Annotated in this window: 47 protein-coding genes, 8 tRNA genes, 6 rRNA genes and 2 other annotated features (2 of these 63 running past the window's edge); all 61 genes read right to left on the bottom strand. The window is 46.2% G+C overall.

The genetic code is table 11. From position 1 onward, the window contains the following. Positions 1-978, bottom strand: the 5' portion of a protein-coding gene (gene fusA / locus MWM02_RS00660; protein ID WP_064550547.1) for an elongation factor G. 1,101 nt of this gene lie to the left of the window's left edge; 978 of the gene's 2,079 nt are visible here — the first part of the coding sequence; it begins with the start codon at positions 976-978; the stop codon falls past the left edge of the window. A gap of 143 nt (positions 979-1,121) precedes the next feature. Further along, positions 1,122-1,592 (bottom strand): 30S ribosomal protein S7, encoded by a 471-nt coding sequence (rpsG, locus tag MWM02_RS00655; RefSeq protein ID WP_003247553.1) that lies wholly within the window; start codon positions 1,590-1,592, stop codon positions 1,122-1,124. Positions 1,593-1,629: 37 nt separating this feature from the next. Continuing rightward, entirely contained in the window at positions 1,630-2,052 is a 423-nt protein-coding gene (gene rpsL / locus MWM02_RS00650; RefSeq protein ID WP_003247551.1) for a 30S ribosomal protein S12, read from the bottom strand. A 102-nt stretch (positions 2,053-2,154) separates the two neighbouring features. After that, positions 2,155-2,403: a 50S ribosomal protein L7ae-like protein gene (locus tag MWM02_RS00645; protein ID WP_064550548.1), complete on the bottom strand. Its 249-nt coding sequence runs from the start codon at positions 2,401-2,403 to the stop codon at positions 2,155-2,157. A gap of 133 nt (positions 2,404-2,536) precedes the next feature. Beyond that, positions 2,537-6,136: a DNA-directed RNA polymerase subunit beta' gene (rpoC, locus tag MWM02_RS00640; RefSeq protein WP_064550549.1), complete on the bottom strand. Its 3,600-nt coding sequence runs from the start codon at positions 6,134-6,136 to the stop codon at positions 2,537-2,539. A gap of 132 nt (positions 6,137-6,268) precedes the next feature. Further along, positions 6,269-9,841, bottom strand: a complete 3,573-nt coding sequence (rpoB, locus tag MWM02_RS00635; RefSeq protein ID WP_244402734.1) for a DNA-directed RNA polymerase subunit beta — start codon at positions 9,839-9,841, stop codon at positions 6,269-6,271. A 218-nt stretch (positions 9,842-10,059) separates the two neighbouring features. Next, positions 10,060-10,662: a class I SAM-dependent methyltransferase gene (locus tag MWM02_RS00630; protein ID WP_064550551.1), complete on the bottom strand. Its 603-nt coding sequence runs from the start codon at positions 10,660-10,662 to the stop codon at positions 10,060-10,062. Positions 10,663-10,772: 110 nt separating this feature from the next. Further along, positions 10,773-11,141, bottom strand: a complete 369-nt coding sequence (rplL, locus tag MWM02_RS00625) for a 50S ribosomal protein L7/L12 (RefSeq protein WP_064550552.1) — start codon at positions 11,139-11,141, stop codon at positions 10,773-10,775. Positions 11,142-11,194: 53 nt separating this feature from the next. Continuing rightward, a complete protein-coding gene (gene rplJ / locus MWM02_RS00620; protein ID WP_064550553.1) occupies positions 11,195-11,695 on the bottom strand; it encodes a 50S ribosomal protein L10 in 501 nt (166 codons plus the stop codon). Between the two features lie 44 nt (positions 11,696-11,739). After that, positions 11,740-11,895: a sequence feature (ribosomal protein L10 leader region), on the bottom strand. Positions 11,896-11,943: 48 nt separating this feature from the next. Next, positions 11,944-12,645, bottom strand: a complete 702-nt coding sequence (gene rplA / locus MWM02_RS00615) for a 50S ribosomal protein L1 (RefSeq protein WP_064550554.1) — start codon at positions 12,643-12,645, stop codon at positions 11,944-11,946. A gap of 108 nt (positions 12,646-12,753) precedes the next feature. Continuing rightward, on the bottom strand, positions 12,754-13,179 hold the full coding sequence (gene rplK / locus MWM02_RS00610; RefSeq protein WP_003247535.1) for a 50S ribosomal protein L11: 426 nt from the start codon (positions 13,177-13,179) through the stop codon (positions 12,754-12,756). A gap of 249 nt (positions 13,180-13,428) precedes the next feature. Continuing rightward, positions 13,429-13,962, bottom strand: a complete 534-nt coding sequence (gene nusG, locus MWM02_RS00605; RefSeq protein ID WP_064550555.1) for a transcription termination/antitermination protein NusG — start codon at positions 13,960-13,962, stop codon at positions 13,429-13,431. 130 nt (positions 13,963-14,092) lie between these two features. Next, positions 14,093-14,275 carry a preprotein translocase subunit SecE gene (secE, locus tag MWM02_RS00600; RefSeq protein WP_064550556.1) on the bottom strand — a complete coding sequence of 61 codons (183 nt, stop codon included), beginning with the start codon at positions 14,273-14,275 and terminating at the stop codon, positions 14,093-14,095. Between the two features lie 42 nt (positions 14,276-14,317). Then, entirely contained in the window at positions 14,318-14,467 is a 150-nt protein-coding gene (gene rpmG / locus MWM02_RS00595; RefSeq protein WP_064550557.1) for a 50S ribosomal protein L33, read from the bottom strand. 92 nt (positions 14,468-14,559) lie between these two features. Then, positions 14,560-15,210: an RNA polymerase sporulation sigma factor SigH gene (sigH, locus tag MWM02_RS00590; protein WP_064550558.1), complete on the bottom strand. Its 651-nt coding sequence runs from the start codon at positions 15,208-15,210 to the stop codon at positions 14,560-14,562. Between the two features lie 69 nt (positions 15,211-15,279). Beyond that, positions 15,280-15,792: an NYN domain-containing protein gene (locus MWM02_RS00585; protein ID WP_064550559.1), complete on the bottom strand. Its 513-nt coding sequence runs from the start codon at positions 15,790-15,792 to the stop codon at positions 15,280-15,282. Positions 15,793-15,796: 4 nt separating this feature from the next. Continuing rightward, the gene (rlmB, locus tag MWM02_RS00580) at positions 15,797-16,534 is read right to left on the bottom strand and encodes a 23S rRNA (guanosine(2251)-2'-O)-methyltransferase RlmB (protein WP_064550560.1); all 738 of its coding nucleotides are present in this window, start codon (positions 16,532-16,534) and stop codon (positions 15,797-15,799) included. A gap of 2 nt (positions 16,535-16,536) precedes the next feature. Beyond that, a complete protein-coding gene (locus MWM02_RS00575; RefSeq protein WP_064550561.1) occupies positions 16,537-16,956 on the bottom strand; it encodes a Mini-ribonuclease 3 in 420 nt (139 codons plus the stop codon). Between the two features lie 5 nt (positions 16,957-16,961). Next, entirely contained in the window at positions 16,962-18,362 is a 1,401-nt protein-coding gene (gene cysS, locus MWM02_RS00570) for a cysteine--tRNA ligase (RefSeq protein ID WP_064550562.1), read from the bottom strand. After that, positions 18,340-19,008: a serine O-acetyltransferase gene (gene cysE / locus MWM02_RS00565; RefSeq protein WP_064550563.1), complete on the bottom strand. Its 669-nt coding sequence runs from the start codon at positions 19,006-19,008 to the stop codon at positions 18,340-18,342. The genes cysS and cysE overlap by 23 nt, the downstream gene beginning before the upstream one ends. Positions 19,009-19,077: 69 nt before the next feature. Continuing rightward, positions 19,078-19,309 (bottom strand) — a binding site (T-box leader). 40 nt (positions 19,310-19,349) lie between these two features. Further along, positions 19,350-20,810, bottom strand: a complete 1,461-nt coding sequence (gltX, locus tag MWM02_RS00560) for a glutamate--tRNA ligase (RefSeq protein WP_244402733.1) — start codon at positions 20,808-20,810, stop codon at positions 19,350-19,352. A 108-nt stretch (positions 20,811-20,918) separates the two neighbouring features. Then, positions 20,919-21,395 (bottom strand): 2-C-methyl-D-erythritol 2,4-cyclodiphosphate synthase, encoded by a 477-nt coding sequence (ispF, locus tag MWM02_RS00555; RefSeq protein WP_064550565.1) that lies wholly within the window; start codon positions 21,393-21,395, stop codon positions 20,919-20,921. Between the two features lie 17 nt (positions 21,396-21,412). Beyond that, positions 21,413-22,099: a 2-C-methyl-D-erythritol 4-phosphate cytidylyltransferase gene (ispD, locus tag MWM02_RS00550; protein ID WP_064550566.1), complete on the bottom strand. Its 687-nt coding sequence runs from the start codon at positions 22,097-22,099 to the stop codon at positions 21,413-21,415. Between the two features lie 23 nt (positions 22,100-22,122). Further along, a complete protein-coding gene (locus MWM02_RS00545) occupies positions 22,123-23,217 on the bottom strand; it encodes a PIN/TRAM domain-containing protein (RefSeq protein ID WP_064550567.1) in 1,095 nt (364 codons plus the stop codon). A gap of 108 nt (positions 23,218-23,325) precedes the next feature. Beyond that, positions 23,326-24,699 (bottom strand): DNA repair protein RadA, encoded by a 1,374-nt coding sequence (gene radA, locus MWM02_RS00540; protein WP_244402732.1) that lies wholly within the window; start codon positions 24,697-24,699, stop codon positions 23,326-23,328. Between the two features lie 86 nt (positions 24,700-24,785). Further along, positions 24,786-27,221, bottom strand: coding sequence for an ATP-dependent protease ATP-binding subunit ClpC (clpC, locus tag MWM02_RS00535; protein WP_064550569.1), 2,436 nt, complete (start codon positions 27,219-27,221; stop codon positions 24,786-24,788). 6 nt (positions 27,222-27,227) lie between these two features. Continuing rightward, the gene (gene mcsB, locus MWM02_RS00530; RefSeq protein ID WP_064550570.1) at positions 27,228-28,310 is read right to left on the bottom strand and encodes a protein-arginine kinase McsB; all 1,083 of its coding nucleotides are present in this window, start codon (positions 28,308-28,310) and stop codon (positions 27,228-27,230) included. A 4-nt stretch (positions 28,311-28,314) separates the two neighbouring features. Continuing rightward, positions 28,315-28,863, bottom strand: coding sequence for a protein-arginine kinase activator protein McsA (mcsA, locus tag MWM02_RS00525; protein ID WP_064550571.1), 549 nt, complete (start codon positions 28,861-28,863; stop codon positions 28,315-28,317). A 14-nt stretch (positions 28,864-28,877) separates the two neighbouring features. Continuing rightward, positions 28,878-29,339, bottom strand: a complete 462-nt coding sequence (locus MWM02_RS00520) for a CtsR family transcriptional regulator (protein WP_064550572.1) — start codon at positions 29,337-29,339, stop codon at positions 28,878-28,880. Between the two features lie 202 nt (positions 29,340-29,541). Next, positions 29,542-29,658, bottom strand: a 5S ribosomal RNA gene (gene rrf / locus MWM02_RS00515). 135 nt (positions 29,659-29,793) lie between these two features. Continuing rightward, positions 29,794-32,728 (bottom strand): 23S ribosomal RNA (locus MWM02_RS00510). A 197-nt stretch (positions 32,729-32,925) separates the two neighbouring features. Continuing rightward, a 16S ribosomal RNA gene (locus MWM02_RS00505) occupies positions 32,926-34,482 on the bottom strand. Between the two features lie 187 nt (positions 34,483-34,669). Continuing rightward, positions 34,670-34,742: transfer RNA gene (locus tag MWM02_RS00500), tRNA-Ala, on the bottom strand. Between the two features lie 14 nt (positions 34,743-34,756). Next, a tRNA-Pro gene (locus tag MWM02_RS00495) sits at positions 34,757-34,830 on the bottom strand. Positions 34,831-34,836: 6 nt separating this feature from the next. Continuing rightward, a tRNA-Arg gene (locus MWM02_RS00490) sits at positions 34,837-34,910 on the bottom strand. Positions 34,911-34,913: 3 nt separating this feature from the next. Continuing rightward, positions 34,914-34,999: transfer RNA gene (locus MWM02_RS00485), tRNA-Leu, on the bottom strand. A gap of 6 nt (positions 35,000-35,005) precedes the next feature. Beyond that, a tRNA-Gly gene (locus MWM02_RS00480) sits at positions 35,006-35,080 on the bottom strand. A gap of 15 nt (positions 35,081-35,095) precedes the next feature. After that, a tRNA-Leu gene (locus MWM02_RS00475) sits at positions 35,096-35,177 on the bottom strand. A gap of 10 nt (positions 35,178-35,187) precedes the next feature. Continuing rightward, positions 35,188-35,260, bottom strand: a tRNA-Lys gene (locus tag MWM02_RS00470). Between the two features lie 174 nt (positions 35,261-35,434). Next, positions 35,435-35,510, bottom strand: a tRNA-Val gene (locus tag MWM02_RS00465). Between the two features lie 10 nt (positions 35,511-35,520). After that, positions 35,521-35,637, bottom strand: a 5S ribosomal RNA gene (gene rrf / locus MWM02_RS00460). A 134-nt stretch (positions 35,638-35,771) separates the two neighbouring features. After that, a 23S ribosomal RNA gene (locus MWM02_RS00455) occupies positions 35,772-38,706 on the bottom strand. A gap of 197 nt (positions 38,707-38,903) precedes the next feature. Continuing rightward, positions 38,904-40,460: ribosomal RNA gene (locus MWM02_RS00450) — 16S ribosomal RNA — on the bottom strand. Together the 16S, 23S and 5S rRNA genes with 8 tRNA genes alongside form the textbook arrangement of a ribosomal RNA operon. A gap of 384 nt (positions 40,461-40,844) precedes the next feature. After that, entirely contained in the window at positions 40,845-42,329 is a 1,485-nt protein-coding gene (lysS, locus tag MWM02_RS00445; protein WP_064550622.1) for a lysine--tRNA ligase, read from the bottom strand. An 89-nt stretch (positions 42,330-42,418) separates the two neighbouring features. Beyond that, entirely contained in the window at positions 42,419-43,420 is a 1,002-nt protein-coding gene (gene dusB / locus MWM02_RS00440; RefSeq protein WP_064550623.1) for a tRNA dihydrouridine synthase DusB, read from the bottom strand. A gap of 16 nt (positions 43,421-43,436) precedes the next feature. Further along, complete coding sequence (locus MWM02_RS00435; RefSeq protein WP_244402731.1) at positions 43,437-43,658, bottom strand: helix-turn-helix domain-containing protein; 222 nt, start codon at positions 43,656-43,658, stop codon at positions 43,437-43,439. Further along, complete coding sequence (folK, locus tag MWM02_RS00430) at positions 43,610-44,137, bottom strand: 2-amino-4-hydroxy-6-hydroxymethyldihydropteridine diphosphokinase (protein ID WP_064550625.1); 528 nt, start codon at positions 44,135-44,137, stop codon at positions 43,610-43,612. The genes MWM02_RS00435 and folK overlap by 49 nt, the downstream gene beginning before the upstream one ends. Then, complete coding sequence (gene folB / locus MWM02_RS00425) at positions 44,138-44,527, bottom strand: dihydroneopterin aldolase (protein ID WP_198401547.1); 390 nt, start codon at positions 44,525-44,527, stop codon at positions 44,138-44,140. Continuing rightward, positions 44,490-45,272 carry a dihydropteroate synthase gene (folP, locus tag MWM02_RS00420; RefSeq protein WP_420038590.1) on the bottom strand — a complete coding sequence of 261 codons (783 nt, stop codon included), beginning with the start codon at positions 45,270-45,272 and terminating at the stop codon, positions 44,490-44,492. Before folP ends, folB begins: the two co-directional genes overlap by 38 nt. A gap of 75 nt (positions 45,273-45,347) precedes the next feature. Continuing rightward, a complete protein-coding gene (pabC, locus tag MWM02_RS00415) occupies positions 45,348-46,220 on the bottom strand; it encodes an aminodeoxychorismate lyase (RefSeq protein WP_244402730.1) in 873 nt (290 codons plus the stop codon). Positions 46,221-46,224: 4 nt separating this feature from the next. Continuing rightward, positions 46,225-46,803, bottom strand: coding sequence for an aminodeoxychorismate/anthranilate synthase component II (pabA, locus tag MWM02_RS00410; RefSeq protein WP_244402729.1), 579 nt, complete (start codon positions 46,801-46,803; stop codon positions 46,225-46,227). Between the two features lie 11 nt (positions 46,804-46,814). Further along, on the bottom strand, positions 46,815-48,230 hold the full coding sequence (trpE, locus tag MWM02_RS00405; RefSeq protein WP_481861656.1) for an anthranilate synthase component I: 1,416 nt from the start codon (positions 48,228-48,230) through the stop codon (positions 46,815-46,817). Positions 48,231-48,347: 117 nt separating this feature from the next. After that, complete coding sequence (gene cysK / locus MWM02_RS00400) at positions 48,348-49,274, bottom strand: cysteine synthase A (protein WP_064550629.1); 927 nt, start codon at positions 49,272-49,274, stop codon at positions 48,348-48,350. A 95-nt stretch (positions 49,275-49,369) separates the two neighbouring features. Beyond that, positions 49,370-50,260, bottom strand: coding sequence for an Hsp33 family molecular chaperone HslO (hslO, locus tag MWM02_RS00395; protein ID WP_244402728.1), 891 nt, complete (start codon positions 50,258-50,260; stop codon positions 49,370-49,372). A 14-nt stretch (positions 50,261-50,274) separates the two neighbouring features. Further along, positions 50,275-51,051 (bottom strand): type III pantothenate kinase, encoded by a 777-nt coding sequence (locus MWM02_RS00390; protein WP_244403573.1) that lies wholly within the window; start codon positions 51,049-51,051, stop codon positions 50,275-50,277. Positions 51,052-51,151: 100 nt separating this feature from the next. Continuing rightward, positions 51,152-53,056, bottom strand: a complete 1,905-nt coding sequence (gene ftsH / locus MWM02_RS00385; RefSeq protein ID WP_064550631.1) for an ATP-dependent zinc metalloprotease FtsH — start codon at positions 53,054-53,056, stop codon at positions 51,152-51,154. A gap of 95 nt (positions 53,057-53,151) precedes the next feature. Next, positions 53,152-53,697: a hypoxanthine phosphoribosyltransferase gene (gene hpt, locus MWM02_RS00380; protein ID WP_064550632.1), complete on the bottom strand. Its 546-nt coding sequence runs from the start codon at positions 53,695-53,697 to the stop codon at positions 53,152-53,154. Between the two features lie 20 nt (positions 53,698-53,717). Further along, positions 53,718-55,106 carry a tRNA lysidine(34) synthetase TilS gene (gene tilS, locus MWM02_RS00375; protein ID WP_244402727.1) on the bottom strand — a complete coding sequence of 463 codons (1,389 nt, stop codon included), beginning with the start codon at positions 55,104-55,106 and terminating at the stop codon, positions 53,718-53,720. Positions 55,107-55,227: 121 nt separating this feature from the next. Then, entirely contained in the window at positions 55,228-56,205 is a 978-nt protein-coding gene (locus MWM02_RS00370) for a protein kinase domain-containing protein (protein WP_064550634.1), read from the bottom strand. Then, positions 56,174-56,908, bottom strand: coding sequence for a VWA domain-containing protein (locus tag MWM02_RS00365; protein WP_064550635.1), 735 nt, complete (start codon positions 56,906-56,908; stop codon positions 56,174-56,176). Before MWM02_RS00365 ends, MWM02_RS00370 begins: the two co-directional genes overlap by 32 nt. A gap of 62 nt (positions 56,909-56,970) precedes the next feature. After that, positions 56,971-57,671, bottom strand: partial view of a stage II sporulation protein E gene (gene spoIIE / locus MWM02_RS00360; protein ID WP_244402726.1) — the 3' portion only. The gene runs 1,777 nt beyond the window's last position; 701 of the gene's 2,478 nt are visible here — the last part of the coding sequence; its start codon lies beyond the right edge, outside the window — the gene reads right to left on this strand; it ends in the stop codon at positions 56,971-56,973.

Genomic DNA, 57,671 nt, shown 5'->3' with positions numbered 1-57,671 from the left:
GAATGTTAATTTACCAACATAAGGGTCTGTCATAATCTTAAACGCTAACGCCGCGAATGGAGCATCATCGCTTGACTCACGAACAACTTCTTCTTCCGTATCTGGAACGATCCCTTTAATTGGAGGAATATCCACAGGAGAAGGCAAATAGTCAACGACTCCGTCAAGCAATAATTGAACCCCTTTATTTTTAAATGCAGAACCGCAGAACACAGGGAAGAATTCCACGCTGATCGTCGCTCTGCGAATCGCCGCTTTTAATTCTTCTACTGTAATTTCTTCCCCTTCTAAATATTTCATCATAAGATCTTCATCTAATTCTGCAACCGCTTCGATAAGTTTGTTATGATATTCTTCCGCCATGTCGCGGTAATCTTCCGGAATTTCAATGCGTTCAATATTTTTACCGAGCTCATCGTGATAATGATACGCGCACATTTCTACGAGATCAATAATGCCGGAGAATTGGTCTTCCGCACCGATCGGCAATTGCACTGGATGTGCGTTTGCTTGCAAGCGGTCATGAAGCGTTTTTACAGAATATAAGAAATCCGCGCCGATTTTATCCATTTTGTTGACGAATACGATGCGTGGAACACCGTATGTCGTCGCTTGGCGCCATACTGTTTCCGTTTGCGGTTCTACGCCAGATTGCGCATCAAGAACGGTAATCGCACCGTCAAGCACGCGGAGAGAACGTTCTACTTCCACTGTGAAGTCTACGTGCCCTGGCGTGTCGATGATGTTAATGCGATGGCCTTTCCATTGCGCTGTTGTCGCCGCAGATGTAATCGTAATTCCGCGCTCTTGTTCTTGTTCCATCCAGTCCATTGTTGCCGCGCCTTCATGCACTTCACCAATTTTATGAACGCGGCCTGTGTAGAATAAGATGCGCTCAGTTGTCGTTGTCTTACCGGCGTCAATATGCGCCATAATACCAATGTTTCGAGTTTTTTCCAAGGAGAACTCTCTTGCCATGGTGGTTATTTTCTCCTTCCTTCAAATAAGTATCATGTGATAGTCGCTATACAAACGATAATACAGGAATATAGGTGAATTGGCGGCAAATTCCTTGACCGCCATCACCTATTTCCCACTGCTTATCGATATAAATGCGATGATTACCAGCGATAATGCGCAAACGCTTTGTTTGCTTCTGCCATTTTGTGTGTATCTTCGCGTTTTTTCACAGCCGCTCCGGTGTTATTGGCAGCATCCATAATTTCATTTGCAAGACGCTCTTCCATCGTTTTTTCGCCGCGGAGACGGGCATACTGTACTAACCAACGAAGGCCTAATGTCACGCGACGATCTGGGCGAACTTCAACAGGAACTTGGTAGTTCGCACCACCAACACGGCGCGCGCGAACTTCAAGAACAGGCATAACGTTTTTCAGAGCTTGTTCAAACACTTCCATTGGATCTTTACCCGTACGTTCGCGAATAATATCAAATGCCGTATAAAGAATTTTTTGCGCTTTTCCTTTTTTCCCGTCAATCATAATTTTATTGATAAGACGAGTTACTAGTTTGGAATTGTAAATCGGATCTGGTAGTACGTCTCGTTTTGGAACTGGACCTCTACGTGGCATAGTTTTTCCTCCTTTCGATAAAAAATCCTATCTCATATTATTTTTTTGATTCTTTCGGTTTTTTCGCGCCGTATTTCGAACGACCTTGCATACGGTTCGCTACCCCTGCTGTATCTAGGGCACCACGAATGATGTGATAGCGTACCCCCGGCAAGTCTTTTACACGTCCGCCGCGAATCAGCACGACGCTGTGTTCTTGCAAGTTATGGCCAATACCAGGAATATAAGCCGTCACTTCAATACCGTTCGTCAAACGAACACGCGCATATTTACGAAGCGCAGAGTTTGGCTTTTTCGGCGTCATCGTACCAACACGTGTACAAACACCGCGTTTTTGCGGAGAAGGAACGTTTGTTTGTACTTTTTTGAAGCTGTTGTACCCTTTATTTAATGCAGGAGATTTAGATTTTACCACTTTTTTCTCGCGACCTTTGCGAACTAATTGGTTGATTGTAGGCATGTTAAATTTCCTCCTTTCACATACAAGTTCAAGCCCACATATCCAGGCGGTTCATTATTTATGCAAAACAAAGCTCTTGCAGCAAAAACTACAAAAACATTTTTAACGAATGATCGCTACAGCAGCTGCTCCCACTTGGATTTTGCATGCTTTCCCAAGCTTTTTCATCGAATCTACTTTCGTAACTGGAACGTTTGCGCTTTTCGCCGCTTCCATCACCTTTTCGATGATCGATGAGTCAGCATCTTCCGCGACAATGACTTCGAGCGCTTTTCCTTCTTTCAGAGCTCTTATCGTTTGCTTTGTTCCTACAACAATTTTTCCAGCCTGTAATACTTTTTCATAAGACATGTAACATATCCTCCAAAGTACCAGGTTTTCGGAACACCCTTATTAGACTATCATTTTTACGAAACATTGTCAACTTATTTTTAAATCAATTTGTTACCAGCAAAGGACGGTTTCCTTTGCTGGTAACAACGGATTATTTAGAAGTAACCGCATCCTCATTTTCTTCTTTCTTCACTACCGGCTTTACTTTGCGGTAGCGAGTCATTCCAGTTCCTGCAGGAACAAGCTTACCGATAATGACGTTTTCTTTTAAGCCAAGCAATTCATCTCGTTTTCCTTTGATCGCCGCATCTGTTAAAACGCGCGTTGTTTCTTGGAAAGATGCAGCTGACAAGAACGAATCTGTCTCAAGCGATGCTTTTGTAATACCAAGCAATACCGGACGAGCCGTCGCCGGGCGTTTTCCTTCAAGAAGCGCTTTTTCGTTCACATCTGTAAATTGATGCACATCTAATAACGTGCCAGGCAAGACGTCTGTATCTCCTGCGTCAATGATGCGCACTTTGCGAAGCATTTGTCGAACCATTACTTCGATATGTTTGTCGCTAATTTCTACCCCTTGCATTCTGTACACTTTTTGTACTTCACGCAATAAGTATTCTTGCACGGATGTAATATCTCTTACTTTTAATAATTGTTTCGGATCAATCGACCCTTCTGTCAGTTCTTGCCCACGCTCTACTTGCTGCCCTTCTTCTACTTTTAATCTGGCGTTGTAAGGGGCGATATAAGAACGTGTTTCCACTTCGCCTTTTACGACGATTTCGTATTGGCGGTCGCGCGTTTCGCTAATCGAAGTGACGATTCCGTCAATCTCCGAAATCACCGCCTGCCCTTTCGGATTACGCGCTTCAAACAGCTCTTGAACACGCGGCAAACCTTGGGTAATGTCGTCGCCAGCAACACCGCCTGTGTGGAACGTGCGCATCGTTAGCTGCGTACCCGGCTCACCGATCGATTGCGCGGCAATAATGCCGACTGCTTCACCGACTTCCACTTCCGCACCGGTTGCCAAGTTGCGACCGTAACATTTTTTACATACACCGTGTCGCGTATTGCATGTAAAGGCAGAGCGGATCCATACTTCTTTAATGCCTGCTTTAATGATCGCGTTAGCAATATCTTCTGTGATCATCTCATCTTTGCGAACGAGTATTTCACCCGTTTCTGGGTGTCTCACTGTTTTTTGCGCGTAACGGCCGACAAGACGTTCTTCTAGCTTAACGATGACTTCCGTACCGTCCGTCAATGCTCTTGCAAGAATACCGCGGTCCGTGCCGCAATCTTCTTCGCGAACAATCACATCTTGCGCCACGTCAACAAGACGTCTTGTGAGATAACCAGAGTCCGCTGTTTTCAAAGCAGTATCGGCAAGCCCTTTGCGCGCCCCGTGTGTAGAAATAAAGTACTCCAATACGGTTAATCCTTCACGGAACGAAGATTTGATCGGCAACTCGATGATGCGTCCTGCCGGGTTCGCCATAAGACCGCGCATTCCGGCAAGCTGCGTAAAGTTCGACGCGTTACCACGGGCTCCAGAATCGCTCATCATAAAGATTGGATTGCGTTTATCCAGCGATTTCATCAATCTGTCCTGAATTTTATCTTTCGCCGCGCTCCAAATCGAAATAACCCGTTCATAGCGCTCTTCGTCGGTAATTAAACCGCGGCGGAATTGTTTTAACACCGTGTCGACTTTCGCTTGCGCTTCTTCAAGAATTTCTTGTTTTTCCGGCAGCACGACAATGTCGGCAACGCCAATCGTAATGCCGGCTTTCGTCGAATATTGGAAACCTAAATCTTTCATGCGGTCCAGCATTTTCGATGTTTCCGTAATTTTGAACCGCTTAAATACTTCAGCGATAATTTGTCCAAGCACTTTTTTCTTAAATGGCGGAACAAGTTCGCGCTTGCGAATTTCTTCTTTGACATTCGCGCCTTTATCAAGGAAATATTTATCTGGTGTCCGTCCTTCGATATTTTCGGTTGTCGGTTCGTTAATATACGGGAATGAGTTTGGCAAAATTTCATTGAAAATGAGTTTTCCAACTGTTGTAATAAGCAGTTTATTATTTTGCTCTTCTGTAAACGTTTCATTTTTCAATGAGCCAGCATGAACGGCAATTCGCGAGTGCAAATGGACATAACCATTATGGTACGCGAGCAGCGCTTCATCCGTATCTTTAAATACCATTCCTTCACCGATCGCCCCTTCGCGTTCCATCGTTAAATAGTAGTTACCTAAAACCATGTCTTGCGAAGGAGTAACAACCGGTTTTCCATCTTTCGGGTTCAAAATGTTTTGTGCAGCCAGCATAAGCAAGCGCGCTTCTGCCTGCGCTTCCGCGGATAATGGAACGTGCACCGCCATTTGGTCTCCATCAAAGTCAGCGTTATATGCCGTACATACAAGCGGATGCAAACGGATGGCGCGTCCTTCGACAAGCGTTGGCTCGAACGCTTGAATGCCCAATCGGTGAAGAGTTGGCGCGCGGTTGAGCAAAACAGGATGTTCCTTAATGACATCCTCTAATACATCCCATACTTCCGGATGGACGCGTTCAATTTTCCGTTTTGCACTTTTAATGTTGTGGGCTAGACCACGTTCCACAAGTTCTTTCATCACAAATGGTTTAAAGAGCTCGAGCGCCATTTCTTTTGGCAAACCGCATTGATACATTTTCAAGTTCGGACCGACAACAATAACCGACCGGCCTGAATAATCCACACGCTTACCAAGCAAGTTTTGCCGGAAACGTCCTTGCTTTCCTTTTAGCATATGGGACAGCGATTTTAGCGGACGGTTCCCAGGCCCCGTTACCGGACGACCGCGTCGACCGTTGTCAATGAGCGCGTCGACCGCTTCTTGGAGCATCCGTTTTTCGTTTTGCACAATAATGCTTGGCGCACCGAGATCTAACAGCCGTTTTAACCGATTGTTGCGGTTAATAACACGGCGATATAAGTCATTGAGATCGGATGTTGCAAAACGTCCACCATCTAATTGCACCATCGGCCGCAATTCAGGCGGGATGACTGGAAGCACGTCAAGCACCATCCAAGCAGGGTCGTTCCCTGAATTACGGAACGCTTCTAATACTTCCAACCGTTTAATAATGCGGGCACGCCGCTGTCCTTGCGCTGTTTTTAATTCTTCTTTTAGCGTTGCCACTTCTTTTTCTAAATCAATATCTTGAAGAAGCTTTTTAATGGCTTCGGCACCCATGGAAGCTTGGAACGATTGCCCGTATTTTTCGCGATACGCGCGATATTCTTTTTCAGAAAGCAGTTGTTTTTTCTCAAGCGGTGTATCGCCTGGATCAGTCACAACATATGAAGCGAAATAAATGACTTCTTCTAACGCACGCGGCGACATGTCCAAAACAAGCCCCATACGGCTTGGAATCCCTTTGAAATACCAAATATGTGAAACAGGAGCTGCTAGTTCAATATGTCCCATCCGTTCGCGACGGACTTTCGAACGAGTCACTTCGACACCGCAACGGTCACAGACAACACCTTTATAACGTACGCGCTTATATTTTCCACAATGACATTCCCAGTCTTTTGTTGGTCCGAAAATACGCTCGCAAAACAATCCGTCTTTTTCCGGCTTCAACGTACGATAGTTAATCGTTTCCGGTTTTTTTACTTCACCATACGACCAAGAACGAATTTTTTCCGGAGAAGCGAGTCCGATTTTCATGTATTCAAATTTATTTACATCTAGCAAGGGGTATACCTCCCTCTTTATCACTCGGTTTTGCCTCGATTGCTTTTATAGCAAAATTAGCCGTCCGTTATCATCGTTAAAGCATCTTGAAAGTGATGGAGGATCAACTATCCCCCATCACTACAAGCAAACTTATTCTTTTGTCACAACACCTTTTTTCCCAGCTTTTTCATTTTCTGCCGACTTCACTTCCGGAACAATGGAGTCTGCAGAATGAACGTCATCCTCTTCATCAAAGTTTTCCATATTAATTTCTTTTTCATCGCTAGTCAAAATGGTGACATCCATACCTAAGCTTTGCAGCTCTTTAATCAACACTTTAAACGATTCCGGCACACCTGGTTCTGGAATGTTTTCCCCTTTCACAATCGCTTCGTACGTTTTGACACGACCAACGACATCGTCCGACTTGACCGTAAGTATTTCTTGCAACGTATACGCAGCACCATAAGCTTCAAGCGCCCATACTTCCATTTCGCCAAAGCGTTGTCCGCCAAATTGCGCTTTACCGCCAAGCGGCTGCTGCGTAACGAGCGAGTACGGTCCTGTTGAACGGGCGTGCAGCTTATCGTCAACCATGTGCGCAAGCTTAATCATGTACATAATCCCGACAGATACACGGTTATCAAACGGTTCTCCCGTTCTGCCGTCGTATAACACCGTTTTTGCGTCACGCGGCATTCCGGCTTCTTCTAAAATGTTCCATACGTCTTCTTCCGTAGCCCCATCAAATACCGGGGACGCAATATGAAGGCCGAGCTTTTTCGCCGCCATACCAAGATGCAGTTCGAACACTTGCCCGATATTCATCCGCGATGGAACGCCTAAAGGGTTCAACATAATATCAATTGGCGTGCCATCTGGCAAGAACGGCATATCTTCCTCCGGCAAAATTCGCGAAATAACCCCTTTGTTTCCATGGCGTCCTGCCATTTTATCGCCTTCGGAAATTTTCCGTTTTTGTACGATATAAACACGGACAAGCTGGTTGACACCTGGCGGAAGCTCATCTCCGTCTTCACGGTTAAAGACCTTCACGTCAAGGACAATGCCGCCACCGCCATGCGGAACGCGAAGAGACGTATCGCGCACTTCGCGGGCTTTCTCTCCGAAGATCGCATGCAATAGCCGCTCTTCTGCCGTAAGTTCTGTCATTCCTTTTGGTGTTACTTTTCCAACAAGCAAGTCGCCGTCTTTTACCTCGGCGCCAATGCGGACGATTCCGCGCTCATCTAAATTTTTCAGCGCGTCCTCGCCGACGTTCGGAATATCGCGCGTAATTTCTTCCGGACCAAGTTTTGTGTCGCGGGATTCCGCTTCATATTCCTCGATATGGATAGACGTATAGACGTCTTCTTTAACGAGACGTTCGCTCATGATAATCGCGTCTTCATAGTTGTAACCATCCCATGTCATAAAGGCGACAAGCACGTTGCGGCCAAGAGCAAGCTCGCCTTTATCCATGGACGGGCCGTCCGCCAAAATTTCGCCTTTTTCCACGATATCGCCCTTTTTCACAATCGGACGTTGATTGTAGCAAGTCCCTTGGTTGGAGCGGACGAATTTTAACAGACGATACTTATCAAGATCACCTTTCACTTCTTTGCCATCCACTTCAATGAGACGGCGGACCCAAATTTCTTTCGCCTCTACCCGTTCGACAATGCCGCGATGTTTACAAATAACAGCGGCGCCGGAGTCTCTCGCGGACACATATTCCATTCCCGTGCCGACAATCGGCGCTTCCGGTTCTAACAGCGGAACGGCTTGACGCTGCATGTTCGCACCCATAAGCGCGCGGTTCGAGTCATCGTTTTCCAAAAACGGAATGCAGGCCGTCGCTGCCGATACGACTTGCTTCGGCGATACGTCCATATAGTCAACGCGGTCGCGTTTGACGACAATGTTTTCGCCGCGGAAACGGGCAACAACATTTTCTTCTAAGAACGTTCCATCTTCCGCGAGTGGAACGTTCGCTTGCGCCACGACGTAGTTATCTTCTTCGTCAGCAGTTAAATAGTCAATTTGATCGGTAACTCTTCCCGTCTCCGGATCGACGCGGCGGTACGGTGTTTCGATAAAGCCGAATTTATTCACTTTCGCATAAGTAGACAATGAGTTAATTAACCCGATGTTTGGACCTTCAGGCGTTTCAATTGGACACATTCGCCCATAGTGTGAATAGTGAACGTCACGCACCTCAAAACCGGCGCGTTCACGAGTTAAGCCACCCGGACCTAGCGCAGAAAGGCGGCGTTTATGCGTCAATTCGGCGAGTGGATTCGTTTGATCCATAAATTGCGAAAGCTGCGAGCTTCCGAAAAACTCTTTAATCGCTGCAATGACCGGACGAATGTTGATCAGCTGTTGCGGGGTGATCGTGTTTGTATCTTGAATCGACATGCGCTCACGAACAACCCGCTCCATGCGTGACAAACCGATCCGGAATTGGTTTTGCAATAATTCACCGACAGAACGAAGACGACGATTTCCTAAATGGTCAATATCATCCGTGTCACCGACTCCATGTAATAAATTAAAGAAATAGCTAATCGAAGCAATAATATCCGCAGGAGTAATATGTTTTACGTCTTCGGCAATGTAGCCGTTGCTAATGACATTAATAACTTGTTCCCCATCCGGGTCGTTTGGCGCATAAATTTTAATCGATTGTAACGCAAATTCTTCTTCCACTACGCCACCGAAAGGTTTGTAAACTCGCAATCCAACACCGTTTTCAAGGTATGGTAAAATTCGATTTAACGTTCTCCGATCAACAATCGTTCCTTTTTCTGCAATAATTTCGCCAGTTTTTGGATCCACCAGTGTTTCGGCAAGACGCTGGTTAAACAGACGATTTTTAATATGAAGCTTTTTATTAATTTTATAACGCCCGACGCTTGCCAAGTCATAACGCTTCGGATCAAAAAAGCGGGAGATTAACAAATTTTTGGCGTTTTCAATCGTCGGCGGTTCCCCTGGACGCAAACGCTCGTAAATCTCGATTAACGCTTTTTCCGTGCTGTCTGTATTATCCTTTTCGAGCGTGTTGCGAAGATATTCATTATCACCGATTAAATCGATAATTTCTTGGTCAGACCCAAAGCCAAGAGCACGAAGAAGAACCGTAACTGGTAGTTTACGAGTGCGGTCAATACGGACATACACAACATCTTTTGCATCTGTTTCGTATTCCAGCCATGCCCCGCGGTTCGGAATGACCGTTGCTGAAAAACCGCGTTTTCCATTTTTGTCGACCTTTTCGCTATAATAAACGCTCGGTGAGCGGACAAGCTGGGAGACAATAACACGTTCCGCCCCGTTGATGATAAACGTTCCCGTTTCTGTCATTAACGGGAAATCACCCATAAAGACATCTTGTTCTTTTACTTCGCCAGTTTCTTTGTTAATTAAACGCACTTTGACACGAAGCGGCGCGGCATATGTAACATCGCGTTCTTTTGCCTCTTCAACAGTATATTTTGGTTCCCCTAAACTATAATCGACAAACTCAAGCGAAAGATTGCCGGAAAAGTCTTCAATCGGGGAAATTTCTCTGAACATTTCCCGCAATCCTTCATCAAGAAACCATTTATAAGAGGAAGTTTGAATCTCAATAAGATTCGGCAATTCCAGCACTTCACTAATACGCGCGTAACTTCTTCGTTGGCGGTGTCGTCCATATTGAACTAGTCGGCCTGTCAAGTGATTCACCCCTCAAATTTAAACATTAGTCAAAGTGGAAGGTAAACTTTCGGCTATAAAGAGAAAAAAAGAAAATGGTTTCTATATAGAAAACCATATTTTTACCTGTCTATTGATTTTATCATTCTTTCCATTATAGATAAAATTATACGTTATATCTTGACCAAGAAATGTACACATTTAGCATTTTATAATGCTATCATAATCCTAAAATGCTGTCAACATTTTTTTGACTTTATGATATAATATCCTTTTTTCTTTGTCACGACTTCTACACACGAGAATATTTCTTGCAATTTTTTTAGCGCGGAAGGAGCCCCCTGTTTTTTCTGAATTACAACCCACAATTCTCCGTTAGGGTAAAGATGGGCAGCGCTTTGTTCAAAAATGGCGTAAACGACACGTTTTCCTGCGCGGATCGGCGGGTTTGTCAAAATCGCGGCAAATTTTTTATCTCCCACTCGTTCAAATAAATCACTTTCATAAATGGACGTGTTTGCAATATGGTTAGCGCGCTTATTCTCGTTCGCCAATTCAAGCGCGCGCTTGTTTATATCAATCATGTCTACATGGCGGTCCGGAAATGATTTCGCAATGGCCAACCCGATCGGGCCATACCCGCACCCTACATCTAAAAAATCGCCGTCCACGTCCGGTTCTTCAAACGTTTCAATCAGCAAGCGCGTCCCAAAATCGACTTCTCGCTTCGAAAATACGCCGCTGTCTGTCGTAAATGTCAGCTCATGGCCCCGCAATGTAAACGTCCACGTATGTGGATTGCTTTCAGATGACGGAGTTGGGGAGTAATAATGTTCGCTCAATGACATCACCTTTCTTTTATTTTTCTATTTTCATCATATCCATTTTCTTATAAATGAAAAAGCCCGCCGTTTCCAGCGAGCTTTTTTCTGTATACATGCAGCAAATATTATTATTTTAATTCTACGCTAGCGCCAACTTCTTCAAGTTTTGCTTTAATTTCTTCTGCTTCTTCTTTAGAAACGCCTTCTTTAATTGGTTTTGGAGTGTTATCTACTAAGTCTTTTGCTTCTTTCAAGCCAAGGCCAGTGATTTCACGAACAACTTTGATAACTTTAATTTTTTGTGCGCCGCCGTCAGTAAGAATAACATCGAATTCTGTTTTTTCCGCAGCAGCATCGCCGCCGCCAGCAGCGCCACCAGCAACTACTACAGGAGCAGCAGCAGTTACGCCGAACTCTTCTTCAATCGCTTTTACTAAATCGTTTAATTCTAATACTGTCATATTTTTAATGGCTTCAATGATTTGTTCTTTAGTCATCGTCAGTTCCTCCTTAGTATCATTATAGTTTCATCGCATGAGCGAAAAGAAAATTATGCGCTTTGCTCTTCTTTTTTGTCCGCAACCGCTTTGGCAACAAGCGCAAAGTTGCGGATTGGAGCTTGAAGAACGCTAAGCAACATAGAAAGCAAGCCTTCGCGCGAAGGAAGTTTCGCAAGAGCGTTAATTTCTTCAATCGTCGCAATGTTGCCTTCAATCACACCTGCTTTGATCTCAAGCGCTTCATGTTCTTTGGCAAACTCACTTAAAATTTTCGCAGGCGCTACAACGTCTTCGTTGCTAAACGCAATCGCATTCGGCCCAGTGAATACGTCGTTTAATCCTTCTAATCCGACTTCCGCCAAAGCGCGGCGAGTTAATGTGTTTTTATACACTTTGAACTCAACGCCCGCTTCGCGAAGCCGCTTGCGAAGTTCCGTGATCTCTGCTACGTTAAGGCCGCGATAGTCTACGATAACCGTCGATTTGCTTGCGCGGAATTTGTCGGCAATTTCCGCTACAATTTGCTTTTTGAGTTCGATCGCACTGCCCATTTTTACACCTCCTGTAGAAGATAAAATGAAAACACCACTTATACCGCATCAACAAAAAACCTCCATGCCGCGTAGACATGGAGGTACCATATAAAAACGCGCCTGTGCGATAAAACGCGTTCTTCTATCAGTAAATACCTCGGTAGGAAATTAAGCTCCATAAGAGCACCTACTGTCTACGGTACAAATGATATTCATTTTTCAGACGAAATCTATTTTACTAAACAGGATGAAAGAAGTCAATATTTTTATTGCGCTACAGCAACCGTAGATGGGTCTACCTTGATGCCAGGCCCCATCGTCGAAGTAACGGTTACGTTTTTCACGTAAGTGCCTTTAGCGGCAGCCGGTTTTGCTTTTAAAATAGCTTCGTAAATCGTAGTGAAGTTTTCTACGAGCTTTTCGCTATCAAACGAAACTTTGCCAATCGGCACATGAACGTTGCCGGCTTTGTCAACACGATATTCCACTTTACCGGCTTTAATTTCTTGTACGGCTTTCGCAACGTCAAATGTAACCGTGCCTGTTTTCGGGTTTGGCATTAATCCTTTCGGACCTAAAATACGTCCTAATTTACCTACTTCACCCATCATGTCTGGAGTGGCAACAACGACGTCAAAATCAAACCAGCCTTGCTGGATTTTGTTGATATATTCTGTATCGCCAACGTAGTCAGCGCCAGCAGCTTCCGCTTCTTTCGCTTTTTCTCCTTTCGCGAATACTAATACGCGTTGTACTTTTCCTGTACCATGAGGCAATACAACCGCGCCGCGAATTTGTTGGTCCGCTTTTTTCGGATCAACGCCCAAACGGAACGCAACTTCCACTGTAGCGTCAAATTTCGCAATGTTTGTTTTCTTTACAAGCTCAATCGCTTCTGCAACCGGATACGCTTTAGAGCGATCCACAAGCTTCAATGCTTCCAAATATTTTTTTCCTCTTTTTGGCATGCATAATTCCTCCTCATTGTGGTTTTAGCGGAATAACCTCCCACGAATAAAGGTTGCGAAAAGGATTTCTCCTTGTAGTCGCAACCTCCTCAGCCAACTTTATGCACATTAGTCTTCGATAACGATGCCCATGCTGCGGGCCGTACCTTCAACCATGCGCATCGCAGCTTCGATGCTCGCTGCGTTTAAATCCGGCATTTTCAATTCGGCAATCTCGCGCACTTTATCGCGTTTGATTGTCGCTACTTTATTGCGGTTTGGTTCACCGGAACCAGATTCAATGCCGGCCGCTTTTTTCAATAACACTGCAGCTGGCGGAGTTTTTGTAATAAATGTAAATGAACGGTCTTCATATACCGTAATTTCAACCGGAATAATTAAACCTGCTTGGTCAGCTGTGCGAGCATTGAACTCTTTGCAAAATGCCATAATATTAACACCGGCTTGACCTAACGCTGGACCAACTGGCGGTGCCGGATTCGCTTTTCCTGCAGGAATTTGTAGTTTCACGACTTTTACAACTTTTTTTGCCACGAGACACACCTCCTTAAGTCCGTGATGTGGTATTAGGGATTGTCCCTCCCACTCATAAGGCTAACTTAGCATAGCCCTTTTCCATAATCTCTCGTTTCGGTTGAGAGGATCTGCGTGTTAAAATAACGACGCTCCCTTATACAGTTTGTATAAGTTCATTGCCTAGGCAAACAATTTTATCTCGATTTACGAGACATACTGACTTTAAAATATTATCACTTTTCTATTTCGATTGCAAGTTATTTTCCATCATATTTTTTCAATTTGCGAAAACTCAAATTCCACTGGCGTTTCGCGACCAAACATATTGACAAGCACTTTCACTTTTCTTTTATCAACATCGATCTCTTCAATTGTACCTGTAAAATTGGCAAAAGGGCCTTCTTTTACTCTTACCGTTTCTTTTAATTCATAATCTACATCCAGCTCAGCAAGCTGCATACCCATCCGCTTTAAAATCATTTCGACTTCTTCTTCAAGAAGCGGCGTCGGTTTGGAACCAGCTCCGCTTGAGCCGACAAATCCCGTTACCCCTGGCGTATTGCGCACTACATACCAAGAATCATCGGTCATAATCATCTCGACTAACACGTACCCCGGAAATACTTTTCTTTTTGTCGCTTTCTTCTTGCCGCTTTTTGTATCTGTCTCCGTTTCTTCAGGAACGACGATGCGAAAAATTTTATCTTGCATCCCCATAGACTCAACGCGTTTTTCCAAGTTGGCTTTCACTTTATTTTCATAGCCTGAATACGTATGAATAACATACCAATTTTTTTCCATCGATTGGGACTTAAACGTCCTTTCCCTCCCTAAAACGGTTTGGTTTCCTTTTTTAAACAAAACAAAAACCCGTTGCCGGGCTATATGTTTCTATCTATTTACTTTTCATTATATCATATGGGCGAAACACTTATTCAAAAACGAGACGAATTAATTCGGAAATGCCTAGATCAACCACTGCAAAAAATACCGTGAAAAACGCAACGGTAACCAATACAATTGCCGTATAATTGACAAGTTCTTTTCGGCTTGGCCAGCTTACCTTTCTCATTTCCCGTGCTACTTCTTTAAAAAAATTAATCATTCGCTGCATGATTAGTAACCTCCAACAAACGTACGAGCTGCCCACGTTGCTTTATTTCGTTTCACGGTGGGTCGTGTGCGCATTGCAAGTTTTGCAAAATTTATTTGTTTCAAAGCGTTGTTGAAAATGGTTGACATTTTTCATTGTAACATAATTTCGGCTATTGCATTGACTACAAGCCAAAATAATTTTTTTGCGCATGAATACCCCACCATTCTTACAAGATGTCCATAAAAATTTACCATACACGCATTCCTAATGTCAATGACATCAGGAAAATAGAAAGCCCTTTCCTAAAGGCTAATTTCACGGCACTCCAGATATTTTTCCAGCTTCCTTTTTACGCGCTGAAGGGCGTTATCGATCGATTTGACATGGCGGTTTAGCTCTTCAGAAATCTCTTGATATGATCGGCCATCCAAATATAAAGCAAGCACCTTCCGTTCCAAATCACTGAGCAGCTCCGTCATTTTCACTTCAATATCATCGACTTCTTCGCGGTTAACGATCAGCTCTTCTGGATCCATCGCTTTCGTTCCAGAAATGACATCCATCAGCGTCCGGTCCGATTCATCATCATAAATCGGTTTGTCTAACGATACGTAGGAGTTAAGCGGGATATGCTTTTGTCTTGTCGCCGTTTTAATCGCAGTGATCATCTGCCTCGTAATACAAAGTTCTGCAAACGCTTTAAAAGAAGAAAGCTTGTCCCCTTTAAAATCGCGAACCGCCTTATATAAACCGATCATTCCTTCTTGAATGATGTCTTCCCGGTCCGCGCCGACTAAAAAATAAGAGCGTGCTTTGGCACGAACAAAGTTTTGATACTTATGGATCAAAAAATCGAGCGCGTCCCCATCCCCTTGATGCACAAGCTCCACTAACTGCTCGTCTTCCAAATGCTTATAGCTTTGGTACGTCTTCTCTTTGAAGCATTCGCCCACGCTGATCCCCCCGACCGCATAAATCGCTAAAATTTATTATACAGTACAAATTTTTACAGCGTCAACCATTCATTTTTGTCCTCTTCGCCATTTTTCGAAAATTCGGGCTACTTCGTCCGGCAACGGAACTTTAGACATCGGGGTTTGCTCTTTTATATTTTGCAATTTTTTTGAAATAGCTTTTTCGATAGACTCCATCTCCACTAAAAGTTCGCGCGCCGACTTGCGCAACGCCCCTTGACTAAAAATCGTCCATTGCTCCGTATAATCGGAAGTAGCGACATACACCTTTGTTTGCACATTAATTAAGCTTTTTGCCAATCTTTCAATCCGCTCATCCGCTGTCTCATTTTCCTTTGTAAAAATAACTTCGACTTGGTGATTTTTGTATTTTTTCTCATTCCCTTGTATGAGGTGCGCATCGAAAACGATAATGACTTGATCACCAGTAAATCCTTGGTACTCGGCCATTTTGGAAATCAATAAATCCCTTGCCGCAGCAAGGTCATCCTCCTCCTTCAGCTCGCGAAGCTCCGGCCAAGCACCGATAATGTTATAGCCATCGACAATCAGAATATTCATTGATTTATTCCCCTAACGGATAACGTTTGCGATACACCTCATACATGAGAAGACTCGCGGCGACAGAAGCGTTCAATGACGTAACATGCCCTCGCATCGGCAAACGAATAAGAAAGTCGCATTTTTCTAAAATAAGCCTTCCGATTCCTTTTCCTTCACTGCCAATCACAAGAGCCAGCGGCATCGTTCCGTCAAGGGAGCGATAGTCATCCTCCGCTTTGGCATCTGTCCCGACAATCCATACGCCGCGCTCTTTTAATTCATCTATTGTTCTCGCCAAATTCGTCACTCGCGCGACAGGGATGTATTCGATTGCCCCTGTCGAAGCTTTCGCGACCGTTGCCGTCAAGCCGACAGAGCGCCGCTTCGGAATAATGATGCCATGCGCCCCTACAGCATCAGCCGTTCGCATAATCGAACCCAAATTATGCGGGTCCTCTAGTTCATCTAGAATGAGAAAAAACGGCGGTTCGTTTTTTTCGGACGCTCGCACAAATAAATCGTCGACTTCATAATAACGGTATGCCGCGACTTGAGCGACAATTCCTTGGTGCGTCCCTTCTACCATTTGATCGAGTTTTTTTTTCGGAACGTATTGCACAAGCACACCGTTTTGCTTAGCGAGCTGAATAATCGGTTGAACGGAGTGACGCTGCACACCTTCCGCTATCCAAATTTTGTTAATTTGTCTTTCCGATTTCAACGCCTCGATGACGGGATTTTTCCCAATAATAAAATCCATTGCTACAACTTCCTTTCCTCACTTTCAATAATCATAAAAGAACAGCGAATAAGCTCCTCCACCCGTTTTTCATTATTACCTAAAAAATGGTATCCGATCAATGCCTCAAACGCTGTACTATATCGGTACGTCTGCACATCCGTGTTTTTGGGAATCGTGCCGGATTTGGCGTTTCGCCCCCGACGAACGACCGACTGCTCTTCTTCTGTTAATATTCCATTTTCCAACAATGTTAATAGCACTTTCGCCTGCGCTTTTGCCGATACATATTGAATCGCTTGCTTATGAAGCTGATGTGGCTTTGCATTTCCGCTGGAAAGAAGGTGATGCCGCACGTACAATTCGTATACGGCATCCCCAATGTAAGCAAGCGTTAATCCGTTCATTTGCTTCACATCTTTGACTGGCTGCAAAAGATTCATGCATCTTATCCTCTTTTCCATCTTGTTCCTTGCGGCGTATCTTCCAAAATAATGTTTTTCGCTTTTAATTCATCGCGAATTTGATCCGCTAAAGCAAAATTCCGGTTTTTTCTCGCTTCGTTCCGCTTTTGAATAAGCGCTTCGATTTCCTCGTCCAACAATTCCTCTTCCTGCAGCGTAATGCCGAGCACGTCTAACAGCTGTTCAAATTCACGCAAAAACGCATGAATAACACGTTCCGAGGTGTTCTTCTCATGCAAATACAAATTCGCTTGTTTCGCTAATTCAAATAGCACGGCGATTCCATTAGCTGTATTAAAATCGTCGTCCATTTCCCGAATAAACGCCTCATGCTGCTCTTGAATGCGTGCAAGCCACTGCTCGTCGTCATCGGTTAAGTTCGTGCTGCTCTGCAATCGATGTTTTAGATTAAAATAAGACGTTTTCAACCGCTCCAATCCTTTTTTGGCGCTTTCTAACAACTCTTCGCTATAGTTAATCGGATGACGGTAGTGAACAGAAAGCATAAAAAACCGCAATACTTGCGGGTCGATTTGTCGGATAATGTCGTGAACAAGCACGAAGTTGCCGAGCGATTTCGACATTTTTTCGTTATTAATATTCAAATATCCGTTATGAAGCCAATATTTTGCAAACGGTTTGCCTGTTAACGCTTCTGATTGGGCGATTTCGTTTTCATGATGCGGGAACGTCAAATCCTGACCGCCAGCATGAATATCAATCGTATCCCCCAAATATTTGCGCGCCATTGCCGAGCATTCGATATGCCATCCCGGACGCCCTTTTCCCCACGGGCTATCCCAGCAAATTTCCCCCTCTTTTGCCGCCTTCCATAATGCAAAATCAAGCGGATCTTCTTTCTTTTCTCCAACTTCAATGCGCGCTCCCGCTTTCAGTTCATCAATAGATTGATGCGAGAGTTTGCCGTATTCTGCAAATTTTCTTGTACGATAGTACACATCTCCATCAACTTCGTACGCATAACCTTTCTCGATCAATGCTTGAATAAATTCAATAATCGTATCCATATTTTCGGTTACGCGTGGATGCACATCCGCTTTTTTGCAGCCAAGCGCCGCAATATCTTCAAAATACGCTTGAATAAAACGCTCTGCAACCGTCGGCACATCTTCTCCCAATTCGCGCGCCGCTTTAATAAGCTTATCATCGACATCAGTAAAATTGGATACATATTTCACTTCGTAACCACGAAATTCTAGGTAGCGGCGAATCGTATCAAATACGATCGCGGCGCGGGCGTTGCCGATATGAATATAGTTATACACCGTCGGACCGCATACGTACATTTTTACCTTATTTGGTTCAAGCGGTTCAAACGGTTCTTTTTTTCTTGTCAATGTGTTATAAAGCCGAATGCTGCTCATGTTCGTTCTTCCTTTCCTTTAAGCTTTCGATTTCGCTACGCAATTTCGCAATTTCCGCTTCTAACTCTTTAATGCGATCGGCAACTGGATCCGGCAAATCCGTATGATTTAAGTCTTTTTTTACTTTCACGCCATCGCGGACAACGACTCGTCCCGGAATGCCGACAACCGTAGAGTTCGGCGGAACGTCTTTCAACACAACCGACCCCGCTCCGATTTTCGAATTTTCCCCAATCGTAATGGAACCGAGCACTTTTGCGCCTGCCGCAATTAAGCAGTTATCTTTGATCGTCGGATGGCGCTTTCCTTTTTCTTTCCCCGTTCCTCCTAATGTCACGCCTTGATATACAGTTACATTATCCCCAATTTCACACGTTTCGCCAATGACAACCCCCATGCCGTGGTCGATGAAAAAACGACGGCCGATTTTTGCCCCCGGATGAATTTCAATTCCTGTAAAAAAACGGCTGATTTGTGAAATAAGACGGGCGAGAAAGTAAAATTTACGTTTATATAACGCATGAGCGATGCGGTGCGCCCAAATCGCGTGCAAACCAGAGTAGGTTAAAATGACTTCCAAATAGCTTCTTGCTGCTGGATCTTGCTCAAAAACCACTTCAATATCTTCCTTCAATGTTTTAAACATTTGATCCTCCCTCCATTTTCATCAATTTATTGAAAGTACGTCTATGAAAAAAGCGTCTCTGTGCCATGACACAGAGACGCTCAGCGCGCGGTTCCACTCTGCTTAGCTAAACGGTCGTTTAGCTCGCTCTAGTCCGATAACGGAGAAACTCCGCTCCTATCTACTACAGAACGTCTCTGTTCCGGTTCGAAAGGAGGCTCCGAGGGGCATTTCGGAAAACATCGGTCATGAATCACTTCCAGCCAAGGTGATTCTCTCTGGGATGCCAATGTTTCCTACTTCTCCTCATCAACGCTTTTTCTGTATTTTATTTTAATTTTATGAAAAGCGGGTTAAAAAAGTTAATGAACTACTTTTTCTAATCGGCTGATGACTTTTTCTTTTCCTAATAATTGAAGCGCAATTGGCAGTTCTGGACCGTGTGTTTGCCCTGTTACAGCGACGCGAATCGGCATAAACAATTTTTTCCCTTTTTGCCCTGTCGCCTTTTGCACCGATTTAATCGCCGCTTTAATATTTTCCGCTGTAAACGGCTCGAGCTGTTTCACTTCTTCTAGAAATGCTTTTAACACATCAGGGACTTGTTCGCCTGCTAATACCTCTTTCGCTTCTTCATTATACTCAATGTCTTCTTTAAAGAACAACTCCGATAGCTTGACAATTTCTGCTCCATAGCTCATTTGTTCTTGATACAGCGCAATTAAATTACGCGCCCATTGCCGCTGTTCTTCGCTCATTTGTTCTGGCAGGCGGCCGGCTTTAATCAAATGCGGCAAAGAAATCTCCACTAGCCGGTCTAAATCTAATTTTTTAATATATTGGTTATTCATCCATGTCAACTTTTTCGTATCAAACATGGATGGCGATTTCGACAATCGGGAAACATCGAAAATGCGAATGAGTTCCTCTTTCGAGAAAATTTCTTCTTCCCCTTCTGGCGACCAGCCCAATAGCGCAAAGAAGTTAAACAATGCTTCCGGCAAATAGCCGAGCTCTTTATATTGGGAAACAAATTGAATAATCGATTCGTCACGTTTCGAAAGTTTTTTGCGATTTTCATTCACGATGAGTGTTAAATGGCCAAATTTCGGCGGCTCCCAGCCGAAATAGTCATAAATCATCAACTGCTTCGGCGTGTTCGACAAATGTTCCTCGCCGCGGAACACATGGGTAATTTTCATTAAATGGTCATCAATAACGACAGCAAAATTGTATGTTGGGATGCCGTTCGCTTTCATAATGACCCAATCGCCAATATCTTTTGATTCAAACGTCACTTTTCCGCGCACGATATCTTCAAATTCATATACTTTTCCTTCCGGCACTTTTACGCGAATCGTATATGGCTTTCCTTCCGCTTCCAATTGTGCGATTTGTTCTTTCGTTAAATGGCGACATTTCCCGCTATATTGCGGCGCAGCGATGCCTGCCGCTCTTTGCGCTTCCCGCTCTTTTTCAAGCTCTTCCGGCGTGCAGAAACATTTATACGCGTATCCTTTTTCTAAAAGTTCATTTACATATTTGCGATATATATCAAGACGTTCCGTCTGGCGATATGGACCGTATCCGCCGTCTTTATCCACCGACTCGTCATAATCGATGCCTAACCATTTTAAGTTTTCTAACTGCGATTGTTCGCCGCCTTCTACGTTTCGTTCAATATCTGTATCTTCAATGCGCACGATAAATTTCCCGTTATGATGGCGAGCGAACAAATAGTTAAATAACGCTGTTCTTGCACCGCCAATATGTAAATGACCAGTTGGACTCGGTGCGTATCGCACTCTCACTTCTTGTGACATCGTCAATAACCCTCCAATAATCTAATCAAGCTTGTACCACTATTGTACATTTTATCGGGGCAAAGTTCAAAATGGATTGTTTTCTGCGATGCAGACAGTCGCAGAAGTTTACTGCTTTTGCAATAATACGACCGCTTGTGCGGCGATTCCTTCTCCCCGGCCGGTAAAGCCCAGCTTTTCCGTCGTTGTCGCTTTAACGTTGATTTGTGATGGTTCTCCTTCCAACAATTTTGCAATGTTTTCTTTCATTTGTTCAATATGCGGCGCCATCTTCGGCTTTTGCGCGATCACTGTGCAATCAAGATTAACAAGTTCGTACCCTTGGTGCTTGACCAATTCCCATACTTGTTTTAATAACAGCGCGGAATCGGCGTCTTTATAGCGTTCATCTGTATCTGGAAAATGCTTTCCGATGTCACCCGCCCCAATCGCTCCTAAACAGGCATCCGCGACCGCATGCAGCAACACATCAGCGTCAGAATGGCCAAGCAGCCCCTTTTCGTATGGAATGCGAACGCCTCCAATAATAAGGGGACGACCCTCGACAAGCTGATGAACATCAAACCCTTGACCAATGCGAAACATATAGATTCCCCTCTCGTTTATGAACTTACCCAACCGGATAAAATCGCTTCTGCAAACAATAAATCATCTGGCGTCGTCAATTTAATATTGCGGTAATCTCCCTCGACAATTTTGACTTTCCCGCCAATCCGCTCCACCAGACTCGCATCATCTGTGCCAATATAGCCATCTTTTTGCGCTTGCTCATGGGCCCGTAAAACGAGGGAAACATGAAAAGCTTGTGGAGTTTGTACAGCCCACAAGCTAGAGCGTTCCACCGTTTCCTCGACAAACTGGCCGCGAACTTTTTTGACGGTATCCTTGACGCGTACAGCCGGAATGGCCGCGCCGTGTTCCTTCGCTTCATCGACCAACTTATGAATCTGCTCTATAGTAACGAACGGACGCGCACCATCATGAATCAGCACAATATCGCTATTTTTTATCGCTCTCAATCCATTGTAGACGCTATGCTGCCGCTCTTTTCCACCGCCTACGATCGCAGTAATTTTTTTTATATGGAAACGGGAAAATAATTGTTCAAATTGCGTTCTTTCTGCTTCATTAATTACAACGATAATGCCACGGCACCATTCATCGTTTTCAAACACTTTTAATGTGCGCACAATCAGCGGTTCATTTTGCAGCTCAATGAATTGTTTATTCATTCCCGCCTTCATTCGCTTTCCTTGCCCTGCCGCAGGAATAACTACCTCATACATCATCGCTGTTTCCCCTGTTCATTCGTTTATAACGCTTTTTGTAATAGCTTTAGCTTCGCGAAAATCATTCTCCCTGCTGACGTTTGTAACACGCTTGTCACCAATACGTCAACCCGTTTGCCAATATACTCTTTTCCGTCTTCGACGACAATCATCGTGCCATCATCCAAATACGCGACGCCTTGGTTATGCTCTTTGCCATCTTTGATCACATGGACGTTTAATTCTTCCCCTGGGAGAACAACCGGTTTTACCGCATTTGCTAAATCATTAATATTAAGGACACGTACATTTTGCAGCTCACATACTTTATTTAAATTGAAATCATTCGTGACAACAACACCTGACGTCAATTTTGCCAGCTTCACTAGCTTGCTGTCGACCTCTTGAATATCGTCAAAATCTCCTTCATAAATTTCCACTTTGATATCCAATTCCTTTTGGATGCGGTTTAAAATGTCAAGCCCGCGCCGGCCACGGTTGCGTTTTAACACATCAGACGAGTCGGCAATATGCTGCAGTTCTTCAAGGACAAAGCGCGGAATGACAAGCGTTCCCTCTAAAAAGCCGGTTTTGCAAATATCAGCAATTCGTCCATCAATAATCACACTTGTATCTAAAATTTTTAAAGAACCGCCTTTCAGTAAATCCGTCTCTCCTTCTATCCCTTTTTTCTTCGCCATTCGATTGGAAAGAGAAAATAAATTCATTAATTCATGCCGTTTTTTAAATCCTACTTGGAATCCTAAGTAACCAAGCAAGATCGTTAAAAATATCGGCAGCACCGTATTGACGACTTGAAACTGAAACGCCTGCAGCGGCATGACAATTAAAAACGCGACAATAAGGCCGAAAATAAGCCCTAAACTACCAAATAAAAGATCGGCAGCTGGTGCTTTGACGAGCGTTTCCTCCACCCAGCGAATCATATCGACAACGTAGTCTACTAGCCAAAAAGTCATCATAAAGAAAATAAATGCTCCTAACACCGCCAATGTATATGAATTATTTAGCAACGAAGTGTCGCTTATATTCATTAACCGCAACAAATTTGGTAGAAAAACGACCCCTAACGTTCCTCCAACAACAAGAAAAAACAATTGGACGATACGTTTCACCATTCTCTATTCACCTCCCTATCTACCATTATAAACAGTTTCCAATGTTTGAAACCAATCATAGTACAGTTTTTAACGTTTTTTAAACATTTGACACGTACTCGTAACATTTTACTGCAACGTATACTCCAGCGCTTCGGCGACATGGGACACGCCGATAACGGTTATATGTTCCGGCGGGTTCCATCCTGCTAAATTGTTTGTAGGGATAATCATGCGGGAAAATCCTAATTTTACAGCTTCCTGCACCCGCTGTTCAATACGGGAAACACGGCGTACTTCTCCTGTCAAACCAACTTCGCCAATAATGACGTCATGCGGATTTGTAGGCTGATCGCGAAAGCTCGAGGCAATGCTCACAGCAATCGCTAAATCAATCGCCGGTTCATCTAATTTTACTCCCCCTGCCACTTTCAAGTAAGCATCCTGATTTTGTAAAAGCAGACCGACCCTTTTTTCCAATACGGCCATCAATAAAGAAACACGGTTATGATCAATTCCTGTCGCCATCCGCCGCGGATTACCAAAGCTCGTTGGTGACACTAACGCTTGAATTTCGACTAACACAGGACGGGTCCCTTCCATTGCCGCGACAACGGTTGAACCTGCTGCACCGCGGGAGCGCTCCTCTAAAAACACCTCCGATGGATTTGCGACCTCAACAAGCCCCGATTCTCTCATTTCGAAAATACCAATTTCATTTGTGGAGCCGAAACGGTTTTTCACCGCCCGCAAAATACGATACGTATGATGGCGCTCGCCTTCAAAATAAAGAACGGTGTCCACCATATGCTCTAAAATTCTTGGTCCGGCAATCGCTCCTTCTTTTGTTACATGCCCGACAATAAAAATGGCGATTCCTTTTGTTTTGGCGATTTTCATCAGCTCTGCCGTGCACTCGCGAACTTGTGATACACTTCCGGGCGCAGACGCAATATCCGCGCGGTAAATCGTTTGGATCGAATCGATCACAACACAAGCAGGGTGAATCGTTTCTATTGCTTCTACAATATATTCCAAATCTGTCTCTGCTAATACATACAGCTGGTCAGCAGCAACACGAAGGCGGTCAGCGCGCAATTTCGTTTGTTTTACTGATTCCTCGCCGGATATATATAATACTTTATGCTGCAAAGCGGCAAGTTGCGCAGAAACTTGCAATAGAAGCGTCGATTTTCCAATCCCCGGATCGCCGCCGATTAAAACGAGCGAACCTTTCACAACCCCTCCGCCCAATACGCGGTTAAACTCGGAAATGCTCGTTTGTATGCGCGGCTCTTGCGTCGTTGTCACTGTAGTAATCGGCACTGGCTTAGAGATGATATCAGGCGCGGAATGAACAAACACTCCTCTTGTTGCCGGCTTGGTCCGCTCGATTTCCTCAACCATCGAATTCCACGTATTGCATCCTGGGCATCTTCCAAGCCACTTCGCTGACTCATAGCCGCATTCTTGACAAACAAACTTTGTTTTCTTTTTCCCCATCGTCGAAAAACCCTTTCTTTTTCATCATTGAAACAAAAAGGTATGGGCAACGAGCTGCCTCATACCTTCCGCCGCAAAAACGTCCATTACATCACAGCTTGTTCCGATAAAACGACGAACTCTCCGTTTTTTACGTCTACGATCACTTTTTGCCCTTTGGCAATCGTTCCTTTCAACAATTCTTCCGACAAACGATCTTCTACATGTTTTTGCAACGCGCGGCGCAATGGACGAGCACCATATTCTGGATCATATCCTTCCGAGGCAATTTTTTCAATCGCCGCATCCGTCAGCTCTAAATCGATATCTTGTTCTTTTAAACGTTTAATCAACGTGTCTGCCATCAGTTTGACAATTTGTTTTAAATGTTGTTTTTCAAGCGAATGGAAGACGATAATTTCATCAATGCGGTTCAAAAATTCCGGGCGGAACGCTTTCTTTAACTCGTCCATGACTTTTCCTTTCATATCTTTATATTTTTGATCTTCATCTTGAACGTTAAAGCCGACGTATTTGTTCCGCTTTAACGCATCTGCGCCAACGTTGGATGTCATAATGATAATCGTATTGCGGAAGTCAACCGTTCTTCCTTTCGAGTCGGTTAAACGACCGTCTTCCAGCACTTGCAGCAAAATGTTAAATACGTCTGGATGAGCTTTTTCCATCTCATCTAATAACACAACCGAATACGGTTTGCGGCGCACTTTTTCAGTTAGCTGACCGCCTTCTTCGTACCCGACATACCCAGGAGGCGAACCGATCAAACGAGATGTCGAGTGTTTCTCCATATATTCAGACATATCGATGCGAATAAGCGCGTCTTCATCACCGAACATTGCTTCTGCAAGCGCTCTTGCCAATTCGGTTTTTCCGACACCAGTCGGCCCAAGAAAAATGAACGAGCCAATAGGACGTTTCGGATCTTTTAATCCAGCGCGCGCGCGGCGGACTGCTTTAGCAACTGCTTTTACTGCTTCATCTTGACCAACGACGCGGGAATGTAAAATTTCTTCTAGTTTCAACAATCGTTCTGTTTCTGTCTGCGCTAATTTCGCCACCGGAATTCCGGTCCAGCTCGATACAACCATCGCGATGTCCTCGACTGTTACCTCAGAGTTTTCTTGGCCTTGTTTTTCTTTCCACGCTCGTTTCGTTTCTTCCAGTTCTTCGCGTAAACGTTGTTCCATGTCGCGCAGCGAAGCAGCTTTTTCAAATTCTTGGCTTTGTACAGCAGCGTCTTTTTCCTTACGCACTTCCTCCAGTTTTTGTTCGAGCTCTTTTAATTTTGGCGGTGCCGTAAACGAACGCAGGCGAACTTTCGAGCATGCCTCATCGATTAAATCGATCGCTTTATCCGGAAGAAAACGGTCGGTAATATAACGGTCAGATAATTTTACCGCCTGAATGATCGCCTCATCGGAAATAGATACGCGGTGATGCGCTTCATAGCGATCGCGCAATCCTTTTAAAATTTGAATTGATTCCTCTACCGTCGGCTCATCGACGTAAATCGGTTGGAAACGACGTTCTAGCGCCGCGTCTTTTTCAATATATTTCCGATATTCGTCCAATGTAGTCGCACCAATGCATTGCAGCTCCCCGCGGGCAAGCGCTGGCTTCAAGATGTTCGATGCATCAATCGCGCCTTCCGCTCCACCTGCGCCAATAAGCGTATGGAGCTCATCAATGAAGAGAATGATGTTTCCTGCTTGTCGAATTTCATCCATCACTTTTTTCAAACGATCTTCAAATTCCCCACGGTATTTTGTACCAGCAACGACCGTTCCCATATCCAGCGTCATGACCCGCTTATCGCGAAGCGTTTCCGGCACTTCGTTGTTGACGATTTGCTGCGCGAGCCCTTCAGCAATCGCCGTTTTCCCAACTCCAGGTTCCCCGATTAGCACCGGATTATTTTTTGTACGGCGGCTCAATACTTCGATGACACGCTGAATTTCTTTGCTTCTGCCAATGACCGGGTCTAATCTGCCTTCACGGGCAATCGCCGTTAAATCACGGGCCAAGCTGTCTAATGTTGGCGTACTTACATGCGAAGCGCCTCCTCCTGAATGACCGGAAACTGACTCATTGCTTCCAAGCAATTGCAGCACTTGTTGGCGCGCTTTATTCAGACTCACTCCTAAATTATTAAGTACGCGAGCCGCAACTCCTTCTCCTTCACGAATGAGGCCAAGCAAAATATGTTCCGTTCCTACATAGGAATGCCCAAGCTTTCTCGCCTCGTCCATCGACAATTCGATTACTTTTTTCGCACGTGGCGTATAATGGATCGTATGGGAAACTTCATGGCCGCGGCCGATTAGCGATTCTACCTCTTTTTGGATTTTCTCCGGACCAAGTCCTAACGCCATTAATGCTTTGGCTGCAATTCCTTCTCCTTCACGAATTAAACCTAATAAAATATGTTCCGTTCCAATGTTATTATGGCCAAGGCGTATTGCCTCTTCTTGGGCTAGCGCCAACACTTTTTGCGCCCGTTCCGTAAATCTTCCAAACATCATCACTCATCACCCTCCATTCATTTTTCGTTCTTCCATGTTTAAACGCTCTCGTATCAGTGCAGCTCGTCGAACATCCCGTTCTTCCGGTCTTAACACGCCGCCTGCATATTGTTGTAAAAAACCAGGTTGAGTTAAAATCATGAGCTCATTTAAAATATTGCGCGAAATATTTTTAATGTACCCTAAATCAATCCCTAAACGTACATCTGACAAACATTGAGCCGCTTCTTTCGAGTCAATAACACGGCTATTGGCCAATATCCCATAGGAACGGAAGACTCTGTCTTCTAATTGTATGTTTAAAGTTTTAACTAATGTCTCCCTTGCCATTCTTTCCTGAGCAATTAACTGCTGAACGACACTTTTCAAATCTTCGACAATATCCTCTTCTGACTTTCCTAATGTAATTTGGTTCGAAATTTGAAAAATATTCCCTAATGCCTCACTGCCTTCTCCATATGTTCCACGTACGACTAACCCGAGTTGGTTAACTGCTGGAATAACGCGGTTCATCTGCTGTGTTAAAACGAGAGCCGGGAGATGCATCATTACAGAAGCGCGCATTCCTGTTCCAACATTTGTCGGGCAGCTTGTTAAATATCCAAGTTTTTCATCAAATGCATAATTGACATGTTCCTCAATCCAGTCATCAAGTTCATTAGCTGCTTTTAATGCCTCTGTTAATTGAAAGCCAGGAAATAAGCATTGAATGCGAATGTGATCCTCTTCATTAATCATAATGCTTATTTCCTCATTTTCTGAGAGCAAGCATGCCCCAAAGGGAGAATCTTCTGCCAAATGCGGACTAATTAAATGCTTTTCTACCAATACCCTTTTTTCAATCGGTTGAAGCTCTGACATTTTTAACAATTCGAAACGACCGACAGAACGATAAAAACGGTGGGCAAATGTTTGCTCAAACAATGAAACGATTTGCTGCGCTTCCTCATTGCTAAATACCGTGGGAAACCGAAAATCGCTAATGTTTCTGGCCAAGCGGATGCGGCTGCTTAACACGATGTCCGAATCAGGACCCTCTTGGCTCATCCAAGAGCTTACTGCCGTATTAAAAAACTTCTCAAACGACATATAACTACATCTCCCCCTCTCCACGTTGATGAAGCTGATATTCAAGGGAACGAATTTGATCGCGAACCTCTGCCGCCTTTTCAAATTCTTCTCTTGCCACAAGTTCCTGCAATTTTTGTTTTAACATAGCAATTTGTTTGCGCAAATGAAGTGTTCCACCTTTTCGTTTCGGTATTTTTCCAGCATGGGCTGTATTTCCGCTATGGAGTCTTTTCAATATTGGCGGTAAATATCGGGCAAAGGTGCGATAACAGTTTGAACAACCGAAACGACCTATTTTTGTAAACTGATGATAAGTCATGTTACATTTTTCGCATTGTAAAATATCTGAACTGTGGAACGGACTTGTTGTCATTTCTTTCACAGAAGATGGAAAGTTAAGCAGGCCAGCTAACAAATTATTAAAGGAAAAGTCGTCATTCCCATAAAACATAAACATATCGCTATGCTCATGCGCGCATTGTTCGCAAAGATGAAATTCCGTTTTTTCACCGTTTATAATTTTCGTGAAATGCATCGTTGCCGGTCTCTCTTTGCATTCTTGACATATCAACTTTATCCCCTCCCCTACTTATACTTTAGCGATGTCAACATCGCTCTTAGCATGCGCGCTCTCAATTCGTCACGTTGTGGCAAATCGATGTATAATACGGAACGGTCCATTACGCTTAGCATAATTTTTGCTTCCCGTTCTGAAATTACCTTTTCTTCAACAAGACGCTGAATAATATCTTCCGCATTGGATTGGCTGACGTGACGTCCGACTAATTCCAGCAATTGATCAATCAGCTGTGCTTCGCTTTTTGTCTTGACTTTCATAATGCGAATGTAACCGCCGCCGCCGCGCTTACTCTCAACAATATATCCTCTCTCCAACGTAAATCTCGTATTAATGACATAATTAATTTGCGACGGAACACACTGAAATTTATCCGCAATTTCGCTTCTTTTAATTTCCACAATATCTTTATCGCTCATGTTCAATACTTGTTTTAAATATTGCTCAATAATATCGGAAATATTTGGCACTCTACCTCCTCCTTGTATACGAAGTTGACTTTGACTATATTTGACCTTACTTCTACTATATAGTGTATTAAAAAAAAATGCAAGGGTCACTCACAAAAAAGATCAGTCATATCATTTCCTTTTTTTCCGAAAATAAAACACAACTTCTTTTTCAGAACAAAAAAAGAAGTATGCCTTAATAAGGCATACTTCTTTTCACACTGCCTAGCAACGACCTACTCTCGCAGGGGCGCTGGCCCCAACTACCATCGGCGCTGGAGAGCTTAACTTCCGTGTTCGGAATGGGAACGGGTGTTTCCTCTCCGCTATTGTCACTAGGCAAGTATTTCTGACAGGTATTATTATATTTCAATCATCTCTTTTGTCAAGAGGGATTCGTTCCCTCAAAACTAGATAACCGTCCGTTCGGAAGAAACCGTTTCGCTGGGCGGCTTCCTTTGCTTTTCCGTTCCGCTTGGTTAAGTCCTCGATCGATTAGTATCCGTCAGCTCCACGTGTCGCCACGCTTCCACCTCGGACCTATCGACCTCGTCATCTTCGAGGGATCTTACTCGCTTTTCGCGATGGGAAATCTCATCTTGAGGGGGGCTTCACGCTTAGATGCTTTCAGCGCTTATCCCTTCCGCACATAGCTACCCAGCGGTGCCCCTGGCGGGACAACTGGTACACCAGCGGTGCGTCCATCCCGGTCCTCTCGTACTAAGGACAGCTCCTCTCAAATTTCCTGCGCCCGCGACGGATAGGGACCGAACTGTCTCACGACGTTCTGAACCCAGCTCGCGTACCGCTTTAATGGGCGAACAGCCCAACCCTTGGGACCGACTACAGCCCCAGGATGCGATGAGCCGACATCGAGGTGCCAAACCTCCCCGTCGATGTGGACTCTTGGGGGAGATCAGCCTGTTATCCCCGGGGTAGCTTTTATCCGTTGAGCGATGGCCCTTCCATACGGAACCACCGGATCACTAAGCCCGACTTTCGTCCCTGCTCGACCTGTCCGTCTCGCAGTCAAGCTCCCTTCTGCCTTTGCACTCTCCGAATGATTTCCAACCATTCTGAGGGAACCTTTGGGCGCCTCCGTTACCTTTTGGGAGGCGACCGCCCCAGTCAAACTGCCCACCTGACACTGTCTCCCACCCCGGTAAGGGGTGCGGGTTAGAATTTCAATACCGCCAGGGTGGTATCCCACCGCCGCCTCCACCGAAGCTGGCGCTCCGGCTTCCCAGGCTCCCACCTATCCTGTACAAGCGATACCAAAATTCCATATCAGGCTGCAGTAAAGCTCCACGGGGTCTTTCCGTCCTGTCGCGGGTAACCTGCATCTTCACAGGTAGTATGATTTCACCGGGTCTCTCGTTGAGACAGTGCCCAAGTCGTTACACCTTTCGTGCGGGTCGGAACTTACCCGACAAGGAATTTCGCTACCTTAGGACCGTTATAGTTACGGCCGCCGTTTACTGGGGCTTCGGTTCGCACCTTCAGCCTTGCGGCTTAAGCGCTCCCCTTAACCTTCCAGCACCGGGCAGGTGTCAGCCCCTATACTTCGCCTTTCGGCTTCGCAGAGACCTGTGTTTTTGATAAACAGTCGCTTGGGCCTTTTCACTGCGGCTCCCTCGGGCTTGAGACCCAAGAGAGCACCCCTTCTCCCGAAGTTACGGGGTCATTTTGCCGAGTTCCTTAACGAGAGTTCTCCCGCGCACCTTAGGATTCTCTCCTCGCCTACCTGTGTCGGTTTGCGGTACGGGCACCTCCCACCTCGCTAGAGGCTTTTCTTGGCAGTGTAGGATCGGGGACTTCGGGACCAAAGGTCCCTTCGCCATCACGGCTCCGCCTTGTTGCCAGACGGATTTGCCTATCTGGCGGCCTAACCGCTTGGACAGGCTATTCCAGCAGCCTGCTCGCCCTACCTTCCTGCGTCCCCCCATCGCTCAAACGGTGAGGAGGTGGTACAGGAATCTCGACCTGTTGCCCATCACCTACGCCTTTCGGCCTCGGCTTAGGTCCCGACTAACCCTGAGCGGACGAACCTTCCTCAGGAACCCTTAGGCTTTCGGTGCAGAGGATTCTCACCTCTGTTTTCGCTACTCACACCGGCATTCTCACTTCTAAGCGCTCCACGAGTCCTTCCGGTCTCGCTTCAGCGCACTTAGAACGCTCCCCTACCGATGACCATCGGTCATCCCACAGCTTCGGTGGTACGTTTAGCCCCGGTACATTTTCGGCGCAGAGTCACTCGACCAGTGAGCTATTACGCACTCTTTAAATGATGGCTGCTTCTAAGCCAACATCCTGGTTGTCTGGGCAACTCCACATCCTTTTCCACTTAACGTACACTTAGGGACCTTAGCTGGTGGTCTGGGCTGTTTCCCTCTCGACTACGGATCTTATCACTCGTAGTCTGACTCCCAAGGATAAGTCGTTGGCATTTGGAGTTTGACTGAGTTCGGTAACCCGATGAGGGCCCCTAGCTCAATCAGTGCTCTACCTCCAAGACTCTTCCCTTGAGGCTAGCCCTAAAGCTATTTCGGGGAGAACCAGCTATCTCCAGGTTCGATTGGCATTTCACCCCTACCCACACCTCATCCCCGCACTTTTCAACGTGCGTGGGTTCGGGCCTCCAGTAGGTGTTACCCTACCTTCACCCTGGGCATGGGTAGATCACCTGGTTTCGGGTCTACGACGACGTACTACGCGCCCTATTCAGACTCGCTTTCGCTGCGGCTCCGTCTTTTCGACTTAACCTCGCACGTCATCGTAACTCGCCGGTTCATTCTACAAAAGGCACGCCATCACCCATCAACGGGCTCTGACTACTTGTAGGCACACGGTTTCAGGTTCTCTTTCACTCCCCTTCCGGGGTGCTTTTCACCTTTCCCTCACGGTACTGGTTCACTATCGGTCACTAGGGAGTATTTAGCCTTGGGAGATGGTCCTCCCTGCTTCCGACGGGATTCCCCGTGTCCCGTCGTACTCAGGAGCCACTCGGGAGGGAACGAAGTTTCGACTACAGGGCTGTCACCTTCTCTGGCGGGCCTTTCCAGACCGCTTCGTCTACCCCGTTCCTTTGTCACTCCCATCTGAGTGGTCCTACAACCCCAAGAGGCAAGCCTCTTGGTTTGGGCTGTTCCCGTTTCGCTCGCCGCTACTCAGGGAATCGCGGTTGCTTTCTTCTCCTCCGGGTACTGAGATGTTTCAGTTCCCCGGGTGTGCCCTCCATACCCTATGGATTCAGGTATGGATACTGCCCCATTACGGGCAGTGGGTTCCCCCATTCGGACATCTCCGGATCAACGCTTGCTTACAGCTCCCCGAAGCGTTTCGGCGTTTGCCCCGTCCTTCATCGGCTCCTAGTGCCAAGGCATCCACCGTGCGCCCTTTCTAACTTAACCATGCGAAACTCGGCTTTATCTTCGCCGCCTTCGCTTCCCGGCTTCTTCCTTTCGGTTATCTAGTTTTCAAGGAACCAATTGATTTCTCCTGCATCCGTTCATAGACGCAGGCGCAAAGCATTTGAAGGAACAACCAATGTTCCTTCAAAACTGAACAAAACTCCGCGTCCACTTTATTTTCACGATGATGTCCTTAGAAAGGAGGTGATCCAGCCGCACCTTCCGGTACGGCTACCTTGTTACGACTTCACCCCAATCACTTGCCCCACCTTCGGCGGCTGGCTCCCTTGCGGGTTACCTCACCGACTTCGGGTGTTGCAAGCTCTCGTGGTGTGACGGGCGGTGTGTACAAGGCCCGGGAACGTATTCACCGCGGCATGCTGATCCGCGATTACTAGCGATTCCGGCTTCATGCAGGCGAGTTGCAGCCTGCAATCCGAACTGAGAGCGGCTTTTTGGGATTCGCTCCCCCTCGCGGGTTCGCAGCCCTTTGTACCGCCCATTGTAGCACGTGTGTAGCCCAGGTCATAAGGGGCATGATGATTTGACGTCATCCCCACCTTCCTCCGGTTTGTCACCGGCAGTCCCCCTAGAGTGCCCAACTGAATGCTGGCAACTAGGGGCGAGGGTTGCGCTCGTTGCGGGACTTAACCCAACATCTCACGACACGAGCTGACGACAACCATGCACCACCTGTCACCCTGTCCTCCCGAAGGGAGGAACGCCCTGTCTCCAGGGTTGTCAGGGGATGTCAAGACCTGGTAAGGTTCTTCGCGTTGCTTCGAATTAAACCACATGCTCCACCGCTTGTGCGGGCCCCCGTCAATTCCTTTGAGTTTCAGCCTTGCGGCCGTACTCCCCAGGCGGAGTGCTTAACGCGTTAGCTACAGCACTAAAGGGGTAACCCCTCTAACACTTAGCACTCATCGTTTACGGCGTGGACTACCAGGGTATCTAATCCTGTTTGCTCCCCACGCTTTCGCGCCTCAGCGTCAGTTACAGACCAGAGAGCCGCCTTCGCCACTGGTGTTCCTCCACATCTCTACGCATTTCACCGCTACACGTGGAATTCCGCTCTCCTCTTCTGCACTCAAGTCCCCCAGTTTCCAATGACCCTCCACGGTTAAGCCGTGGGCTTTCACATCAGACTTAAGGGACCGCCTGCGCGCGCTTTACGCCCAATAATTCCGGACAACGCTCGCCCCCTACGTATTACCGCGGCTGCTGGCACGTAGTTAGCCGGGGCTTTCTCGTTAGGTACCGTCACCGTGCCGCCCTGTTCGAACGGCACTTCTTCTTCCCTAACAACAGAGCTTTACGATCCGAAGACCTTCTTCGCTCACGCGGCGTCGCTCCGTCAGACTTTCGTCCATTGCGGAAGATTCCCTACTGCTGCCTCCCGTAGGAGTCTGGGCCGTGTCTCAGTCCCAGTGTGGCCGGTCACCCTCTCAGGCCGGCTACGCATCGTCGCCTTGGTGAGCCGTTACCTCACCAACTAGCTAATGCGCCGCGGGCCCATCCGCAAGTGGCAGCCGAAGCCGCCTTTCAACCAAAGACCATGCGGTCTTCGGTGTTATCCGGTATTAGCTCCGGTTTCCCGGAGTTATCCCGGTCTTACGGGCAGGTTACCCACGTGTTACTCACCCGTCCGCCGCTAACCAAGCGGAAGCAAGCTTCCGCCCGGTCCGCTCGACTTGCATGTATTAGGCACGCCGCCAGCGTTCGTCCTGAGCCAGGATCAAACTCTCCATAGAAAGTGGATTGGCTTATCTTCAGCTTCGGCTCCTAGCCCCTCGGGACGCTTCGGTCTCGCTGTGGCGGCAACCGCCTCCTCGCGAGTCCTCCAGCGCCTGTCGGGGCTATTCAGTCGCCTTCACTTTTCTATGTGGACGCTTCGTTTTGTTCAGTTTTCAAAGAACATTAAATTTTTAAATAAATAAGTGGAGCCTATCGGGATCGAACCGATGACCTCCTGCGTGCAAAGCAGGCGCTCTCCCAGCTGAGCTAAGGCCCCCTCTTTTCTCTAAATCGGGAAGACAGGATTCGAACCTGCGACCCCATGGTCCCAAACCATGTGCTCTACCAAGCTGAGCTACTTCCCGTAATGACGCGCTCGAGAGGATTCGAACCCCTAACCTTCTGATCCGTAGTCAGATGCTCTATCCAATTGAGCTACGAGCGCATATGCCGAGGGCCGGACTCGAACCGGCACGGTAGTTACCTACCCCAGAATTTTAAGTCCTGTGCGTCTGCCAATTCCGCCACCCCGGCGGTTACTGGAGCGGAAGACGGGACTCGAACCCGCGACCCCCACCTTGGCAAGGTGGTGTTCTACCACTGAACTACTTCCGCAGCTTCAATATGAAGTGCGGGTGGAGGGACTTGAACCCCCACGCCATAAGGCGCCAGATCCTGATTCTGGTGCGTCTGCCAATTCCGCCACACCCGCAGCTAAAAAGTGAGCCATGGAGGATTCGAACCTCCGACCCTCTGATTAAAAGTCAGATGCTCTACCTACTGAGCTAATGGCTCATAATAAACAAAACTATTCTGTTATGTTATACTCTTTGTTGTCCATTCCTCTGCTAGCTTACTCATAAGAAGTAAATGCTTCAGGACAACTGCAATTAATTCACAGATGTGTTGCGCTATTCTACTGAGCGAATAGCCTGTCATAAAAAACAATGATTTTGCTTTGACAAGTAATGGTGGAGGATGACGGGATCGAACCGCCGACCCCTTGCTTGTAAGGCAAGTGCTCTCCCAGCTGAGCTAATCCTCCATTATAAACTGCCTAGCGACGACCTACTCTCGCAGGGGCGCTGGCCCCAACTACCATCGGCGCTGGAGAGCTTAACTTCCGTGTTCGGAATGGGAACGGGTGTTTCCTCTCCGCTATTGTCACTAGGCAAATAACGAACTAGTTCTATTATAGTTCAATCGATGACATTGTCAAGGGGAATTTCATTCCCTCAAAACTAGATAACCGTCCGTTTGGAAGAAGCCGTTTCGCTGGGCGGCTTCCTTCGCTTTTCCGTTCCGCTTGGTTAAGTCCTCGATCGATTAGTATCCGTCAGCTCCACGTGTCGCCACGCTTCCACCTCGGACCTATCGACCTCGTCATCTTCGAGGGATCTTACTCGCTTTTCGCGATGGGAAATCTCATCTTGAGGGGGGCTTCACGCTTAGATGCTTTCAGCGCTTATCCCTTCCGCACATAGCTACCCAGCGGTGCCCCTGGCGGGACAACTGGTACACCAGCGGTGCGTCCATCCCGGTCCTCTCGTACTAAGGACAGCTCCTCTCAAATTTCCTGCGCCCGCGACGGATAGGGACCGAACTGTCTCACGACGTTCTGAACCCAGCTCGCGTACCGCTTTAATGGGCGAACAGCCCAACCCTTGGGACCGACTACAGCCCCAGGATGCGATGAGCCGACATCGAGGTGCCAAACCTCCCCGTCGATGTGGACTCTTGGGGGAGATCAGCCTGTTATCCCCGGGGTAGCTTTTATCCGTTGAGCGATGGCCCTTCCATACGGAACCACCGGATCACTAAGCCCGACTTTCGTCCCTGCTCGACCTGTCCGTCTCGCAGTCAAGCTCCCTTCTGCCTTTGCACTCTCCGAATGATTTCCAACCATTCTGAGGGAACCTTTGGGCGCCTCCGTTACCTTTTGGGAGGCGACCGCCCCAGTCAAACTGCCCACCTGACACTGTCTCCCACCCCGATAAGGGGTGCGGGTTAGAATTTCAATACCGCCAGGGTGGTATCCCACCGCCGCCTCCACCGAAGCTGGCGCTCCGGCTTCCCAGGCTCCCACCTATCCTGTACAAGCGATACCAAAATTCCATATCAGGCTGCAGTAAAGCTCCACGGGGTCTTTCCGTCCTGTCGCGGGTAACCTGCATCTTCACAGGTAGTATGATTTCACCGGGTCTCTCGTTGAGACAGTGCCCAAGTCGTTACACCTTTCGTGCGGGTCGGAACTTACCCGACAAGGAATTTCGCTACCTTAGGACCGTTATAGTTACGGCCGCCGTTTACTGGGGCTTCGGTTCGCACCTTCAGCCTTGCGGCTTAAGCGCTCCCCTTAACCTTCCAGCACCGGGCAGGTGTCAGCCCCTATACTTCGCCTTTCGGCTTCGCAGAGACCTGTGTTTTTGATAAACAGTCGCTTGGGCCTTTTCACTGCGGCTCCCTCGGGCTTGAGACCCAAGAGAGCACCCCTTCTCCCGAAGTTACGGGGTCATTTTGCCGAGTTCCTTAACGAGAGTTCTCCCGCGCACCTTAGGATTCTCTCCTCGCCTACCTGTGTCGGTTTGCGGTACGGGCACCTCCCACCTCGCTAGAGGCTTTTCTTGGCAGTGTAGGATCGGGGACTTCGGGACCAAAGGTCCCTTCGCCATCACGGCTCCGCCTTGTTGCCAGACGGATTTGCCTATCTGGCGGCCTAACCGCTTGGACAGGCTATTCCAGCAGCCTGCTCGCCCTACCTTCCTGCGTCCCCCCATCGCTCAAACGGTGAGGAGGTGGTACAGGAATCTCGACCTGTTGCCCATCACCTACGCCTTTCGGCCTCGGCTTAGGTCCCGACTAACCCTGAGCGGACGAACCTTCCTCAGGAACCCTTAGGCTTTCGGTGCAGAGGATTCTCACCTCTGTTTTCGCTACTCACACCGGCATTCTCACTTCTAAGCGCTCCACGAGTCCTTCCGGTCTCGCTTCGGCGCACTTAGAACGCTCCCCTACCGATGACCATCGGTCATCCCACAGCTTCGGTGGTACGTTTAGCCCCGGTACATTTTCGGCGCAGAGTCACTCGACCAGTGAGCTATTACGCACTCTTTAAATGATGGCTGCTTCTAAGCCAACATCCTGGTTGTCTGGGCAACTCCACATCCTTTTCCACTTAACGTACACTTAGGGACCTTAGCTGGTGGTCTGGGCTGTTTCCCTCTCGACTACGGATCTTATCACTCGTAGTCTGACTCCCAAGGATAAGTCGTTGGCATTTGGAGTTTGACTGAGTTCGGTAACCCGATGAGGGCCCCTAGCTCAATCAGTGCTCTACCTCCAAGACTCTTCCCTTGAGGCTAGCCCTAAAGCTATTTCGGGGAGAACCAGCTATCTCCAGGTTCGATTGGCATTTCACCCCTACCCACACCTCATCCCCGCACTTTTCAACGTGCGTGGGTTCGGGCCTCCAGTAGGTGTTACCCTACCTTCACCCTGGGCATGGGTAGATCACCTGGTTTCGGGTCTACGACGACGTACTACGCGCCCTATTCAGACTCGCTTTCGCTGCGGCTCCGTCTTTTCGACTTAACCTCGCACGTCATCGTAACTCGCCGGTTCATTCTACAAAAGGCACGCCATCACCCATCAACGGGCTCTGACTACTTGTAGGCACACGGTTTCAGGTTCTCTTTCACTCCCCTTCCGGGGTGCTTTTCACCTTTCCCTCACGGTACTGGTTCACTATCGGTCACTAGGGAGTATTTAGCCTTGGGAGATGGTCCTCCCTGCTTCCGACGGGATTCCCCGTGTCCCGTCGTACTCAGGAGCCACTCGGGAGGGAACGAAGTTTCGACTACAGGGCTGTCACCTTCTCTGGCGGGCCTTTCCAGACCGCTTCGTCTACCCCGTTCCTTTGTCACTCCCATCTGAGTGGTCCTACAACCCCAAGAGGCAAGCCTCTTGGTTTGGGCTGTTCCCGTTTCGCTCGCCGCTACTCAGGGAATCGCGGTTGCTTTCTTCTCCTCCGGGTACTGAGATGTTTCAGTTCCCCGGGTGTGCCCTCCATACCCTATGGATTCAGGTATGGATACTGCCCCATTACGGGCAGTGGGTTCCCCCATTCGGACATCTCCGGATCAACGCTTGCTTACAGCTCCCCGAAGCGTTTCGGCGTTTGCCCCGTCCTTCATCGGCTCCTAGTGCCAAGGCATCCACCGTGCGCCCTTTCTAACTTAACCATGCGAAACTCGGCTTTATCTTCGCCGCCTTCGCTTCCCGGCTTCTTCCTTTCGGTTATCTAGTTTTCAAGGAACCAATTGATTTCTCCTGCATCCGTTCATAGACGCAGGCGCAAAGCATTTGAAGGAACAACCAATGTTCCTTCAAAACTGAACAAAACTCCGCGTCCACTTTATTTTCAAGATGATGTCCTTAGAAAGGAGGTGATCCAGCCGCACCTTCCGGTACGGCTACCTTGTTACGACTTCACCCCAATCACTTGCCCCACCTTCGGCGGCTGGCTCCCTTGCGGGTTACCTCACCGACTTCGGGTGTTGCAAGCTCTCGTGGTGTGACGGGCGGTGTGTACAAGGCCCGGGAACGTATTCACCGCGGCATGCTGATCCGCGATTACTAGCGATTCCGGCTTCATGCAGGCGAGTTGCAGCCTGCAATCCGAACTGAGAGCGGCTTTTTGGGATTCGCTCCCCCTCGCGGGTTCGCAGCCCTTTGTACCGCCCATTGTAGCACGTGTGTAGCCCAGGTCATAAGGGGCATGATGATTTGACGTCATCCCCACCTTCCTCCGGTTTGTCACCGGCAGTCCCCCTAGAGTGCCCAACTGAATGCTGGCAACTAGGGGCGAGGGTTGCGCTCGTTGCGGGACTTAACCCAACATCTCACGACACGAGCTGACGACAACCATGCACCACCTGTCACCCTGTCCTCCCGAAGGGAGGAACGCCCTGTCTCCAGGGTTGTCAGGGGATGTCAAGACCTGGTAAGGTTCTTCGCGTTGCTTCGAATTAAACCACATGCTCCACCGCTTGTGCGGGCCCCCGTCAATTCCTTTGAGTTTCAGCCTTGCGGCCGTACTCCCCAGGCGGAGTGCTTAACGCGTTAGCTACAGCACTAAAGGGGTAACCCCTCTAACACTTAGCACTCATCGTTTACGGCGTGGACTACCAGGGTATCTAATCCTGTTTGCTCCCCACGCTTTCGCGCCTCAGCGTCAGTTACAGACCAGAGAGCCGCCTTCGCCACTGGTGTTCCTCCACATCTCTACGCATTTCACCGCTACACGTGGAATTCCGCTCTCCTCTTCTGCACTCAAGTCCCCCAGTTTCCAATGACCCTCCACGGTTAAGCCGTGGGCTTTCACATCAGACTTAAGGGACCGCCTGCGCGCGCTTTACGCCCAATAATTCCGGACAACGCTCGCCCCCTACGTATTACCGCGGCTGCTGGCACGTAGTTAGCCGGGGCTTTCTCGTTAGGTACCGTCACCGTGCCGCCCTGTTCGAACGGCACTTCTTCTTCCCTAACAACAGAGCTTTACGATCCGAAGACCTTCTTCGCTCACGCGGCGTCGCTCCGTCAGACTTTCGTCCATTGCGGAAGATTCCCTACTGCTGCCTCCCGTAGGAGTCTGGGCCGTGTCTCAGTCCCAGTGTGGCCGGTCACCCTCTCAGGCCGGCTACGCATCGTCGCCTTGGTGAGCCGTTACCTCACCAACTAGCTAATGCGCCGCGGGCCCATCCGCAAGTGGCAGCCGAAGCCGCCTTTCAACCAAAGACCATGCGGTCTTCGGTGTTATCCGGTATTAGCTCCGGTTTCCCGGAGTTATCCCGGTCTTACGGGCAGGTTACCCACGTGTTACTCACCCGTCCGCCGCTAACCAAGCGGAAGCAAGCTTCCGCCCGGCCCGCTCGACTTGCATGTATTAGGCACGCCGCCAGCGTTCGTCCTGAGCCAGGATCAAACTCTCCATAGAAAATGGATTGGCTTATCTTCAGCTTCGGCTCCGACACCAAAAGGTGCCAGTCGCCTTCGCTTTTCTTATTGTCTAGCTCCGGCTCCTAGCCCCTCGGGACGCTTCGGTCTCGCTGTGGCGGCAGCCGCCTCCTCGCGAGCCCTCCAGCGCCTGTCAGGGCTATTCAGTCGCCTTCGCTTTTCTATGTGGACGCTTCGTTTTGTTCAGTTTTCAAAGAACATTCTTTTTTAGCGACCTTATTAATATATCATTTTAAAATTTTAATGTCAATAGATTTTTCAAAAACGACATAATTTAATATATCAATTATATGTATAAAAGTCAATTACTTTTTTAAAAAATTTTATGTCCCCTATGATCCTTTTGTTCATAGGGGACTCGATTTTATTTGTTACGCATTTGTGGAAATAGCAATACATCACGAATAGACGGTGAATTTGTCAATAGCATAACAAGTCGATCAACACCAATGCCTAAACCGCCTGTTGGTGGCATTCCATATTCAAGCGCTTCGATGAAGTCCTCGTCCATCTCGTGTGCTTCGTCATTGCCTTGCTCTCTCTCTTTCAGCTGTGCTTCAAAACGCTCACGTTGGTCAATCGGATCATTTAATTCAGTAAATGCATTTGCATGCTCACGACCAACGATAAACAATTCAAAGCGATCTGTAAAGCGCGGATCGTCTGGATTTTTCTTCGCTAACGGCGAGATTTCTACCGGATGTCCATAAATAAACGTTGGCTGAATGAGCTTATCCTCTACTTTTTGCTCAAAAAATTCATTAACAATATGGCCAAACGTCATATGCGGGGCTATTTCCACACCATGCTCTTTTGCCAATTCTCTAGCCTCTTCATCACTCATTTGTTTCCAAAAATCGACGCCTACGTATTCTTTAATCGCGTCTACCATGTGAAGTCGTTTCCATTCAGGAGTTAAATCAACCGTATGCTCTCCATACTGGATTTTTGTCGTTCCTAATACTTCTTGGGCGACGTGAGCAATTAAGTTTTCCGTCAATGTCATAATATCGCGGAAATCCGCGTATGCTTCATATAGTTCAAGCATCGTAAATTCCGGGTTATGGCGTGTAGAAATTCCTTCATTACGGAACACACGACCTATTTCATAAACTTTTTCTAATCCGCCGACAATTAAACGTTTCAAATGAAGCTCGATCGCAATCCGCATATATAATGGCATATCTAACGCGTTATGATGAGTGATAAACGGACGAGCTGCCGCACCTCCGGCAATGGTGTGCATCATCGGCGTTTCTACTTCTAAATAGCCATGGCTATCCAAGTAGCGGCGCATCGATTGAATAATCCGGCTACGAGTAATAAACGTATTCTTGCTGTCCGGATTCATAATTAAATCTAAATACCGCTGTCGATAACGTTGCTCGATATCTTTTAGCCCATGGTATTTCTCCGGAAGCGGGCGCAATGCTTTCGTTAAAAATTCATAGGAGGATACTTTAATGGACAGCTCCCCTACTTTTGTTTTAAATACCGTTCCGTAAACACCGATAATGTCGCCCAAGTCAGAAGTTTTGAAAAGCTCGTATTGCTCTGGACCAACCGCATCTTCGCGAACGTAAATTTGAATTTGGCCAGTGACATCTTGAATATGGGCGAACCCCGCTTTCCCTTTGCCTCGTTTTGTCATAATGCGCCCGGCAACGGCAACTTTTATTTGTTTCTCTTCCAGTTCTTCTTTTGATAAATCACCGTATAAATCAAACAGCTCTTGTGCTTTATGTGTGCGTTCAAACCGTTTGCCAAACGGATCAATTCCCATTTCTCTTAATTTATGTAATTTTTCCCTACGGACTCGCAATTGGTCGTTTAGTTCTTCATGACTCATATAAGCTTCACTCCATTTAAAAAGTTTTTATGAAAAATACTGCCAGCGAAGGCTGGCAGCGAATAACTGCTATCATGTCATTGACCCGTTTACACAGCCTGTGCATTCATTTGTTCTTTGCTTTCTACTTCTTCAGCAAAATTGAGCAACAGGGTGGCAAGCTGTTCGCGAGTGTCACATTCATTAATCGCATTGCGAATTTTTGCGTTACCGCGCACTCCTTTTAAATACCACGCTGCATGCTTGCGCATTTCTTTTACCGCGATATGCTCGCCTTTTAGCGCAATGAGGCGGTCTAAATGCAAAAGGCATACTTCAATTTTTTCCCTTACTGTCGGTTCTGGAATTAATTCCCCTGTTTCTAAATAACGAACTGTCCGGTAGATCATCCATGGATTTCCGAGAGCGGCGCGTCCGATCATCACACCGTCAACGCCTGTTTCTTCAAGCATCCGTTTTGCGTCTTGCGGCGTCTTTACATCCCCGTTTCCAATGACAGGGATATTGACTGCTTCTTTTACTTGTTTAATGATATTCCAGTCTGCTTTACCTTCGTACATTTGCACTCTCGTTCTTCCGTGAACCGCTACCGCCTTACCGCCGGCACGCTCAACAGCTTGCGCATTTTCCACTGCATAAATATGGTTTTCATCCCAACCGATACGCATTTTTACCGTTACCGGTTTTTCAACTGCGTCTACAATCGCGGCAACAACGTCGTAAATTTTATTTGGATCTAAAAGCCATTTTGCCCCTGCATCGCATTTTGTAATTTTTGGCACAGGGCATCCCATATTGATATCAATGATGTCAGCATTCGTGTTTTTATCGACAAATTTTGCCGCCTCGACAAGCGTTTCTTTTTCCCCGCCAAAAATTTGCAAGCTTAACGGTTTTTCACGCTCATCAATATATAACATGTTCAGTGTTTTTTCGTTATTGTACACAATTCCTTTATCACTTACCATTTCCGCACAAACAAGCCCTGCTCCGAACTCTTTCACAGTAAGGCGGAATGCCGAATTGCACACACCGGCCATTGGCGCAAGGACAACGCGGTTTTTAATTTCTACATCGCCGATTTTAAACATCGGTCTACCTCCTTTCTTATTCCTTGGATTCTGAATGCGGCGGCGCAAGCTCTTTGACAGATATATTCAACCGTTCGGCAATTTGCTGCACTAATTCCTCTGGCGGCAAACGATTTCCTCGCTCAATTTCTCCTAAAATCGACACAGATATGCCAAGTTCTTTTGCCAGCCTTTCTTGCGTATATCCTTTTAGCTTTCGAAAAGCGCGAATACGTCTTCCCCATTTTTCTGCTTCCATACACGAACTCCTTCTTTGTCAGGTAGTCGATCTACGAGGCGTAATAAACGTTGAGTAACATTCGGAATATGGATATCGCGATTTAATTCCAATAATGGAATCATCACAAACGCACGTTCTGTCATACGCGGATGAGGAATGGTAAGTTGTTCTGTTTCAATATTTTCATGATTATATAATAAAATGTCAAGGTCCAACGTTCGCGGTCCCCAACGTATTTCCCTTTTTCTCCCAAAATCCTGTTCGATTTTTTGCGTAACATCTAGCAACGCAAAAGGAGAAAGAGAAGTATAAATTTTGATGACCATATTTAAAAACTTATCTTGATGGATATAGCCAACTGGTTCAGTCTCATAAATAGACGAAGTAGCAGCGACGGAAATTTGCTCATGGCTATCCAACATTTTGACAGCTTCCCGTAAATAATAGAAGCGATCGCCGAGATTAGAACCAAGTGCGATATACGCGTAATTTTCCATTTAACGACCCCTTACAATTTCTACTGCGACAGATTCATAATGACCTTGAATAGGCGGATTTGGCTTTGTCACTTTAATCGTACAACGAGCGACGGTTGGAAAAGAAGATAAAATTTGCTCGGCAATGGTTTCCGCTACTGCTTCGATTAACGAAAATCGCCGTTGCTCGACGACATTTCGGCAAATATCGTACACTTCCACATAATTAATCGTATCATCTAACCGATCACTTTTCCCAGCCTTTTGTAAATCCGTCTCGAGGATAACGTCGACAATAAAGCGCTGCCCAAGCACCTTTTCTTCCGGAAGAACACCGTGATATCCATAAAATTCCATGCGTTGAAGATAAATTTTATCGATCGTTCGCCACTCCTTTTCCAAGCATTGCATCCATCATTTTCACCATCCGCGCAATCGGCAATACATCGTGAACGCGGACGATATGAGCTCCCTTTGTGATTCCGAAGCATACGGTCGCTCCTGTCCCTTCGACTCGCTCATCGACCGGTAAATCAAGCACATGGCCGATAAACCGTTTTCGTGACGTGCCAAGCAAGAGCGGATATCCTAGTTTGGCAAATTCGTCTAAACGGCGCATGATTTCTAGGTTATGTTCAAATGTTTTCGCAAATCCGATCCCCGGATCTAAAATAATGTTTTCGTCTTTCACACCCGCGCGTTTTACGATAGCGACACTTTCCATTAAATCGGAAATCATGTCAGAAATTAAATCGCGGTACTGAAGATCGTGGCGATTATGCATTAAAATAATCGGAACATCGTAAAAAGCGGCGACTTCCGCCATCTTTTCATCCGCTTTCGCTCCCCACACGTCGTTAATGATGTGCGCTCCCGCTTCGATTGCTTGTTTGGCGACTTCGGCTTTATACGTATCTACGGAAATAGGGACATCGACTTCTTGAGCTACCGCTTTTACCACAGGAATTACCCGCCGCAGTTCTTCCTCGAGCGATACTTTTTCCGCACCGGGACGAGTCGATTCCCCTCCAATATCAATAATGTCCGCTCCATCGGCAACAAGTTGCTTTGCGTGCTCGACCGCGCGATCGAGATCATAAAACCGTCCACCGTCAGAGAAAGAATCCGGCGTTACGTTGACAATGCCCATGACCATTGTCTTTTTCCGCAAATCCAACTCGTAATCTCCACAGCGAAGTACAAAAGGAGTGATATTGGTTGTAGCCAACGTTCATTCCATCCTTTCTACCAACTCATATTTTGTCCATAAAAATGATGTGAAATGCTTGTAATGCTTCTGCAATAATGAAGTGACTGGCCCATTAGCCCCTTGATAAGCACGACCATCCATTTGATAAATAGGGACGATTTCTTGGATAGAATTGGTCACAAATATTTCGTCCGCTTGTCGCAGATGATCGAGTGTATAAAAACCTTCTTGACATTCGATTTTTAGCGCGTTCAACAGCGCAATCACAAATTGTCTTGTCACTCCGTTTAAAATTCCCACATGAATCGCTGGAGTGTATACCGTGCCGTTTTTTACCCAAAAAATATTCGAGACAATTCCCTCGGCAACATATCCTTGTTCATTCAAAAAAATGCCTTCCACATCGGTACGGCTGCCGACTTCCCGTTTGCCGATAATATTGTTCAAATAATGATGGGACTTTAGCCGTTCTTTTCCCTCTGGCGTGTTTCGTCTCGTTTTTAAAACTATACCGATTTTTCCTTTTGAAAAGGAAGGAGCCAAAAGCGGCTTCATGTACATAATGACCGTTGGTTGATCATACTCGCTTGTTTGCAAGCCAATATCCCCGACGCCTGCTGAAACATTTAAGCGGACATAAGCGTTTTTCAACCGATTTGCTTCCAAAAGACGATGAAGTATTTCCATCACTTCACAGCGAGTAAAAGATTTGGCGATATTCATCTCCCGCAGGCTATGATTCAACCGCTCCAAATGGTCGTCTAACAAAAACGGATGGCCATCGTACGTGCGAAACGTTTCAAATACACCAAGCCCGTATAAAAAACCGTGGTCAAACGGCGAAATACGCGCTTCATCTTTATGAACGACTTCTCCATTAACATATACATACATACAGTTATCGAACCCTTTTATGCGTTTGGATAAAGTTCTCCAGCAGCTTCATCCCATGGCTTGTCATAATCGACTCCGGATGAAACTGAACCCCTTCAACCGGCAATGTTTTATGGCGAATCGCCATAATTTCGTTTTCTTCCGTCCACGCGGAAATTTCAAAACAATCCGGCAGCGTCTCTTTTTCAACGATAAGAGAATGGTAACGAGTGGCTGTAAACGGGCTGGGAATATTAGCGAAAACGGTTTTTCCGTCATGGAAAATTTGCGATGTTTTCCCATGCATTAAACGGTCAGCGCGAACGACTTTTCCGCCGAATGCTTGCGCAATCGCCTGATGGCCGAGGCAAACCCCAAAAATCGGGATTTTCCCTGCAAAATATTCGATCGCTTCTATGCTGACGCCAGCTTCATTCGGAGTGCAGGGACCAGGGGAGATCATCAGAAAATCAGGACTTAATGCCTCTATGCCCTTAACCGTAATTTCATCGTTCCGTTTTACGACTAATTCTTCCCCCAATACCCCCAAATATTGAACTAAATTGTATGTAAAAGAATCGTAATTATCAATCATAAGCATCATCTTGTCTCACCTCATACTCTTAATGGTTTCTCCGCTTCGCTCAGCTCTTTTGCTTTCCAAAGGGCCGCCGCCTTTTTCAAACATTCGCGATATTCATGTTCGGGATGGGAATCGATGACAATCCCTGCCCCTGCTTGCACATGCGCGATTCCATCTTTGGCAATCATTGTGCGAATCGCAATGTTGAATTCCATATCGCCATCGAAGCTAATCCATCCGATGGAACCGGTATATATGCCACGACGTACCGGCTCAAGCTCTTCGATAATTTCCATTGTCCGTACTTTTGGAGCTCCAGTAATTGTGCCGCCAGGAAACATCGCTTGTAAACAATCAAACGCATCTTTTCCTTGCTTTAATTTTCCTGACACATGGGACACGATATGCATAACGTGCGAATAACGTTCAATTGTCATCCATTCGTCTACTTTTACCGTACCATATTGGCATACACGTCCCAGATCATTGCGCTCCAAATCGACAAGCATCGCATGTTCTGCTATTTCTTTTTCGCTAGAAAGAAGCTTGGTTGCCAGCCATCTGTCTTCTTCCTTTGTCTTCCCGCGTGAGCGCGTTCCGGCAATCGGCCTTGTGCTAATGTCATCTCCGCGCTTTTTGACAAGCAATTCAGGCGAACCGCTGACGATTTGAAACTCCGGAAAGTGGATGTACGCCATGTATGGAGACGGATTAATAACGCGCAATTGTTCATAAATATGAAATGGATGCGTCAACAATGGCCTCGATTGCCGCACGGATAAATTCACTTGAAACACATCGCCTTGGGCAATATATTGCTGTACTTTTTGGACCGCTTCGACAAAATCCTCTTTTGTCATCGACACCGATGGGTTGGTGTCTCGTTTTTGAAACGCCCATTCGTCATCGCGTTTCTTCGCTTCTAACCAACGTGACTCATAAAAAGAAAGGCGCCGTTCCGCTTCCAGTTCTTCGCCGTCCGCGTAATGAACAATCATATGCAGCAACTGCTTTTGGTGATCGTACACGAATACATCGTCAAAAATGAGAAAGTACATCGATGGAAGCTGCAAATCGTCTTGTGCATATGAAGGGATTTTCTCAATATATCTCGCACAGTCATAGCTGATATAACCAATCGCTCCGCCTTGAAAAGGCAGTTCGCTTTTGGAAAAGTGAAGCGGAAATTGCGCGAACCATTGTTTGAGCGATAATAGCGGATTCCCTTCATACCGCTTCTCTTCACCGCGATAAGAAATAAAGAGCTGATTTTCTTTCGCTTGAATGACACCCGCAGGAGTTAAACCGATAATGCTGTAGCGCCCGCCTTGACCGCTTTCTAGCAAAACATGATACGGCTCGCGAGCAGCAAGCGCTTTATATTGCCGAAACCAATCACGGTTCAAGTAAGGAAGCGTTCGCCTCCTTCTATTTCCCCATTTCCGCACAACGACGTCACTCCTTATTTTCGACCATTGCATATTTTTATTGTACAATGAGTCGCAAAACATATCATTACAAAAATAAATTTCGACAGGGACCTTCTCCCTGTCGAAATCGCATGATTATTCATCGAATTGGTAAAGTGGAGTGCTTAAGTAGCGTTCACCGTTACTTGGGATAATCGCCAACACTTTTTTCCCTTTGCCAAGTTGTTTAGCGACTTTTAATGCAGCATGAATAGCGGCGCCAGAAGAAATTCCGCCAAGAATTCCTTCTTCGCGGGCAGCGCGGCGGGCAGCAGCGAACGCTTCTTCTGTCGTAACGGTAATGACTCCATCATAAATGCTTGTATCTAAAATGTCCGGCACAAATCCAGCACCGATTCCTTGAATTTTATGAGGACCTGGTTTTCCGCCCGATAATACCGGCGAATCAGCAGGCTCTACCGCATAAATTTTAATGTTTGGATATTTTTCGCGAAGCACTTGTCCCGCACCAGTAATCGTTCCGCCAGTACCAACGCCGGCAATAAATGCGTCCAATTGGTCGCCCATTTGCTCAACAATTTCTTTTCCCGTCGTTAACCGGTGGATTTCCGGGTTTGCCTCGTTTTTAAATTGCTGCGGCATAAAATAGCCATGCTCTTTTACCAATTCTTCTGCTTTTGCAATCGCGCCGCGCATCCCTTGGCTTCCCGGTGTAAGCACTAATTCGGCGCCGTATGCGCGTAATAAATTGCGGCGCTCTAAGCTCATCGTATCCGGCATGACTAAAATCGCTTTATATCCTTTCGCCGCCGCGACCATTGCCAGTCCAATTCCTGTATTTCCGCTTGTCGGCTCGACAATCGTGTCGCCAGGTTTTATTTTTCCCTCTTTTTCCGCTGCTTCAATCATCGCCAAGGCAATCCGGTCTTTGACGCTGCTTCCTGGGTTCATAAATTCGAGTTTTAGATAAACGTCGGCACTGTCTTCATCGACAATGCGGTTTAGTTTCACCGCCGGCGTATCACCGATCAATTCTGTTACGGAGTTTACTGTTCTTGCCATGTTTCCACCCCTAATCCCGATTAATTTTATCGAATTTGTCTCCAATGTATCAATTATTAGCTTAATTGTCAATCATTTTGATCTTTTTAAACTTTTTATTCTTCTTTCGCATCTGCAATCTGTTTCAGCTGCTGGAGCTCCTCTTTGCTGAAATGGTACGTTTCATTGCAGAAATGGCATGACGCTTCAGCGTGCCCTTCTTTGTCGATAATGTCTTGAATTTCCTGCGCGCCTAAGCTGATCAACGCATCAGCAATTCGCTCTCGTGAACAGCGGCAAACAAACGCGACTGGAAGCGTTTCTAGCACTTTGACATTTCCCTTTCCAAGCAGTTCTTCCAAAATCTCTTCCGGTGTTAATCCATTTTCTACCATTTTCGAGACGGGTGGAATAGTCCGCAAGCGTTTTTCAATCTGATCAATTGTCTTCTCTTCCGTTCCCGGCATCAGCTGGATGATAAAGCCTCCCGCCGCCAATATCGTGTTGTCGGGATTGACAAGTACACCGACGCCGACAGAAGATGGAACTTGTTCAGAAGAAGCAAAATAATACGTAAAATCTTCACCAAGTTCTCCCGAGACAATCGGCACTTGCCCTGTAAAGAAATCACGCAATCCTAGGTCTTTCACGACCGTTAACATGCCATTTTTGCCTACCGCTTTTGCCACGTCTAATTTTCCATGTTGGTTTAAATCAAAGTGGACGTGTGGATTTGTGACGTATCCACGTACCTCTCCCTTGGCGTTGCTGTCGACGAGGATGGTGCCAATCGGACCGCCGCCATCAATTTTAATCGTTAATTTATCATCTCCTTTTAACATGGCTCCCATCATGACTCCCGCCGTAATCGCCCGGCCAAGCGCCGCGGAAGCAGTCGGCCATGTTTGGTGGCGGCGCTGCGCCTCGCTAACCGTATTTGTTGTTCGAGCAGCATACGCTCTTACTTGTCCATCATACGCTAAAGCCTTTACTAAGTAGTCTGACATACGAACTCAACCTTTCATTGTTTTTTATCAACGTTTTTCTCATATAAAATTTTCAAGCCCGTTAACGTCAAAAATGGATCAACAATATCAATGACATCCGATTCGCTGGCAATTAAAGAAGCCAATCCACCTGTCGCTATCACTTTTGGCGGAACAGGGCTTTTTGCTTTCATCCGCGAGACAATGCCTTCCACCTGCCCAACGTATCCGTATAAAATTCCAGCCTGCATTGCGCTAACGGTATTTTTCCCGATAATATCATCCGGTCGGGCGATTTCAATGCGCGGCAATTTCGCGGCTCGTGCAAACAACGCCTCTGTAGAAATCATAATTCCCGGAGCGATCGCCCCTCCCATATATTGTTTATGTTCGTTAATATAACAATACGTTGTCGCTGTGCCAAAATCGACGATGATAAGGGGGCTACCATATAAATGAATGCCGGCAACCGCGTTGACGATTCGGTCCGCGCCTACTTCCCGCGGGTTATCGTATTTAATGTCGAGGCCTGTTTTAATCCCCGGACCGACGATAATCGGCTTAATATGGAAATATTTTAAGCACATCCGTTCAAGCGCAAACATAATCGGCGGCACAACCGAAGAAATAATAATGCCATCAATATCGGAAAACTGAAGTCCGACGTGGTTCAATAACGCCTTGATCATCATGCCGTATTCATCTTCCGTTTTGCCGCGGCTCGTTTCAATGCGCCAATGATGTTTTAATTCATCTCCATCATATACCCCTAACACCGTATTTGTATTACCGACGTCTAAGACAAAAATCATCGTTTCATCCCCACTTTTCACCATTGTTACTTCCTACATCATACCATATCTTGTCGCTTATCTGATAAAAAAAGATGCCCCTATAAAGAGACATCTTATCTTACTCATCTTTCTTTTGAATATTTATTTTTACATCATTGTCATGATCATCATTATCGTTATTGTCATTACTTTCATCGCGTTTTGGCAATTTTCCGTGTTCGAATAAATGTTTAATTTGTTCCGCATCCAATGTTTCCACTTCTAGAAGCGTAGTGGCGATTAACTCCAATTTGTCTCTATATTGTGTTAAAATGTTTTTCGCTTTTTCATAACATTCTTTAATAATCCGTTGAATTTCCAAATCGATTTCATACGCGATTTTATCGCTGTAATTTTGCTCATTGTGCAAGTCGCGCCCTAAAAATACTTGCCCACTCGGCTGTCCAAATTGTAACGGGCCAAGCTTCTCGCTCATCCCAAACTCGGTAACCATGCGGCGAGCAATGTTCGTCGCGCGTTGGAAGTCGTTATGCGCCCCTGTGCTCACTTCGTTAAAGACAATTTCTTCTGCGACGCGGCCACCTAATAGACCGGTAATTTTGTCCATTAGTTCCGGCTTTGTCATAAAATAACGATCTTCTTTCGGAAGCATCACTGCATAGCCTCCCGCTTGACCACGCGGAACGATCGTTACTTTATGCACCATTTCCGCATCATCGAGCACCATGCCAATAACGGTATGCCCTGCTTCATGGTACGCCACAATGCGCCGCTCTTTTTCCGAAATAACGCGGCTTTTCTTTGCCGGCCCGGCAATGACACGGTCTGTCGCCTCATCAATGTCACTCATGTCAATTTTCTTTTTATTCCGTCGCGCTGCAACAAGCGCCGCCTCGTTCAGCAAGTTTTCCAAATCCGCACCGGAAAAACCCGGCGTGCGCATCGCAATCGCTTTTAAATCAACGGACTCATCGAGCGGCTTATTGCGAGCATGTACGCGCAATACCGCTTCACGGCCTTTCACATCCGGGCGGTCTACCGTAATTTGCCGGTCAAAACGGCCCGGACGTAACAACGCTGGATCTAAAATATCCGGGCGGTTTGTCGCCGCAATAATAATAATTCCTTCATTGCCGCTGAAACCATCCATCTCTACAAGCAATTGGTTGAGCGTTTGCTCGCGTTCATCATGTCCGCCGCCAAGACCTGCACCGCGTTGCCGGCCAACCGCGTCAATTTCGTCAATAAAAATGATACAAGGCGCGTTCTTTTTTGCCGTTTCAAACAAGTCGCGCACACGTGATGCACCGACACCGACGAACATTTCCACGAAATCCGAACCGCTGATCGAGAAAAACGGCACGCCAGCTTCTCCAGCAACCGCGCGCGCGAGCAACGTTTTCCCCGTCCCAGGCGGCCCAACAAGAAGCACTCCTTTTGGAATGCGGGCACCGAGTTCGACAAACTTCCGTGGATCTTTCAAAAACTCAACAATTTCGATAAGCTCTTGTTTTTCTTCATCAGCACCGGCAACATCGCGGAAACGAACTTTTCTTTTATCGTCCGTGTATAATTTCGCCCGGCTTTTCCCAAAGTTCATTACCCGGCTGCCGCCGCCTTGCGCTTGGTTCAACAAGAAGAAAAACAAGATAAAAATAATCACAAACGGGATGATCGAGGTGAAAAAGGTAACCCATCCGCTCGTTTCATCCGCTGGCATCACTTCCACTCTCGTTCGCTTCGCTGCAGCATCAATGCGATTCAACACCGTATCGCTGTTCATGACATAAGTGGAAAAGTATTGATCCTCGCTGTACGATTTGAGCTGCCCTCTTATTTCATACACGCCGCGCTCCGGCTTCATGGAAAATGATTTCACATCACCATTTTCTAAATGGGTCATAAACGCATCGTATGTCATCGGTTCCGTCCGCTGATTGCTTCCGTTGAAGAAGCTAACTACGCCGATGACGACGAGAAAAATCAATAAATAAAATATTGTATTTCGGAAGATCCGATTCATTTCTTGCCTCCTCCCATATGAAACACACTATAGTCAATAGTATCATAGAAAATTGTATAAATACAAACAATTCGTTAGCGGCTTGAAAAGCGACTTTATTTATTGTACACTTCTGGTTTCAACACTCCGATATAAGGAAGATTACGGTACTTTTCGCCATAGTCCAAGCCATAACCGACGACAAACTCGTCAGGAACAATAAACCCGGTATAATCTGCCTGAATGTTTGTTTTACGACCGGAAGGTTTATCTAACAACGTAACGATTTTAATGGAGTTGGCTTTCCGGTAACGGAATAAATCGACCAAATAGCTTAACGTTAAACCACTGTCAATAATATCCTCAATAATTAAAATGTCGCGCCCTTCCACAGAAGTATTTAAATCCTTTAAAATTTTCACTTCGCCGGATGATACCGTGGCATTTCCATAACTCGATACATCCATAAAATCCATTTCCAAATATGTATCGATATGCTTTAACAAATCCGCCATAAACGGCATTGCTCCTTTTAATACGCCGACCGCCAACGGAAAACGCCCCTCATACTCTTCTGTCAACATTTTGCCTAATTCCTTTACCTTTTCCTGAATTTGTTGTTCAGTAATTAATATTTTTTGAATGTCGTCTTTCATCCCCATCTTTTTTTCCTCCTAGCTGTTCATTGCTCTTTATAGTGTAATACAATATAGTGCGCTTTTGTAACATCTGTTGCCTCAAAATTTGATTTTTTTAACTTCGGAACCCATAAAATATTTCCTTCCCCGTCTTCAACGATTGGCCAGCGGTCTCTTTCGTGTAAAGGGATTTTCGCTTCGATGAAAATTTCCTTAATTTTCTTTGTCCCTTTTTTCCCTTTCAACGTCATTCGGTCACCAGCGCGGCGTGTTCGCACCCATAACGGAAAACGAACTATTTCTGGATCAATAATGAACACATCGTTTCCTCTCCGTTCTTTCGGATAGTGTCCCCAAATTTCACTAATGATTACATGATCGTTTGGGAGGGGCAATACAGCCGGAATATCCAGTTTGAATGTATAACTCGCATCTTCTTTTTCTTCTCGAAATGTAAACAAGCAACAATCATAAGAACGAACGACTTTCAAGCCGTGCGGAAAGTCTAACCTTCCGGAAGGATGATCACGATTTAAAAACGTCAATAAATTATGGATATGTATAGAAGAAAGGGAAGAAGGGATTTCCTTATAAAGATAGTTCAATATTAGTTGAATCCCTCTTCTTTGTAAAGGCTTTGGCATCGCCTGAAACGGCTCAATTTTTAACACAATCGCATCATCTTGTTTTTTCATTACCTTATTCATCGCGTCTTTCGCTAATTCCTCTAAAAATAATTCATCTTCCATCGCCATTTCGCTATACGATTGAAAACGCTCGTGAAGACGCGGGTTTTCTTTTTTCAAAAATGGAATGACATGATGGCGAAACCGATTTCTCGTATAATCGTCTTTATCATTACTATCGTCATGGCGAGGCGTAATTTGATGTTTTTGACAATACGCATCAATATGGGCGCGGCTGATCGCCAAAAATGGGCGGATAATATATCCTCCGTGAAACGGGCGTTTTACCGGAATGCCGGCATAGCCCTTGCTAGTGCTGCCGCGCACAAGCCGCATTAAAATCGTTTCGACTTGATCATCGCCATGGTGGCCTAAAGCCAAATAATCTGCTCTATATTTCTCCATCAGTTCGCCAAAAAAACGGTAACGGCATTGGCGCGCCGCCTCCTGCACACCTAATTTGAGCTGACGCTGGAATGCGGGAACATCAATTTGCGCCGCCTCACATATAATACCGCGTGCTTGGCAAAAATGTTTCACAAAATTCATATCTTCTTCCGACTGCTTCCCGCGAAACATATGATCGACGTGAGCGGCGATCAATGTGATATTCCACTTTTGCCGAATCGACCAAAAAAAATGTAACAACGCCAGCGAATCGGGGCCTCCCGATACCCCCACAATGACCGTTGAATTCGGTGTGAGCAGCTCATGCTTTTTGATAAATTCGCAAACTTCCGCAATCATTCGGAGAAACCCTCTTTTATCACGTAATTTCTAATTTCCATCGTACCATTATTGCAATATTTTCTCAAAAATCCCGCCCATTATTTTATCAATAAATAAGCGCTACAGCGACAAAAATTTGTCAAGGAAGTACTTGATGATATACATATATTGCGTAAACACATAAAAGTACGGCAATGATCAACGCCGTTTCCAACACCCCCTTCGCTTTTCCGCGTTTTCTTTTTTTGCTTTGTCGTGATTTCTGAATCGTTCTTTGGGAAGCTCGCTGCTTGGAATGGGAATGATCGGAACGATGAATAACGGCCAACAAGTCTTGCTTCATTTCGGAAGCTCTTTTATACTTCCCGTCGATCGCCTTCATTAATACCGTCTGATATTTCCGTAACATAACATCTGCCTGAATGATGGAAATTAGCTGGCATCGCCCATCTCCCTTCCGTTCCAACTTTATCGGGCAGCAAGACTGGATCATGATCATCGCCACAGCAAACAAATCATACGAAGGTTCTGCTTTCCGTGATCCTAATCCCCAATAGCCGCGATCATAAAGTTCGGTAAACTCTTTAATCGCTCTTCCTTGTAAAGTTGTTCCTCCCACATCAAGAAGGCGGACCGTCGGCGGCGGACCTGCGACCAACAAATTTTCCGGTTTCAAATCGCCAAATACCCATCCTTCTTGATGAAGTTTGTCGAGCGCGGATAAAAGCTGCAACAAAAGAATGACTATCCACTCTTTTCCGCGTTTGCGAATAAATGTGGAAAAATCTTCCCCTTTTATATATTCCATCACATAAAAAGAAATATGTTTCTTCATTAAAGGAGTTACCCAGTCATCGACATCTAGCAAAGAAGGTCCAAGGGTAACTCCCTGGACCTTGGAAAACCGACGTAATACATTGACCTCCGATGTCACCGCTTCGCTATTATCGCTCAACTTTAACGCGACAATTCCTTTCATGCTTTCCGCCAAATAAACGACCCCATTCGCTCCATGTCCAAGCGGTTTTAACAGCTTGTACGACTGATGATGCCACTTTCCAGTAACGACCGTCCCGGCCCGAAGGTTACATAGATCCTTCAAAGTATGATTCATCATCGCGGATCAGACTCCTTAATGAGCGCTTTCTCTCAAAATACGTCAGTGCTTCGCGCAAGGCTGGTCCAGTTGGTGTCAAGCCTCCCGATGTCAATTTCGGAAAAACGGTGGAAAGCTCCTCCATTTTCGGCGTCCAATCTACAATTTTTTCGACATTTCCTCGTTTTCCAGGAAATACAAATACGGCAAAACGATTATCGCCGATGCGCGCATTAAGGCTGAGGGACAAATCAAGCAGCGCCTCTTTCACCGTCGGCAGTTTCGTTTTCATACTTCCGCTCGTATCTATTAATATTAAAACTTCTAATTCCACTGTTTCCCCAAGCTCATCGACGACTTCCATCACCTCGCCTCGTTTTTCCGGGGGCAAATTTTCAAGCGACATGTCTGATCCCAATATTTGCTTCAATTCTTTGTTCACGACCCCTTGGAGCGTTTGCGTCATCGCTTTCCTTGTCACCATTTGCACTGTTTGAGACAGTTGTTTTGCATAAACAACTTGGCTAATTCCACCTCCCGATAAAGCGATTCCTTCAATTTCACGCAACCCGCTTTCATCAATCGTATCTTGGTCGAGAACACCGATTACATTCACCGTAATCCCTTGCTCTTTCGCCAAAGCAGCCATCGCAATCGGGTCTTCGCCATGATTGGAACACCCATCCGTAATAAGTAAAATTTGTCGCAATGTTCCTCTACGCATGTTTTCATCCCCTCCTCAGCTAATGTATTACAAGCATCGCCGGAGGATGGGGATTTTATACACTATTGTGCTTTTTTTGTATACATATAAGCTGGAATCGTCGCCCATTTTGGTGTATTATGCTCGATTTTCGCGACAACTACCGTCATGTCGTCTTCAATTCTTCCGGAACGGCTTCGGATTACTTCCTCCATGATTAAATCCGCCACTGCCTGCGGGTCGTTCGTTTTCAATTCTTTAATTTTCCGTTTCATCCATAGATCATGATTTTCCACGTGCGGCGGCCCTTCAAACACCCCATCGCTCATCATAATAAGCAAATCGCCTGCTTTTAATTGTTCACTGACAATCTCAAATTCCACTTCTTTAATAATTCCAATTGGTAAATTGCTCGCCTCGATTTTCATGACTTTATCCCCGCGCTTGACAAAGCTCGGCGCGGAGCCAATTTTTAAAAACTTTGTCACAGCGTTTTGCAAATCAATAATGGCTAAATCCAGCGTAGAAAACATATCTTCTGTCGTCCGCAATGATAAAATGGAATTAACGGATTTAATAGCGATCGATTCATCCATCCCTGTTTGCAAAATCTTTTGTAAAAGACGCAGCGTTTCGTTGCTTTCGTGATGTGCGCGTTCTCCATTTCCCATTCCATCGCTGATCGCAATCGCATACTTTCCTGTTCCAAGTTCAATCATCGAATAGCTATCCCCTGAAACAAGTCCACCGCCTTTCGCCGCAAACGCCACGCCCGTTTCGACGA

Source organism: Parageobacillus sp. KH3-4 (genome assembly GCF_022846435.1).
Lineage (GTDB): Bacteria > Bacillota > Bacilli > Bacillales > Anoxybacillaceae > Parageobacillus > Parageobacillus thermoglucosidasius_A.
Note: the sequence above shows the minus strand (reverse complement) of the source record. Positions and strands in the feature narration are given on the sequence as shown.

Excerpts from the sequence above, each read along its gene's own strand:
- MWM02_RS00370 (WP_064550634.1), bottom strand. The coding sequence starts at position 56,205 with ATGATGAATCATACTTTGAAGGATCTATGTAACCTTCGGGCCGGGACG.
- MWM02_RS00585 (WP_064550559.1), bottom strand. The coding sequence starts at position 15,792 with ATGAATATTCTGATTGTCGATGGCTATAACATTATCGGTGCTTGGCCG.
- rplJ (WP_064550553.1), bottom strand. The coding sequence starts at position 11,695 with ATGGGCAGTGCGATCGAACTCAAAAAGCAAATTGTAGCGGAAATTGCC.
- ispD (WP_064550566.1), bottom strand. The coding sequence starts at position 22,099 with ATGATGTATGAGGTAGTTATTCCTGCGGCAGGGCAAGGAAAGCGAATG.
- MWM02_RS00435 (WP_244402731.1), bottom strand. The coding sequence starts at position 43,658 with ATGGAAGCAGAAAAATGGGGAAGACGTATTCGCGCTTTTCGAAAGCTA.
- rplL (WP_064550552.1), bottom strand. The coding sequence starts at position 11,141 with ATGACTAAAGAACAAATCATTGAAGCCATTAAAAATATGACAGTATTA.
- cysS (WP_064550562.1), bottom strand. The coding sequence starts at position 18,362 with ATGAGCAGCATTCGGCTTTATAACACATTGACAAGAAAAAAAGAACCG.
- tilS (WP_244402727.1), bottom strand. The coding sequence starts at position 55,106 with ATGATTGCGGAAGTTTGCGAATTTATCAAAAAGCATGAGCTGCTCACA.
- secE (WP_064550556.1), bottom strand. The coding sequence starts at position 14,275 with ATGCAGCGAATGATTAATTTTTTTAAAGAAGTAGCACGGGAAATGAGA.
- rplA (WP_064550554.1), bottom strand. The coding sequence starts at position 12,645 with ATGCCAAAAAGAGGAAAAAAATATTTGGAAGCATTGAAGCTTGTGGAT.
- folB (WP_198401547.1), bottom strand. The coding sequence starts at position 44,527 with ATGCAATGCTTGGAAAAGGAGTGGCGAACGATCGATAAAATTTATCTT.
- lysS (WP_064550622.1), bottom strand. The coding sequence starts at position 42,329 with ATGAGTCATGAAGAACTAAACGACCAATTGCGAGTCCGTAGGGAAAAA.
- rpmG (WP_064550557.1), bottom strand. The coding sequence starts at position 14,467 with ATGCGCAAAAAAATTATTTTGGCTTGTAGTCAATGCAATAGCCGAAAT.
- folK (WP_064550625.1), bottom strand. The coding sequence starts at position 44,137 with ATGGAAAATTACGCGTATATCGCACTTGGTTCTAATCTCGGCGATCGC.
- MWM02_RS00575 (WP_064550561.1), bottom strand. The coding sequence starts at position 16,956 with ATGAATCTTTTGCAGCCAGTCAAAGATGTGAAGCAAATGAACGGATTA.
- gltX (WP_244402733.1), bottom strand. The coding sequence starts at position 20,810 with ATGTCACAAGAAGTGAGAGTGCGATACGCACCGAGTCCAACTGGTCAT.
- cysE (WP_064550563.1), bottom strand. The coding sequence starts at position 19,008 with ATGTTTAAAACATTGAAGGAAGATATTGAAGTGGTTTTTGAGCAAGAT.
- rlmB (WP_064550560.1), bottom strand. The coding sequence starts at position 16,534 with ATGGATTTTATTATTGGGAAAAATCCCGTCATCGAGGCGTTGAAATCG.
- mcsB (WP_064550570.1), bottom strand. The coding sequence starts at position 28,310 with ATGTCGTTTGAGAAGTTTTTTAATACGGCAGTAAGCTCTTGGATGAGC.
- hslO (WP_244402728.1), bottom strand. The coding sequence starts at position 50,260 with ATGTCAGACTACTTAGTAAAGGCTTTAGCGTATGATGGACAAGTAAGA.
- ispF (WP_064550565.1), bottom strand. The coding sequence starts at position 21,395 with ATGTTTCGCATTGGTCAAGGGTTTGATGTTCATCAGCTTGTCGAGGGT.
- pabA (WP_244402729.1), bottom strand. The coding sequence starts at position 46,803 with ATGATGCTTATGATTGATAATTACGATTCTTTTACATACAATTTAGTT.
- MWM02_RS00545 (WP_064550567.1), bottom strand. The coding sequence starts at position 23,217 with ATGGTGAAACGTATCGTCCAATTGTTTTTTCTTGTTGTTGGAGGAACG.
- folP (WP_420038590.1), bottom strand. The coding sequence starts at position 45,272 with ATGGTCATGGGCATTGTCAACGTAACGCCGGATTCTTTCTCTGACGGT.
- MWM02_RS00365 (WP_064550635.1), bottom strand. The coding sequence starts at position 56,908 with ATGCGTAGAGGAACATTGCGACAAATTTTACTTATTACGGATGGGTGT.
- cysK (WP_064550629.1), bottom strand. The coding sequence starts at position 49,274 with ATGGCAAGAACAGTAAACTCCGTAACAGAATTGATCGGTGATACGCCG.
- dusB (WP_064550623.1), bottom strand. The coding sequence starts at position 43,420 with ATGTTTAAAATCGGCGATGTAGAAATTAAAAACCGCGTTGTCCTTGCG.
- ftsH (WP_064550631.1), bottom strand. The coding sequence starts at position 53,056 with ATGAATCGGATCTTCCGAAATACAATATTTTATTTATTGATTTTTCTC.
- rpsG (WP_003247553.1), bottom strand. The coding sequence starts at position 1,592 with ATGCCACGTAGAGGTCCAGTTCCAAAACGAGACGTACTACCAGATCCG.
- radA (WP_244402732.1), bottom strand. The coding sequence starts at position 24,699 with ATGGGGAAAAAGAAAACAAAGTTTGTTTGTCAAGAATGCGGCTATGAG.
- MWM02_RS00645 (WP_064550548.1), bottom strand. The coding sequence starts at position 2,403 with ATGTCTTATGAAAAAGTATTACAGGCTGGAAAAATTGTTGTAGGAACA.
- nusG (WP_064550555.1), bottom strand. The coding sequence starts at position 13,962 with ATGGAAAAAAATTGGTATGTTATTCATACGTATTCAGGCTATGAAAAT.
- MWM02_RS00390 (WP_244403573.1), bottom strand. The coding sequence starts at position 51,051 with ATGATTTTTGTCTTAGACGTCGGTAATACAAATACGGTGTTAGGGGTA.
- hpt (WP_064550632.1), bottom strand. The coding sequence starts at position 53,697 with ATGGGGATGAAAGACGACATTCAAAAAATATTAATTACTGAACAACAA.
- pabC (WP_244402730.1), bottom strand. The coding sequence starts at position 46,220 with ATGTATGTATATGTTAATGGAGAAGTCGTTCATAAAGATGAAGCGCGT.
- rpsL (WP_003247551.1), bottom strand. The coding sequence starts at position 2,052 with ATGCCTACAATCAACCAATTAGTTCGCAAAGGTCGCGAGAAAAAAGTG.
- clpC (WP_064550569.1), bottom strand. The coding sequence starts at position 27,221 with ATGATGTTTGGAAGATTTACGGAACGGGCGCAAAAAGTGTTGGCGCTA.